Source organism: Rossellomorea sp. LJF3 (assembly GCF_037046045.1).
Classification (GTDB): Bacteria; Bacillota; Bacilli; order Bacillales; family Bacillaceae_B; genus Rossellomorea.
The window spans coordinates 114600-162495 of record NZ_JBANLY010000008.1 but is presented as its reverse complement, the minus strand read 5'-3'; the positions used below and the strand labels follow the sequence as shown (position 1 = coordinate 162495).

46 protein-coding genes, 1 tRNA gene and 2 riboswitches (1 of these 49 running past the window's edge) are annotated in these 47896 nt (G+C 42.7%); of the genes, 30 read left to right on the top strand and 17 right to left on the bottom strand.

Features of this window, described 5'->3' with window-relative positions; all coding sequences use genetic code 11:
• Window positions 1–659 precede the first annotated feature (659 nt).
• The 3 genes from V8G47_RS10390 to V8G47_RS10380 all read left to right on the top strand — a co-directional run bounded on the left by V8G47_RS10390 (window position 660) and on the right by V8G47_RS10380 (window position 2283).
• Window positions 660–920 (top strand): stage VI sporulation protein F, encoded by a 261-nt coding sequence (locus tag V8G47_RS10390; protein WP_034763965.1) that lies wholly within the window; start codon window positions 660–662, stop codon window positions 918–920.
• Window positions 921–1087: 167 nt separating this feature from the next.
• Window positions 1088–1360 (top strand): hypothetical protein, encoded by a 273-nt coding sequence (locus tag V8G47_RS10385; RefSeq protein WP_336200051.1) that lies wholly within the window; start codon window positions 1088–1090, stop codon window positions 1358–1360.
• A 26-nt stretch (window positions 1361–1386) separates the two neighbouring features.
• Entirely contained in the window at window positions 1387–2283 is an 897-nt protein-coding gene (locus tag V8G47_RS10380; protein WP_336200050.1) for an MBL fold metallo-hydrolase, read from the top strand.
• Here the strand turns inward: V8G47_RS10380 and V8G47_RS10375 are convergent.
• From V8G47_RS10375 to V8G47_RS10360, 4 genes are all read right to left on the bottom strand, one after another.
• Complete coding sequence (locus V8G47_RS10375; protein WP_336200049.1) at window positions 2280–2954, bottom strand: DUF421 domain-containing protein; 675 nt, start codon at window positions 2952–2954, stop codon at window positions 2280–2282. The two genes, V8G47_RS10380 and V8G47_RS10375, sit on opposite strands and share 4 nt — an antisense overlap.
• Before the next feature lie 110 nt (window positions 2955–3064).
• Window positions 3065–3487: a GNAT family N-acetyltransferase gene (locus V8G47_RS10370; protein ID WP_336200048.1), complete on the bottom strand. Its 423-nt coding sequence runs from the start codon at window positions 3485–3487 to the stop codon at window positions 3065–3067.
• A gap of 3 nt (window positions 3488–3490) precedes the next feature.
• The gene (locus tag V8G47_RS10365) at window positions 3491–4009 is read right to left on the bottom strand and encodes a YjcG family protein (RefSeq protein ID WP_034763515.1); all 519 of its coding nucleotides are present in this window, start codon (window positions 4007–4009) and stop codon (window positions 3491–3493) included.
• Window positions 4010–4170: 161 nt separating this feature from the next.
• Window positions 4171–4893 (bottom strand): alpha/beta hydrolase, encoded by a 723-nt coding sequence (locus V8G47_RS10360; protein ID WP_336200047.1) that lies wholly within the window; start codon window positions 4891–4893, stop codon window positions 4171–4173.
• A 150-nt stretch (window positions 4894–5043) separates the two neighbouring features.
• On the opposite strand from V8G47_RS10360, the gene V8G47_RS10355 reads away from it, so the two are divergent.
• The 4 genes from V8G47_RS10355 to V8G47_RS10340 all read left to right on the top strand — a co-directional run bounded on the left by V8G47_RS10355 (window position 5044) and on the right by V8G47_RS10340 (window position 9506).
• The gene (locus V8G47_RS10355; RefSeq protein WP_336200046.1) at window positions 5044–5598 is read left to right on the top strand and encodes a phosphatidylglycerophosphatase A family protein; all 555 of its coding nucleotides are present in this window, start codon (window positions 5044–5046) and stop codon (window positions 5596–5598) included.
• A gap of 295 nt (window positions 5599–5893) precedes the next feature.
• Entirely contained in the window at window positions 5894–6889 is a 996-nt protein-coding gene (locus V8G47_RS10350; RefSeq protein WP_336200045.1) for a TAXI family TRAP transporter solute-binding subunit, read from the top strand.
• A gap of 123 nt (window positions 6890–7012) precedes the next feature.
• Entirely contained in the window at window positions 7013–7534 is a 522-nt protein-coding gene (locus V8G47_RS10345; RefSeq protein WP_336200044.1) for a DUF1850 domain-containing protein, read from the top strand.
• Window positions 7521–9506, top strand: a complete 1986-nt coding sequence (locus tag V8G47_RS10340) for a TRAP transporter permease (protein WP_336200043.1) — start codon at window positions 7521–7523, stop codon at window positions 9504–9506. The genes V8G47_RS10345 and V8G47_RS10340 overlap by 14 nt, the downstream gene beginning before the upstream one ends.
• A gap of 55 nt (window positions 9507–9561) precedes the next feature.
• Here the strand turns inward: V8G47_RS10340 and V8G47_RS20830 are convergent, their stop codons facing one another.
• The gene (locus V8G47_RS20830) at window positions 9562–9789 is read right to left on the bottom strand and encodes a WYL domain-containing protein (RefSeq protein WP_442970822.1); all 228 of its coding nucleotides are present in this window, start codon (window positions 9787–9789) and stop codon (window positions 9562–9564) included.
• Window positions 9790–9939: 150 nt separating this feature from the next.
• On the opposite strand from V8G47_RS20830, the gene V8G47_RS10335 reads away from it, so the two are divergent.
• Window positions 9940–10011: transfer RNA gene (locus tag V8G47_RS10335), tRNA-Val, on the top strand.
• Between the two features lie 130 nt (window positions 10012–10141).
• Here V8G47_RS10335 and V8G47_RS10330 read toward each other — a convergent pair.
• Complete coding sequence (locus V8G47_RS10330) at window positions 10142–10315, bottom strand: hypothetical protein (RefSeq protein WP_167562135.1); 174 nt, start codon at window positions 10313–10315, stop codon at window positions 10142–10144.
• A gap of 373 nt (window positions 10316–10688) precedes the next feature.
• On the opposite strand from V8G47_RS10330, the gene V8G47_RS10325 reads away from it, so the two are divergent.
• From V8G47_RS10325 to V8G47_RS10310, 4 genes are all read left to right on the top strand, one after another.
• The gene (locus V8G47_RS10325) at window positions 10689–10889 is read left to right on the top strand and encodes a cold-shock protein (RefSeq protein ID WP_034763533.1); all 201 of its coding nucleotides are present in this window, start codon (window positions 10689–10691) and stop codon (window positions 10887–10889) included.
• 182 nt (window positions 10890–11071) lie between these two features.
• Window positions 11072–11839, top strand: coding sequence for a 3-hydroxyacyl-CoA dehydrogenase (locus V8G47_RS10320; protein WP_336200042.1), 768 nt, complete (start codon window positions 11072–11074; stop codon window positions 11837–11839).
• Between the two features lie 93 nt (window positions 11840–11932).
• Window positions 11933–13078 (top strand): acyl-CoA dehydrogenase family protein, encoded by a 1146-nt coding sequence (locus V8G47_RS10315; protein WP_336200041.1) that lies wholly within the window; start codon window positions 11933–11935, stop codon window positions 13076–13078.
• A gap of 14 nt (window positions 13079–13092) precedes the next feature.
• Complete coding sequence (locus V8G47_RS10310; RefSeq protein ID WP_336200040.1) at window positions 13093–14247, top strand: thiolase family protein; 1155 nt, start codon at window positions 13093–13095, stop codon at window positions 14245–14247.
• A gap of 42 nt (window positions 14248–14289) precedes the next feature.
• Here V8G47_RS10310 and V8G47_RS10305 read toward each other — a convergent pair whose 3' ends face one another.
• A complete protein-coding gene (locus tag V8G47_RS10305; protein ID WP_336200039.1) occupies window positions 14290–15144 on the bottom strand; it encodes a MurR/RpiR family transcriptional regulator in 855 nt (284 codons plus the stop codon).
• A gap of 163 nt (window positions 15145–15307) precedes the next feature.
• Here V8G47_RS10305 and gndA point away from each other — a divergent pair, with 163 nt between their 5' ends.
• Entirely contained in the window at window positions 15308–16720 is a 1413-nt protein-coding gene (gndA, locus tag V8G47_RS10300) for an NADP-dependent phosphogluconate dehydrogenase (RefSeq protein ID WP_336200038.1), read from the top strand.
• 45 nt (window positions 16721–16765) lie between these two features.
• Here the strand turns inward: gndA and V8G47_RS10295 are convergent, their stop codons facing one another.
• Window positions 16766–16927, bottom strand: a complete 162-nt coding sequence (locus tag V8G47_RS10295) for a hypothetical protein (RefSeq protein ID WP_336200037.1) — start codon at window positions 16925–16927, stop codon at window positions 16766–16768.
• Between the two features lie 121 nt (window positions 16928–17048).
• Window positions 17049–17819: a SurA N-terminal domain-containing protein gene (locus V8G47_RS10290; RefSeq protein WP_336200036.1), complete on the bottom strand. Its 771-nt coding sequence runs from the start codon at window positions 17817–17819 to the stop codon at window positions 17049–17051.
• Between the two features lie 1078 nt (window positions 17820–18897).
• Window positions 18898–19077: riboswitch (cobalamin riboswitch) on the top strand.
• 137 nt (window positions 19078–19214) lie between these two features.
• Here V8G47_RS10290 and V8G47_RS10285 point away from each other — a divergent pair.
• Both V8G47_RS10285 and V8G47_RS10280 read left to right on the top strand, forming a co-directional pair.
• Window positions 19215–21458, top strand: coding sequence for a ribonucleoside-diphosphate reductase subunit alpha (locus V8G47_RS10285; RefSeq protein ID WP_442970821.1), 2244 nt, complete (start codon window positions 19215–19217; stop codon window positions 21456–21458).
• A gap of 16 nt (window positions 21459–21474) precedes the next feature.
• Entirely contained in the window at window positions 21475–22512 is a 1038-nt protein-coding gene (locus tag V8G47_RS10280) for a ribonucleotide-diphosphate reductase subunit beta (protein ID WP_336200034.1), read from the top strand.
• A gap of 42 nt (window positions 22513–22554) precedes the next feature.
• Here the strand turns inward: V8G47_RS10280 and V8G47_RS10275 are convergent, their stop codons facing one another.
• Complete coding sequence (locus tag V8G47_RS10275) at window positions 22555–24021, bottom strand: aldehyde dehydrogenase family protein (protein WP_336200033.1); 1467 nt, start codon at window positions 24019–24021, stop codon at window positions 22555–22557.
• A gap of 23 nt (window positions 24022–24044) precedes the next feature.
• Window positions 24045–24782, bottom strand: a complete 738-nt coding sequence (locus V8G47_RS10270; RefSeq protein WP_336200032.1) for an SDR family oxidoreductase — start codon at window positions 24780–24782, stop codon at window positions 24045–24047.
• A 204-nt stretch (window positions 24783–24986) separates the two neighbouring features.
• Between V8G47_RS10270 and V8G47_RS10265 the strand changes: the two genes are divergently transcribed.
• A complete protein-coding gene (locus tag V8G47_RS10265; protein ID WP_442970823.1) occupies window positions 24987–25289 on the top strand; it encodes a DUF3243 domain-containing protein in 303 nt (100 codons plus the stop codon).
• A gap of 40 nt (window positions 25290–25329) precedes the next feature.
• Here V8G47_RS10265 and V8G47_RS10260 read toward each other — a convergent pair whose 3' ends face one another.
• From V8G47_RS10260 to kynA, 3 genes are all read right to left on the bottom strand, one after another.
• Window positions 25330–25773: an SACOL1771 family peroxiredoxin gene (locus V8G47_RS10260; protein ID WP_336200030.1), complete on the bottom strand. Its 444-nt coding sequence runs from the start codon at window positions 25771–25773 to the stop codon at window positions 25330–25332.
• A gap of 105 nt (window positions 25774–25878) precedes the next feature.
• A complete protein-coding gene (locus tag V8G47_RS10255; RefSeq protein ID WP_034763568.1) occupies window positions 25879–26079 on the bottom strand; it encodes a cold-shock protein in 201 nt (66 codons plus the stop codon).
• A gap of 245 nt (window positions 26080–26324) precedes the next feature.
• Window positions 26325–27164, bottom strand: a complete 840-nt coding sequence (gene kynA / locus V8G47_RS10250) for a tryptophan 2,3-dioxygenase (RefSeq protein ID WP_336200029.1) — start codon at window positions 27162–27164, stop codon at window positions 26325–26327.
• A gap of 230 nt (window positions 27165–27394) precedes the next feature.
• On the opposite strand from kynA, the gene V8G47_RS10245 reads away from it, so the two are divergent.
• Both V8G47_RS10245 and V8G47_RS10240 read left to right on the top strand, forming a co-directional pair.
• Window positions 27395–27940: a GNAT family N-acetyltransferase gene (locus V8G47_RS10245; RefSeq protein ID WP_336200028.1), complete on the top strand. Its 546-nt coding sequence runs from the start codon at window positions 27395–27397 to the stop codon at window positions 27938–27940.
• 114 nt (window positions 27941–28054) lie between these two features.
• Window positions 28055–28867, top strand: a complete 813-nt coding sequence (locus V8G47_RS10240) for a YihY/virulence factor BrkB family protein (RefSeq protein ID WP_261751344.1) — start codon at window positions 28055–28057, stop codon at window positions 28865–28867.
• 34 nt (window positions 28868–28901) lie between these two features.
• Here V8G47_RS10240 and V8G47_RS10235 read toward each other — a convergent pair whose 3' ends face one another.
• Window positions 28902–30293 carry a peptide MFS transporter gene (locus V8G47_RS10235; RefSeq protein WP_336200027.1) on the bottom strand — a complete coding sequence of 464 codons (1392 nt, stop codon included), beginning with the start codon at window positions 30291–30293 and terminating at the stop codon, window positions 28902–28904.
• Between the two features lie 167 nt (window positions 30294–30460).
• On the opposite strand from V8G47_RS10235, the gene V8G47_RS10230 reads away from it, so the two are divergent.
• The 4 genes from V8G47_RS10230 to V8G47_RS10215 all read left to right on the top strand — a co-directional run bounded on the left by V8G47_RS10230 (window position 30461) and on the right by V8G47_RS10215 (window position 34640).
• Window positions 30461–30661, top strand: a complete 201-nt coding sequence (locus V8G47_RS10230) for a hypothetical protein (protein ID WP_336200026.1) — start codon at window positions 30461–30463, stop codon at window positions 30659–30661.
• A 57-nt stretch (window positions 30662–30718) separates the two neighbouring features.
• On the top strand, window positions 30719–31774 hold the full coding sequence (locus V8G47_RS10225) for a M42 family metallopeptidase (RefSeq protein WP_336200025.1): 1056 nt from the start codon (window positions 30719–30721) through the stop codon (window positions 31772–31774).
• Between the two features lie 185 nt (window positions 31775–31959).
• Complete coding sequence (locus V8G47_RS10220) at window positions 31960–33435, top strand: UDP-N-acetylmuramoyl-L-alanyl-D-glutamate--2,6-diaminopimelate ligase (protein WP_336200023.1); 1476 nt, start codon at window positions 31960–31962, stop codon at window positions 33433–33435.
• Between the two features lie 122 nt (window positions 33436–33557).
• Entirely contained in the window at window positions 33558–34640 is a 1083-nt protein-coding gene (locus V8G47_RS10215; RefSeq protein ID WP_336200022.1) for a GGDEF domain-containing protein, read from the top strand.
• A 28-nt stretch (window positions 34641–34668) separates the two neighbouring features.
• On the opposite strand, the gene V8G47_RS10210 is transcribed toward V8G47_RS10215, so the two are convergent.
• Window positions 34669–35886 carry a NupC/NupG family nucleoside CNT transporter gene (locus tag V8G47_RS10210; RefSeq protein ID WP_336200021.1) on the bottom strand — a complete coding sequence of 406 codons (1218 nt, stop codon included), beginning with the start codon at window positions 35884–35886 and terminating at the stop codon, window positions 34669–34671.
• A gap of 171 nt (window positions 35887–36057) precedes the next feature.
• Here V8G47_RS10210 and V8G47_RS10205 point away from each other — a divergent pair, with 171 nt between their 5' ends.
• From V8G47_RS10205 to nhaC, 4 genes are all read left to right on the top strand, one after another.
• A complete protein-coding gene (locus tag V8G47_RS10205) occupies window positions 36058–36291 on the top strand; it encodes a YueH family protein (RefSeq protein WP_336200020.1) in 234 nt (77 codons plus the stop codon).
• Between the two features lie 129 nt (window positions 36292–36420).
• The gene (locus V8G47_RS10200) at window positions 36421–37989 is read left to right on the top strand and encodes a peptide chain release factor 3 (RefSeq protein ID WP_336200019.1); all 1569 of its coding nucleotides are present in this window, start codon (window positions 36421–36423) and stop codon (window positions 37987–37989) included.
• A gap of 240 nt (window positions 37990–38229) precedes the next feature.
• Entirely contained in the window at window positions 38230–39258 is a 1029-nt protein-coding gene (locus tag V8G47_RS10195; RefSeq protein ID WP_336200018.1) for an EAL domain-containing protein, read from the top strand.
• Between the two features lie 516 nt (window positions 39259–39774).
• Complete coding sequence (nhaC, locus tag V8G47_RS10190; protein ID WP_336200017.1) at window positions 39775–41184, top strand: Na+/H+ antiporter NhaC; 1410 nt, start codon at window positions 39775–39777, stop codon at window positions 41182–41184.
• A gap of 62 nt (window positions 41185–41246) precedes the next feature.
• On the opposite strand, the gene V8G47_RS10185 is transcribed toward nhaC, so the two are convergent.
• Complete coding sequence (locus tag V8G47_RS10185) at window positions 41247–42119, bottom strand: hypothetical protein (protein ID WP_336200016.1); 873 nt, start codon at window positions 42117–42119, stop codon at window positions 41247–41249.
• A gap of 199 nt (window positions 42120–42318) precedes the next feature.
• On the opposite strand from V8G47_RS10185, the gene V8G47_RS10180 reads away from it, so the two are divergent.
• The 4 genes from V8G47_RS10180 to V8G47_RS10165 all read left to right on the top strand — a co-directional run.
• Window positions 42319–45408 (top strand): efflux RND transporter permease subunit, encoded by a 3090-nt coding sequence (locus tag V8G47_RS10180; RefSeq protein WP_336200015.1) that lies wholly within the window; start codon window positions 42319–42321, stop codon window positions 45406–45408.
• A gap of 123 nt (window positions 45409–45531) precedes the next feature.
• On the top strand, window positions 45532–46620 hold the full coding sequence (locus tag V8G47_RS10175) for an SDR family oxidoreductase (RefSeq protein ID WP_336200014.1): 1089 nt from the start codon (window positions 45532–45534) through the stop codon (window positions 46618–46620).
• 203 nt (window positions 46621–46823) lie between these two features.
• Entirely contained in the window at window positions 46824–47285 is a 462-nt protein-coding gene (locus tag V8G47_RS10170) for a hypothetical protein (protein ID WP_336200013.1), read from the top strand.
• A gap of 60 nt (window positions 47286–47345) precedes the next feature.
• A riboswitch (yybP-ykoY riboswitch) is annotated at window positions 47346–47441 on the top strand.
• A gap of 100 nt (window positions 47442–47541) precedes the next feature.
• Window positions 47542–47896 carry the beginning of a TerC family protein gene (locus V8G47_RS10165; protein WP_098440967.1) on the top strand. Its footprint extends 431 nt past the window's final position, so the window shows 355 of its 786 coding nt (coding positions 1–355); the start codon lies at window positions 47542–47544; its stop codon lies off the right edge, out of view.

Genomic DNA, 47896 nt, shown 5'->3' with positions numbered 1-47896 from the left:
AGGGAGACCCTTCCAGTCTCTTAACGCAACGCGTAAGCATGAATTCCTTTATTTTGAACAAATAAGAAAAAAAGGGAATGCATTTGGCTAATATGATACTTAAAAAATTTTTAAAAGAGAATAAACCGGTTGTAAGCCCTGATATAATAACCTTTCCCGAGGGAGTCGAGCACCTTCCGCTCCAATCAACTTAAAGCATAATGTTTAAAACATGATTAATATAAACACCTTTTCTTGAAGAATTAGGAGCTGCCTATCTTATACAGAAGTAGATGGGTAGAGCTTCAATTCTGTAGTAGCAGTCATGTTTATAAAATTGGTTTTGTTCCTCCATCCTGGGCTCTGTCACTCTAATCCTATTTGATGGCGAGGGGAACCGCGGAGACTCCTGCGGAAAACGGGCGTGCCGAGACCCCGGAAGCGAGAGCTGAGGAGGCTCGGCCGTACGTCCGCGGAAAGCGTAGCGGTTTCCCTTGCCATCCAAACGTACACTCATAGACAGAGCCTGAGCAGACGATATGTATGAGAAACAGTAACCCTTGCTTAAAGGGATTTTGTTTTAAGAATGCTACATCCAATTTTTAATTATTTTGGTATTCAATTCACGCTCCTGGGTTTTTTACATATGATGCTTATAGTTAAAAGGAGGCGTGATGGAAATGAATAATAACTTTTTTAAGAATTTAGAGAAGAAGACAGGCGTTAACATGAACGAAGTGTTAGAGCTTGCGAACTCTTTACAAAATGCAAACTTCAAAGATGAAGCAACGGTCAGAAGCGTCATCAAACGTGTATCTAAAATCGCCAATAAACCTGTAAATAAGGAAATGGAAGATAAGATTGTCCAATCGATCGTGAACGATGGGAAGCAATTGGACTTCGGAACAATCTCCAACATGTTAAACAAGGGAAAAAAATAAAAGAAGAATCAAAATCAAGGAGAATGGACATAAAAAAACGTGAAGCCACGTATTTTATGTTAATTCTTCTTTCTTTTTTATAAGAATTTTTCAGAGACAGGAAAGTAAGCGTGAGTACGTTTTTAACAATCTGAAATTGGGTAATTAAAACCAAGGAGGTCATAAAAATGGGATATATTGCGCCGATTCCTCACTATCAATACAAACAATATCAGGAAAGAGAAATCAAGGTTGATAAACACCACTTCAGCTTTTTCCCCATACAACCGATTAAACCACTGAAAAATAAATCACAAGCCCACCCAGAAGGAGCAGACGAACATGTTCCGCATTCCATTCAAGGAAAGGCTCCATACGAGAAACTTAGGAAATCATCCATTCCCTCCACTTTATTGGCACAGCTCACAGGAAAAGGAAAACACTTTAACGAATATGTGTAGTGAACCGATTCTATGGAGGTATTGACTTGAAACTACAGAAATTCACAGAACGTTGCTTTGCATTTACGGGTGCGGTTACGATTGGTTATTGTGTAAAAGATGGAAAGGGGCTTTTGATCGATAGCGGATTGGATGATTCGGCAGTGAAGAAGGTGAAGAGGATATTGGACGGAGAGGGACTCCCCCTCGATTATTGCGTGATCACCCATGCCCACGCCGATCATTTTGGCGGTGCCTACCACCTTAAGAGTAAGTATGATATTCCATTGTTTGCCCTGAAATTTGAAAAAGCCATCATTGAGAATTCCATTTTAGAACCCATCTATTTGTTCAATGGGGCTGTTCCTATAAATGACTTAAGGAATAAATTTCTTGAGGGACAGGCAGTCGAGGTGGATGGAGAACTATTTGAAGGAGAAAACATCATTGGTCCGTTCACCTTCGACGTCATTGATTTACCAGGGCATTCGCATAGTCAGGCAGGTCTCCTGATTGATGATATCTTATATGCAGCAGACAGCTATTTTGGAAGTGATACGTTAAAGAAGCATGTGATCCCCTTTATTGTGGATGCAGACCTTACACTGGAATCGTTAGAAAAACTCCTTCACATATCCTGTAAAGGAGCGATCCCGGGTCATGGCCGATTCGAAGAAGACATCACTCAAACAGTAAAGGAAAATATCGAACTCCATGAAGATAGAATGAACTCCCTTTTAGCTGTGGTAAATACAAGTCCTAACGGAAAGACAATCGATCACATCATGAGGGAATACTTGGAACTACATACGATCACCGTCTCGAATGTGGGGCAGTGGCTGCTACTCCGAACATCGGTCACCGCATACCTCACTAGTCTTGAACGGAAGAAGCTCCTGTCCTTTTTGATTCAAAATAATGAACTGATCATTAAACCCCGTTAATATCCTTGTACCAACAAGGTTTTTCCCTCTTCCCATTCAGCGTAAAGCACGTCTTTGGAGGAGCGGAAGCCTTGTTTTTTTATTTCACTCATTAACCAGCTATCTTCTTGTCCGGCAAGGGTTAAGTTATCATGGACAATTTCACCATCTACTATAAAGGCAAGAGGGAGGGTGGCTGCCTTGATGGGGAGTTGAAGATCCTGTCGTTGAACCATATCATATAGCGGCTTTCGGATGACGCTCAACGTTCCGTCTGATTCAAGAAGAGCATATTCACATTCTCTAACAGAAAATACATCCTTTGCCCGAAGTAAATGCTGAAGCTGATTCAAATCCAGATGATTCTTTTTGAGTTCTTCAAAATTGATATGTCCTTTATTGATGATTAACGAAGGGGTCCCCTCAAGCATATGGCGGAACCGCCTTGACTTTTGAGTGAAGAATTCAGTAATGAAGATCAGGCTTCCCCAAATGGAAATGGCGGCGAGAATTTGGTAGACGGTTGTTTTCCCGTCATAAAGGGAGTTTCCCACGAGCTCACCAAGAATTAAAGCGGAAATGAAATCAAAGGCAGATATTTGAGTGATTTGTGTTTTTCCGAGGATTTTAGTCAGAATGAGCAGTGCAAAATATCCGACGATCAATTCGATGGCAATGGACTTGATTTCCATGATATTCCCCCTTTCCATACCTTTCACCATTATCGCCGGGTTGGGTGGTGAATATACGAAGGGATAAACAAAAAAGAACAGAGAATCCAGGACTGGACTCTCTGTTCTATTCAGATGGTTTTTTTCATTGTTTTATGAGGGATGCCGGCATCCAGGAACTCATCAGAAGTAACCTGATAGCCTAATCCTTCGTAAAAAGGGATGGCATATGTTTGGGCATTTAATTTCAACTGTGATAATGGCTGCCGCTTCGCATACTCTTCAATGGCGAGCATCAATTTACGCCCTGCACCTTTCCCCCTGATGGATTTAAGGACGCAGATCCTTTCTACTTTCCCAACTCCAACGAGAATGCGGAACCGTCCGGCCCCGACCGCCTTGTTATCCTCATAAAGAACGAAATGAGTGGAGTCGTTTTCATACTCATCGATTTCTTCTTCAAGGGGAACCTGCTGTTCCTCTACAAAGACCGTCTTTCGTATATGGAATACCTCTTGGATTTGATCCTCTGTCTTGGCAACTTCGACGTTCACCGTTTACTGTTCCTTCCCTAATCGGAAAGTTTCGTACACGGTCCATGAGCCATTCTCTAACTGATAAAGTAAGTGGAAGCGGTCGATTATTTCTTCATGGTCGATACCCAGCATGCTCAATGATCCAAAAATATCCGAATGTTCATCATTCGAAAGCTTTTGGGCAATCGTGATGTGAGGAACGAAAGCGAATTCCGGTTCGTCACCCATGAAGTTTTGATTATGCATGTCATCGTGCAACCCTTGAAGTTCAGGTTTTGACTCGACCTTGAAATAAATCACATTGTTTACAGGTTGAAAGGAACTTACTTTGTACACCTTTAAATTAAATGGATCGTATTTCTTTGAAATCACGGAAAGCTTTCCTGCGATATCTTTAATTTGATCGTCGTCTGCACTAAAGACATTTTTCAATGTCAAATGTGGCGGAACCAATGCATAATGAGGATCATAGCGTTTCCTGTAAGAGTTCGCGATATCTTGTAGCTTTTTCGATGGGAAAATGACTATACCATAATTCATTTTCTTCAATCCTCCTCTATTTAACTATCATTGTCATATGTATAGTATAGCAAATTTTTCAAAAATTTAATATAGGGCGAACGAAAGAGCAATGGGATGATTACTGGAGCTTACGGCTGATCTAAAGAGACAAGGGAAGCACCCCTTGCCTTTTAGGTCAGCTAAAACATCAATTTTAATGCACGTTTTAAATCAGGCTGCCAATGCTTCCATGTGTGGTCCCCGTCAAATTCATCGTAAAAGGAACTGAATCCTTTATGATCGAATGTTTCATGAAGCTGTCGGTTTGGTTTCAAGAAGTCCTTTACTTTTCCATCTGTCGTTTTCACTTCGGTTTCCTGCTTACCTATTATATGGTAAATGCTAAGCAGATGAGGCTGTGTGAAGTCTTCCACGGCATCAAGGACTTTTTCGTTGACGAATGGCGATTGAAGGAGAACCTTACCGAATGTGTTCGGATATTTCAATGCAGTCATCAAAGACACGGTTGCACCCAATGAATCTCCGATAAGGGCGCGTCCCATCCCCATATGATACGTCGGATAATGCTCATCTAAATAGGGGGCCAGTTCATGGGCCAGAAAGCGGATATACGCATCGTTTTCCTCACCATGGGGATGATATTTCCGTCTGCGATCCTCTACGTCTTTGTATGGCACCCCCACTATGATCATATTTTCGATTTCCTTCTTTGAAAGCAGTTCATCCGCGAGTCGTGGGATCCTTCCCAGCTGGAAGTAATCTTTGCCATCCTGGGCAATGAGCAGGGTGTATTTATAAAGGGGAGAGTAGGTTGCAGGTAAATAAACCAGCATCTTCATCTCTTCGTTTAATTCTTTGCTAAAGAGGTTTAATTCGGTTACAGTTCCTCTTGCAGTTGTCATGACGATAGCCTCCTATGATCAGTGTTAACGTTTACAGAAAGATTGTACCATAATCTCTTTCATAATTCCCAAGAGCGGATTGCAATACGAAAATTCTAAAGAGTGTTATAATTTTTATACAATCAGAACTGTTTCGAAAGGGGAATGACGATGAATAAACCTGTTCATTCAAGAGATGTTACCAAAGCTGCACTCCAAAGATTGAAAGATCGAGGAGTGACCATAGAAGATATTGCTGAAATCGTCTTTGAAATGCAGTATCCATATAATCATGGGCTTACTATGGAAGATTGCATTGATAGCGTGAAGAGAGTCTTATTAAAGAGGGAGATTCAGCATGCCATCCTTGTCGGGGTGGAATTGGATCAGCTTGCTGAAGAGAAGAAGCTTTCTGAACCACTTCAATCGATCGTGGAAACGGATGAGGGCTTGTTTGGAGTCGATGAGACCATCGCACTGGGGGCCGCCCTTGGATATGGAAGCATAGCCGTGACCACTTTTGGTCACCTTGACAAAAATAAGATAGGCATCATCCGTGAGTTGGATACGAAAAATGGAAAGGGTGTCCATACCTTTTTAGATGATATAGTAGCAAGCATCGCTGCAAATGCATCTTCAAGGATTGCCCATAGCGTGAGGGACCGTGAAGAGAATATTTCCGAAGAAGATAAGTTGAAGTTCGAGGACGAGGAATTAATCGGCTAAAAGACAACCTGATATATAACAGCGAGGGGCTGAAGGAAGAGATTCATCTTCAGTCCTTTTTGTGTGGACAAATATACGCGGGGGGTGAAATGGACGGTGATTCCTGTAACCGCTTTATACATTTCCTATACATTTTAGAGGTTGAGGATAAGGGGAACTGTATGACACGGGATTTGCATTAAGGGGTTTTTTATGAAGAATGTTAAAAGTTTATGTATTTGATTTGACAAGATTGTTACAGATTATGTTACAATTATTTCGTTAACGTATAAAATTTAATAGGGGGAATTAGAATATGAAAAAACGCAGTTTATTCCTAAGCACTGCACTACTTCTAGTTCTATCTGTCGTTCTTGCTGCATGTGGCGGCGGATCAGGTGGAGGTTCATCATCTGATGGTGAAGGTAACAAAGAGGTTGACTTCATTGGAATTGCTACAGGTGGAACAGGGGGTACATATTACCCGTTGGGCGGAACATTCGCTAAGATTATCGAGGATGAAACCGGAATCAAGTCTTCAGCATCCACTTCAGGTGCATCTGCTGAGAATATGGCCGCTGTGAAAGACGGCAAAACTGAAATCGCTTTTACGCAAACGGATATTGCATCTTACGCGTCTGAGGGTACAGAAATGTTCAAGGACAACAAGGTAGAGAACGCAAGAGGTATTGCGACACTTTATCCAGAAACAATCCAGATCGTTACAACGAAGGATTCAGGTATCAAATCAGTGGAAGATCTTAAAGGGAAAGTCGTTTCTGTAGGTGAAGCTGGTTCTGGTACATTACTGAATGCCACTCAAATCCTTGAGGTTCATGGTATCAAGCTGGAAGATTTAGAAGCTCGTAATCTATCATTTGATGATTCAACGACAGGGATCCAGGACGGTACCATCGATGCTGCATTCATCACGTCTGGTACTCCGACTGGAGCGGTTGAAGGTTTGGCAGCAACGGAAGACATTTCGATCGTTCCTGTTGAATCAGGAAAAGTGAGCGAGCTGATCGAGAAGTATCCTTACTACTCAGAAGATGAAATCCCGGCCGGAACATACAGTAAAGTGGATGATGCAGTGACTACGGTTGCCGTTCGTGCCATGCTTGTGACGAACGCTGACATTTCTGAAGATGTCATCTACGATGTTACAAAGGCCATTTTTGAAAACACGGATAAAATCACCCACGCCAAAGGTAAGCTGATCAAAGCTGAAGATGGACTTAAAGGTATGGGAATCGAATTACATCCTGGTGCAAAGAAATACTTTGATGAAAAAGGAATTTCAATGGAATAGTTTCACACCAGAAGATGGACGAAGGGATAGGCCGCTTAATACGGTCTATTCTTTTGTTTTGGTTCGAGCTAATTCCAAGCCTTCACCAATACGGACAAAAAATGGAATGGTGGGGAATTGTTGATGAAGAAATTTTCATTCATGGGTGCGATTCTCCTTATTCTTTGTGTCGGAATCATCCTTTTTATACCCTTACAAACGTTTTTAGTGATCGAGCCGAGAAGTACAACGGGGGACCCGGTCCTTTTCAGTCTTCCCGATGATCATTCATTTTCGGTTCGCTATACACACTCTATTCATCTATCAGAAGTAGAGGAATTTTACCATCAAACATCTTCAAATCAAATTCAACAAACCCAATTACTCTATGAAGATACTGCCATTGGGATGCCGGCCAATGCAGAGGGAAATGAAACCTTTGAAGTGACGAAGGAAGGCAAATATTTAATTTCTAATATGGACAAAGTGTTCCCATTCATTGATATCCGGATCGGACAGGTCGTCGCCAATCACCGCCTTGTGATGGACGGAAAGGAATATCCTTTAGCCGACTATTTTGATAAAGGCTCCGTCGTACGGGTTCAATTAAGGAAACAATCACTTTATGATCAGTGGAAAGGAGTGACTGTAGTTGGAAAAAGATAAAGAATTTGAATCATTGACTGCAGAACAACAACAAGAGTTACTTGAGAAATATGATCCCGAATCATCTACAAGGAAATTTCATCATGGGATATTCAAATGGATCATATTCTTCGGATTATTGGCATTTTCATTATTTCAATTAGTAGCATCCATCTTTCAATTCATCCCTAGGCAGTTATTGTTATCCGTTCACTTAGGGTTCGCTCTTTCTTTAGTGTTTCTCTTATTCCCAGCCCGGAAGAAGAATCTGAAGAAGGATAAGATCGCCTGGTATGACGTTGTTCTCTCAGTCATCTCGATTGGGATCGGTGCTTATTGGCCGATCATGCAGGATGATATCGTCAGCCGGGTGGGATTAATGACCTCCCTTGATTTCTATGTCGGTTTCGCTGCTATGATCCTAGTACTTGAAGCAACCCGTCGTGCAGTAGGGTTGCCGATTACAATCATTGCTTCTGCCTTCATCCTGTATATGTATTATGGCAGATTGATGCCTGGATTCCTCGCCCACAGAGGATATGACTGGGACGATATCGTTAAAACGATGTTCTTTACAAGTGAAGGGATCCTTGGTACGCCCCTATATGTATCAGCCACCTTCATCTTCCTGTTCCTGTTGTTCGGGGCGTTCCTGGTGAAAACCGGCGTCGGACAATATTTTAATGATTTGGCAGTATCCATTGCCGGGAAACGTGTCGGAGGTCCCGCAAAGGTTGCGATCTTCTCCAGTGCCCTTCAAGGGACGATCAGTGGAAGCTCCGTAGCAAACGTCGTGACTTCGGGTTCCTTCACGATCCCTATGATGAAGAAGCTTGGGTACCGCAAAGAGTTTGCCGGTGGGGTAGAGGCTGCTGCGTCGACAGGTGGTCAGCTGATGCCTCCAATCATGGGAGCTGCCGCTTTCCTGATGGTCGAGTTTATCGGAGGGATTTCGTACTGGGATATTGCGAAAGCTGCCTCGATTCCTGCCGTCCTTTATTTTACCGGGATTTGGATCATGACGCACTTTGAAGCGAAGCGTATCGGTCTTCGTGGATTATCAGATGAAGAAATGCCCAACCGTAAAGAAGTATTCAAGAAGATTTATCTGCTGCTTCCGATACTGGCAGTCATCATTCTGTTGGTAAGCGGGATGAGTGTCATGCGTGCTGCACTGTGGTCGATTGTTGCCACTGTCGTCATCAGTGCCATACGAAAAGATACAAGGATCGGTTTCAAGGATGCTGTGGATGCCCTTGTTGACGGTGCCAGAACTGCCTTGTCTGTAGCCGTGGCGACAGCTGCCGCCGGTATGATCGTCGGTGTTGTAACGAAGACGGGGTTAGGATTGACCCTTGCAAATGGATTGGTGGACCTGGCTGCAGATCTGACCAATACAACAGAAGGCAAGCTGATCCTTACATTGATATTTACAATGATCGCTTCGATCGTTCTCGGCATGGGTTCTCCGACAACGGCGAACTATGTCATTACATCCACCATCGCTGCTCCTGCGATTATTCTATTAGGGGCACCTGAGCTGGCGGCTCATTTATTCGTGTTTTATTTCGGGATCATTGCCGATATCACGCCTCCTGTGGCGCTGGCTGCATTCGCCGCGGCCGGGGTATCGGGAGGGGAACCGATTAGGACGGGGGTCAATTCCGCTAAATTGGCCATCGCCGCCTTTATCATCCCTTATATGTTCGTCCTGTCGCCTGAATTGTTAATGATCGATACGACCATTCCTAGATTACTTTGGGTCGTCTTCACGGCCGTAACGGGAATGATGGCGATCGGGGCAGGTATGATCGGGTATTGGTACCGACGAGTATTCGTCATAGAACGTCTCCTTTGCGTAGCAGCCGGATTGTTACTGATTTATCCTGAGGGAATGTCGGATATTATTGGTCTAGTTTTATTCGGTATCATGCTTGCATTGCAATTCTTTATTAAGAGAGAAGATAAAACACCAACAAGAGCAACGGCATAACACAATAAGAGGCTGTTACCCCATTCTTGGGCTAACAGCCTCTTATTTGTTGTAATCAAAGTCTTGATATTGTCCGGCCAGCATGAAAAAGGATAGGAGATGCAGCTAAGATGTCATGAATCCTGAAGTTGCGAATATCTCTCCTGAAATAGCAATAGGCAGTAATATAATCCTTTTCAACTTTTTTCACCAGTATTCTCCTTTTCGAACATTTCAGCTCCGAAGTCATGTATATGATTTCAATGGGACATCGATCCATTAACGACCGCTCTAATATCCTCATGATAGGAAGCCCCTCTCAGTTGAATGTATTGACATTATATGCGAACAAATGTTCTTTTATACATGAAGTCTAGAATAGGGGCATTTTATGAGAAAAATCCATTGACATTTTTCTCGAATTTATTATAATAGAATATGTACCTTACATCGCGACTTGTTAGCTCAGTGGGAGAGCACTTCCTTGACAGGGAAGGGGTCGTGGGTTCGAATCCCTCACAGGTCATACATAGAAAAAAGGGTGCATCGTATAAGATGCACCCTTTTTTTGACGTTAAAAGATTGAATTGAAAAAGGACTCTGCTGAATTCGGGTAAGAGTCCTTGTCAAAATCATATTAATAATGATGATAGTATTTAGTTCACTTCTAATTCTTCTTCAAAATAAAATGTGCCTGGATGTTCCTTTACGATATAAGAATATCGCTTCATGTTTTTAACGTATTGCCATTTTAATATCGTCACTGTTTCTCCTGTTTCCTTGATCGTAACCATAGAACCATTACTGAACCGATTTTTTGTGGATTTCATTGGGCACTCCCTTTCATATTTAATCATTATACCACAGTTTACCCTCCGTTTTAGAGTCCCATGAGTGATAAACTTGATAAAACGATCACGTTCCACCAAAAGGACCAGAAGGAAGAAGAAAGGAAACGCATTCATGTTAAAAAGTGGAATTCACTTTCTGCCGAAGCGGTTATAAGATGCCGAAGTCAAATTATGTCAGAGGTCTGACTTTAAAAACTTCCGCCACAGGAACTTGCTTATTTGTTTCATTACTGTTATTCTATAGAAGAATTATTTTTGTCCGGTATACATGGGAAGAACAAGATTTGGTTTTCACCTGATATCGCAAGAATAGTAATATATTGTGTGTAACGCACTTTAGGAGGCAACAAACATGGAAAATGGTAAAGTAAAATGGTTTAACGCAGAAAAAGGTTTCGGATTCATCGAAGTAGAAGGTGGAGACGACGTATTCGTACACTTCTCAGCGATTCAAGGTGAAGGTTTCAAATCTCTTGACGAAGGTCAAGAAGTATCTTTCGACGTTGAACAAGGTGCTCGTGGACCACAAGCAGCTAACGTACGTAAAGCATAATCTAACTTTACACATCCAAAAACAGACTCATTCGTGAGTCTGTTTTTTTTATGGATTCATGCTTGCATGTAATGTATGGCCTGCTTTTCTTGTAAATAGACGGAATTTTTAAAACTTTATATCTTTTTCCTGCTTCCAACGCTAAAATAAAACTATAAGCATGCAGATTGGAGGGAATATAAGTGGAGATAAAAGATTCTGTTGCCATCATCACGGGGGGAGCATCCGGGCTGGGAGAAGCCACGGCAAGAAAAATCATGGAAGAAGGGGGAAAGGTTTATATCCTTGACCTCAATGGGGAGAGAAGCTCAATATTAAAAAAAGAGTATGGGGATTCCATGCGTTATTATAAAACAGATGTAACGAATGAAGAAAGTGTAAAAGAGGCCCTTGAGAGAGCCATGGAAGATTTCGGGGGATACAATACAGTTGTGAATTGTGCAGGCATTGCACCGCCTGGAAAAGTGGTGGGGAGAAAAGGAGTCCATTCCCTTGAGCAATTTTCCAAAGTAATTGAAGTGAATTTGATCGGTACGTTCAATGTCATTCGGCTCACTGCAGAAAAGATGATGCAAAATTTACCGAATGAGCATGGAGAAAAAGGTGTGATCGTGAATACTGCGTCTGTTGCCGCATTTGACGGCCAAGTCGGTCAGGCTGCATATAGTGCATCAAAAGGAGGAGTTGTAGGAATGACTCTGCCGATTGCCAGGGAACTTGCAAGGGACGGCATCAGGGTCATGACGATTGCACCAGGATTATTTCATACACCTATGTTTGACACTCTTCCAGAAGAGGCAAGACAATCCCTTGGAAGCACGGTTCCTTTCCCTAAAAGACTTGGTTATCCATCTGAATATGCTCAGTTGGTGAAAAGCATACTTGAAAACCCGATGTTGAATGGAGAGACGATACGGCTGGACGGAGCCATCAGGATGCAGCCTAAATAACCAGGGAAGGCAGTGGAGTGAGTGCAGATTCATTCATTTTTCAAATGAAAGCGCTATCCCAATATACACCAACACGAAATGAGGGAGAGACGTATGAAACATCCTTATTTAACCGAAGAACACAGTATATTTCGTCTGGCTCTGAGGAAATTTCTACAAAAGGAAGCTTATCCTTATTATGAGGAGTGGGAGAATAACCGGATGGTTCCCAGATCATTTTGGGAGAAGATGGGGGAACAAGGGTTTCTTTGCCCTGACATTGAAGAGGAATATGGGGGAAGCGGGGTCGATTGGGGCTTTTCGGTCATCATTAATGAAGAATTGGAAAGAGTGGGTTCAGGTTTGATTGGAATAGGGCTTCATAATGATATCGTAGTCCCCTATATATCAGAATACGGGACAACACAACAGAAAAAGAAGTGGCTTCCTTTATGTGCGAGCGGAAAGATGATCACAGCCATTGCGATGACAGAGCCTGGCACGGGTTCTGATTTAGCGGCCATCAAAACGACAGCTCTTTCAGATGGAGATCATTATATTGTAAATGGACAAAAGACTTTTATTACAAATGGTATTCATGGTGATTTAGTGATTGTCGCTGTTAAAACGGATCCCCACAGTAAACCGCCTCATAAAGGTGTCAGCCTGTTGGCGGTTGAAAGGGATACTCCGGGGTTTTCCAGGGGGAGGAAGCTGGATAAAATTGGATTGCACTGTCAAGATACAGCCGAACTCATTTTTGAAGATTGTAAGGTACCGAAAGAAAATCTGATCGGAGAGGAAGGCAGTGGCTTTCACTATTTGATGAATAAGCTGCAGCAGGAACGTCTTATCGTGGCGATTGCAGCCCAAACGGCTTCAGAAGAAATGTTTTCCCTTACGATGGAATACGTGAAGAGCCGTCAGGCCTTTGGGAGACCAGTCAGTCAATTTCAGAATACCCAATTCAAAATGGCAGAAATGGCCACTGATATAGAAATGGGCAGAGCTTTTTTGGATGGATTGATAGCCGAGCATATGCATGGGTTGGACGTCGTGACAAAGGTATCCATGGCCAAATATAAGCTGACAGAAATGGCTCGTCACATTGCCACAGAATGCATGCAGCTTCACGGTGGATATGGCTATATGGAAGAATATCCGATCGCCAGGCGATATCGGGATATACCGGTTGCAAGCATTTATGCTGGAACAAATGAAATCATGAAAGTGATCATTGCAAAGAATCTGGGGTTATAGAAAGGGAGAGTGGGATGAGAGAAGTTGTCATTGTTGAAGGGATCCGTTCTGCGGTTGGAAGGAGAAAAGGATCGTTAATGGGGATGAGACCTGACGATTTGGCAGGTGAGATACTTAAAGGATTGGTAGAAAAGTCGGGGATTGATCCGGATTGTATTGAGGATGTCATCCTTGGGTGTGTCACTCAGTCTGGAGAACAGGCAGGGGATATTGCCAGGGTGGCTGCGCTAATAGCGGGTTTTCCGATTGAAGTGCCCGGCACCACCATTGACCGTCAGTGCGGATCGAGTCAGCAGGCCGTGCATTTTGCTTCACAAGCCATCCTTTCCGGGGATATGGATGTCGTCATTGCAGGTGGGGTAGAGAACATGACAAGAACGCCGATCGGATCAAATTATCAAGGAGCAGGTTTTAGTGAAAAGTTAAGGGAAAAACATGAAATCATTCATCAGGGGTTATCAGCCGAGCGAATTGCTGAAAAATATAGTTTTACCCGTGAAGAATTAGACCGGTTCTCCTATAATAGTCATCAAAAAGCTTTAAAGGCCCAGGAAGAAGGACGCTTCGAACGTGAGATTTATGGTGTGAAAGTACAAGGTGAAGACGGAAATCCGTTTTTCTTCACGAAAGATGAAGGACCAAGAAAAGAAACGTCACTCGAAATACTGGGGAAATTAAAACCTGCATTCAAAGAAGGTGGCGTCATTCATGCGGGGAATGCCAGTCAAATCAGTGATGGTGCAGCTGCCCTGCTTATTATGTCGAGAGAAAAAGCAGACGAATTGGGTTTGAAAGCTCGTTTTAAGATTCATACCCGTGTGGTGGTGGGATCTGATCCGACCCTGATGTTAACGGGACCCATCCCTGCAACCAGGAAAGCCCTGCAAAAAGCGCGCCTGTCTGTCGCAGATATTGACATATTTGAAGTGAATGAAGCGTTTGCCCCCGTGGCACTTGCATGGTTGAAGGAGATCGATGCGGATCCTTCCAAGTTAAATCCGAATGGAGGGGCAATCGCCCTCGGTCATCCATTAGGGGCCAGTGGAGCAAGAATCATGGTGAGCATGATGCATGAGCTTGAGCGCACGGGAGGAAGATACGGTCTGCAAACCATGTGTGAAGGACACGGCATGGCCAATGCCACAATCATTGAAAGACTGGATGCATAATAATGAGAGGGACGGACCTTTAAAGGTCCGTCCCTCTCATTATTATACTTTTTTAATGGAAATGGCATCACGTATTTTTTGCAGGGATGTTTTGGATAGGTCTTTCCGTTTTTTCATGATGTTCACATAGAGGGCATCCACAATGCTCAGCTGACTGATTCTTGACGCCAGGGCTTCCCCGCGGTACTCAGTTTCCTGTGAAACGGTGAATAGCGGAATATCGATCCTGCTGCTCAAGGGAGATTTAGCGAAATGAGTGATGCCGATCGTGGTGACATGATTTTTCTTCGCAACCTCCAGTACTTCCAATAGATCTTTATTTGCCCCTGAGTGGGAAATAAACACAATCACATCTTCTTCCGTCAGTTGAGAAGCGGATATCAGCTGCATGTGGGAGTCATTATAAGCATTAATGGTCATCCCCGTTCTGAGAAACTTATGATGGGCATCCATGGCAATGAATCCTGAACCGCCGGTACCATAAAATTCGATCCTCCTCGCACAGAGCATCGCTTGCACGGCTTGCCGGAATGTGTCTTCTTTCATGATGCCCAATGAGTCTTCAAGGCTTCTCATATTGGACCGGAACACCTTTTGGGCGATGACCCCTTCAGAATCCTCTTCCTGGATGGTTTCATGGATATCCTTGATCGGTGCCACAAGATCAGAAGCCAGTGAAATCTTCATCGCCTGGTAGCCTTTGAAGCCTAATCGCTTGCAGAAGCGGAAGACGGTGGCATCTGCAATTCCGAGATCTTCTGCCACGCCACTGATGGTTGAATGGATAATTTTTTCAGGATTAGCAATAATAAAATCAGCAATCATCTTTTCTTTTTCACTGAATTGTGAGTAATGGGACCGGATTCGTGGAAAACAATGTTGAGCCTGTTCATCCATGATGGTAGAATACCTCCTGTAAGACTTCTGTGAAAATAATTTTAACCTATTTTACGAAATAAAAAAATATTATTTCATAAAAATCCACCACGGAAATTTATTTCGTATTATAATAATAACGGTGAAGTCATCTATTTACTCGTACTTGAAAGGAATGATCATAATGACAAAACAACAAATAGGAGTCGTCGGCGTCGGAGTGATGGGAAAGAGCCTCGCCTTAAACTTTGAAAGCAGGGGCTATTCAGTTTCTATATATGATGTTTCGGATGAAAAAGTAAAAGAAGTATTGGACGAGCATCAAGGAAAGAATTTGGTTGGAACACATGATGTAAGTGAATTTATTCAATCGTTGGAAGTACCGCGTAAAATTCTCATCATGGTACCTGCCGGGAATATTACGGATAAAGCGATTGATTCATTGCTTCCTCATCTGGATAAAGGTGATATCCTCATTGACGGTGGAAACACCTACTTTGAAGATACCATCCGCCGCAATAAGGCACTGGATGAGAAGGGAATCAACTTCATCGGTGCAGGAGTTTCCGGTGGAGAAGAAGGTGCGTTATACGGACCTGCGATTATGCCAAGCGGCCAGAAAGAAGCGTACGATCTAGTAGAACCTTTCCTCACAGCCATCGCTGCCAAGGTGAATGGGGATGCATGCAGTACATATATCGGCCCGGACGGATCCGGCCATTACGTGAAAATGGTTCATAACGGAATAGAATACAGTGATATGCAACTTATTTGTGAAGCGTATTATCTAATGAAGAATGTGCTGGGGTTAAGTGCAACGGAACTTCATGAAATATTCAAAGAATGGAACGCCGGGGAGCTTGACAGTTATCTGATTGAAATTACTGCCGATATCTTCACGAAGATGGATGAAGATACAGGCAAGCCCCTTGTGGATGTTATTTTGGATACTGCCGGTCAAAAAGGGACAGGAAAATGGACGAGCATCAGTTCCCTTGAATTAGGAGTGCCATTATCCATCATCACTGAATCTGTTTTTGCCCGTTTCATTTCAGCCATGAAGGAAGAACGGGTGAAGGCGAGCAAGATCCTGAGAGGACCAAAAATTAAAGAGTTTACAGGTAATAAACAGGAGTTCATCGAAATGATCCGCAAGGCGTTGTACTTGAGCAAGATTTGTTCTTATGCACAAGGGTTCGCACAGCTTCAATCGGCGTCGGATGAGTACGGTTGGGATCTTAAACCTGGTGAAATTTCCATGATCTTCAGAGGAGGCTGCATCATTCGTGCCGGCTTCCTTGGAGAAATCAAGAATGCATATGATCGCGATCCCGGCTTAACGAATCTGCTCCTTGATCCGTATTTTAAAGAGATTGTTGAAAATTATCAGGATGAAGCAAGGGAAGTTGTGGCAACAGCCATCAAGCTTGGCGTTCCTGTACCGGGTCTCGCCAGTGCGTTAGCTTATTATGACAGCTATCGTTCCGAATCACTGCCTGCGAATCTGCTGCAAGCACAAAGGGACTATTTCGGAGCCCATACGTATCAGCGTATAGACAAAGAAGGCACTTTCCATACAGATTGGTTAGCTAAATAATATAGAACCGCCCTGTGGATCATCCACAGGGCGGTTTATTTATGTTTATTCGTCTTTGGTATCGTGCTTTTTCTTTTCGTCACGCTGGTCTTTTTTTAGTTCGTCTATAGGGATGGGATCGACATTTTGTTCACTTTCATGCTGATCAAGGATACTTTCCTGGTCCTGCTCTGCATTTTCCGGATTTTGATTTATTCTTTTGGTCATGATGTACATCCTCCTTTAATTGATCGGTTCCTATACCATACCCCCGGGACAGGGAGAAAAACCTCTTATGGAAGATAGAAAAAAAGAAAGCCGCCATACGAAGGCGGCTTTCTGACTTGTGTTAGATTTTCACGTCAATTTTAGCATTTTTCTTTAAATCTTCAACATGTTGAACAAGCTTTTCTTGCTTCTTCTGTTGTTCCAGCTGAGTCTTGATCTGTGGTTTTACATCTTCAAACTTGGGTGCATCCTTTGCTTGATCCTGCCCTTGTTGACTTGCATATTGATCATAAAACTTCTTCATTTCATCTTCTGTCACTTCGTCGACTTTGATTTCTTTTTCAACGTAGTTGGTGTACTTAATATTTTCAGCAATCTGAGTTTTCAACTCATCCATGGTAAATCCGGCTTTCTTCATGGCATCTTCAAATTGCTTGTCGTCTTTGTATTGCTTTTTCACTTCGTCGAGCTGCTTATTGATTTCATCATCCGTCGCTTTATAGCCTTTTTCCTCGGCCTGTTGCATAAGAAGTGTTTGACCGACTATGCTATCAATGGTTTGATCTTTGATTTTTTTGGCAGCATCTTTACTTGTCGGGTCCTGTCCCATTTGTTGATACTGCATCTGTGATTGAGTCAACACATTGTTGAAATCTTCACCTTTGATTTTTTCGTCGTTTACGATAGCGACGATCTTATCTTTTTCTACCTTTTGCTCATCCATTTTCTTTTGCATTTCTTCCATCTTTTTCGCTTGCTCTTCTTGAGCCTTTTTGTCAGAAGCCTCTGTTTTTGGTTTATCGTCAGCTTTTTGGCTCTCCTCATTCGAACCGCAAGCAGCTAGTCCAATTGTTAATAATCCTACTAGTAAAGTCGTTAATAGTTTCTTCATAATAGACTCCTTTCAGAACTAAGGTGTGATTTCAAAAAAAAATCACTTAATGGGCATTGTAAATGAAAAACCTGCAAAAAGAAAGTATTTAGGTCAAAAAGTATTGATTGTAATCTGGATGAAACACATGTGAGAGGCTGTTTCTCTTTCAATATACTGAAATATAAAGGGAGTATAATTTCTATTTAGATGATAAAGCAGGAGGAATATTACATACATACTTTCAAAAAAAAGAGGTTGTTTAAATCGAGTCTTTCTCCATTTAAACAACCTATCAAAAATATTGGGGACCAAAGAATACTGTCAAACAACCTTCTATTTGGATTATAGAGATGGAATCCATTTACCTCAACCCACATAAATGTAAATGTAGACGGACCACTGTCCGTTTGGAGGCACTATTCCATCATCTTCTTTCCTTTTCAGGGAAAATAATAATTATAAGCATATTTCAGACTAATTTTAGATAAGTTTTCGAAATTTGTAATAGCGAGTACTGGTTGATTTCCGCTGCAGGTGCTCGCTTTCCGCGGGGCGTGAGTTGAGCCTCCTCGGGCATTGCCCTGCGGGGTCTCAACTTTCCCGCTATTCCCGTCGGAGTCGAGCACCTTCCGCTCCAATCAACTACATTAAGATGATCTTTTAACCTATTGTAATAATTGTATACCACTTCAAATCCATTCAAATGCGGAAACCATCGAATAAAAAGAGAAAAATATGCTATTTATTCTACGTAGGGTTTCGAAAATCTTTGAGCTCTGTCTCCAATAGCTTAAATAGAGGGTGAGGGGAACAGCGTAGACTCCTACGGAAAAACGGGCGTGTCGAGACCCCGGAAGCGAACTGTGCTGAGGAGGCTCGACCGAACGTCCGTGGAAAGCGAAGCAGTTCCCCTCACCCTAAAGCTCATCCTCGTTGACAGAGCTACAGAACTTAGTAATTGAATAATATACACCAATCTCTGCGGAGAGAGCAAAAATAAAAATGAATAGATTACTTGTAAATCTATTTTGAATCATATATGATAGTTAAGGACACAACATTTGGTGTCTGTTTTTATTTTAATAACTATATATTGATTATAACCTGTAAATAAGGTGTCTGATGAGACTTAAAAGGGAATCCGGTGAGAATCCGGAGCTGTCCCCGCAACTGTATGTGCTGACGAAATAAGGAACTGCCACTGTCGTATCGATGGGAAGGCCTTAGAGTAGAGTGAAGCGCGAGTCAGGAGACCTGCCTTATTTAACACGTGTTATCTTCTTCGGGAATTGGGAGGATAAAGCGAGGATTACAATAGGCGTTAGGTCTGTTTATATCTCCGTATTTTTAAAGCCCGTCCTTCTTGAAGGATGGGCTTTTTTTGACTCCTTCCCACTTTAAGAAACGGGAGGAATGAACATGACGTTCACAATGGAAAAGCAAAATGAAGTGGAAGGGATTCTCCACAGCCTTAGCAGACAGTATTCCAACCTGGATTTCACAGAATTCGATAAGAAAATCACCATGTATGCAAATCAGCAGGAAGAATGGACCAAAGAACAGCTTCATCATTTCATGATCCTGACAGCGATCGAACGTATCACCGCACTCGAACCGGATTGGACCTATGTGGCAGCATCCTTGTACATCAAGGATTTATATGAGGGTATTTCCTTTTCGAGGGGGAAATCAAAAGATAATCTATCCGGCTCATTTTATCAAATGGTCAAAGACTTAACTGAAGCCCAACTTTATTCCCCGGCACTACTGGATTCATATAGCAAGGAAGAAGTGGATTACTTAGGTTCCATTCTTGATTTCAATAGGGATCAACTCTTTACTTACATAGGGATCGTTACGCTGGCCGAGAGGTATTTGACAAAGTCCCATAATGGAAAAGTGCTGGAGCTTCCTCAGGAGCGATTTATGGTCATCAGTATGACGTTATGCATGAATGAGGAAAAGGAAAAAAGAATGTCATTGATCGAAGAAGCATATTGGGCCCTGTCCAATCTGTATATGACCGTGGCAACCCCTACTTTTGCAAATGCAGGAAAAAGCCATGGCCAGCTATCCAGCTGTTTCATTGATACTGTGGAAGATGACTTAAGAAGTATTTATGACAGTAATACGGACGTTTCCACTCTTAGCAAGAACGGAGGGGGCCTTGGAATTTATTTAGGGAAGGTCCGCAGCAGGGGGAGTGATATAAAGGGCTTTAAGGGAGTGAGCTCCGGGGTCATACCGTGGATGAAACAACTAAATAATACGGCGGTTTCCGTCGATCAACTGGGGCAGCGTCAAGGTGCGATCGCCGTATATTTGGATGTATGGCATAAAGATATCTTCCCATTTCTGGATACCCGGTTGAACAATGGGGACGAAAGGCAGAGGACCCATGATCTTTTCACGGGAGTCTCCTTACCGGATCTGTTTATGGAACAGGTGGAAAAGAGGGAAGACTGGTATTTATTCGACCCTCATGAAGTGAAAGGAGTCATGGGCTACTCCCTCGAAGACTTCTATGACGAAACATACGGTGCTGGTAGTTTTCGTGAGAAGTATTGGGAATGTGTCGCTCACCCCACCCTTTCACGGGAAGTGGTCCCTGCCATTGAAATCTTTAAGCGCATCATGATATCTCAGCTCGAAACGGGGACTCCGTATATGTTTTACCGGGATACTGTTAACCGTATGAATGCCAATCCCCATAAAGGGATGATCTATTGCAGTAACCTATGTACCGAAATCGCTCAGAACATGAGTGCGACTGTGATGGAAGAAGAGGTGATCCAAGATGGGATGATCGTCACATATAAGTCACCGGGAGATTATGTCGTATGCAATCTTGCGTCCATTTCTTTAGCCAAGACCATCCTGGATGATGAGCTTGAGAGAGTGGTGAAGATAGGCGTAAGACTGCTGGATAATGTGATTGACTTAAACGACCTTCCCGTCCTGCAGGCCCAGATTACCAATCAGCGATACAGGGGGATCGGATTAGGGACATTCGGATGGCATCATCTCCTTGCCTTGAAGGGATTGAAGTGGGAAAGCAGTCAGGCGGTCGACTATTGTGATTCCCTTTATGAAGAGATTGCTTATTATACGATAAAAGCAAGCCATGAACTGGCAAAGGAAAAAGGAAGCTATCCTTATTTCGACGACTCGGACTGGTCGACGGGAGATTATTTTCTGAAACGGGACTATTCAAGTGAAAGATGGATGGAATTGAAGGATGGGATTAAAGACAAAGGGATCCGTAATGGATATTTAATGGCGGTAGCCCCCAATTCCTCAACCTCGATCATTGCGGGGTCCTCTGCGAGCATCGATCCGATATTCAGGCTCCAGTATTCAGAAGAAAAGAAAGATTACAAGATTCCAGTGACCGCTCCCGATCTGTCTCCGGAAACAACCTGGTATTACAAGACCGCTTATCAAGTGGATCAACATTGGAGTGTGGAACAGAACGTAAAGAGGCAGAGGCATATCGATCAGGGGATTTCATTTAATCTGTATGTGCGTAATGACATCAAGGCTAAAGATTTACTGGATCTTCACCTGGACGCATGGAAGTCCGGATTGAAAACCACTTATTATGTAAGGTCTACGTCCGTATCCAATTTTGAAGAATGTGAAAGCTGTCACAGCTAGGGGAGGAAGAAGGAAAATGGAAGAATTGAAACAGAGGGTCCTGATTGATTCACTGGCCCCAAATAAATCAACGGGTATCGTAAACGGGAAAAGTTCCAATATATTAAACTGGGATGACGTGCGGTTTTCCTGGGCTTACCCAAAATATAAAAGAATGCTGGGGAATTTCTGGACTCCATTTGAAATCAATATGGCTAAAGATATCAAGCAGTTCCCTACTTTGCCGAAGAACGAGCAGGAATCCTTTTTGAAAATCATAGGTCTCCTGGCGCTGCTTGACAGCGTTCAAACCGACTATGCGGGAAAAGTGGCAGATTATCTGACGGATTCGAGCCTAAACGCCCTGATGATCATCCTGGCACAGCAAGAAGTCGTGCATAACCATTCCTACAGCTATGTGTTATCCAGCATCGTGTCGAAAAGAGAGCAAAATGAAGTGTTTGACTTTTGGAAGAACGATCCCATTCTATTAAAAAGGAATGAATTTATCACAAATGGCTATAAAGGATTTGTGGAATCACCGACTGTCCAGAATCTATTAAAGTCAATCATTTATGATGTCATCCTGGAAGGATTGTTCTTCTATTCAGGTTTTGCTTTTTTCTATCATTTAGCAAGAAACCAAAAGATGGTTGCAACGAGCACGATGATTAATTATATCAATCGTGACGAACAGCTCCATGTCGGATTGTTTGAAAAGATATTTAAAGAAGTTTTGAATGAAAATCCCTCTTATGAGACGGAAGAGCTGCGTACGTTCGGGGTGGAAACATTTAAACAAGCAGCGCTCCTCGAAATGGAATGGGGGAGGGAAATCATTGGATCCCATGTGGAAGGGCTTCTGATTAGTGATGTGGAGGATTATATTAAATTCATGGCCAATAAAAGAGCGAAGCAATTAGGTTTCGACGAACCATTCGAGGGATACAGGACAAATCCACTTAAATGGATCATAGCGTATCAGGAAGTCGACAGGGGGAAGACCGATTTCTTTGAACAAAAATCAAGACAATACACGAAAACATCGGATGCAAATGGATTTGATGAGCTGTAAAGAGACCATAATAAAAAGCGAGTCGGCATGACTCGCTTTTTGTTATCTCTTTTCAATAAAAGGACCATAATCCCTTCTTTTATGTTGAACGGCCACCCATTTCACCGTCGTGAATTCTTCGAGTGCCCATTCCCCGTTGAAGCGTCCGAGTCCTGAATCTTTTTCGCCGCCGAATGGCATATGAGGCTCGTCATTCACAGGTTCGTCATTGATATGAATCATTCCGGTTTCCACTTGATGAGCCACATTCGTCGCTCTCTCAATGGATGAAGAATGGACTGCTCCGCTTAAGCCATAAGGGTGTTCATTAGCTAGCCCAACAACTTCTTCTTCGGAATCGAATGGTATGATGGCTGCCACTGGTCCGAAAATTTCATTTTTTGCAATCGGCATTGAATTTGACACATGGGTCAGAACGGTCGGATATAATAAGTTCTTTTCTGCATTTCCTCCAAGGACCACTTCAGCCCCCATTTCCTTGCTGCTTTCAATATCTTCCAATATCCGGTCTGCTTGATTTTGATCGATCAATGGACCAATTTGTGTCTTTTTGTCCGAGGGATCTCCAACGTGTAATTCTTTTACCCTGGAAACGAAAGCATCCACAAATTTTTCATACATCCCTTTTTGAACCATGATCCGGTTGATGCTCATGCAAATTTGACCCTGGTGATAGAATTTACCGAAAAGGGCTGATTCAACAGCCTGATCGAGGTCCGCATCATCAAGTACGATAAAGACATTATTGCCACCGAGCTCCAAGGCCGTTTTCTTAAGATTTTTCCCTGCAAGTTCCCCGATGCGGCGTCCCACTTCCGTAGATCCTGTAAAGGAAATCAAGCGGGGGATGGGGTGGGTCACGATATCATCCCCGATTTCCGATCCTTTTCCTACTACAACATTAAGAAGTCCTTTGGGAAGTCCGGCTTCTTCAAATATACTTGCAAATAATAACCCGCCAGTCACAGGGGTATGTGTAGCTGGCTTAACCACAACCCCGTTTCCGGTAGCCAAAGCAGTCGCAATGGATCGGACAGCCAGATGGAAGGGGAAATTCCATGGGCTGATGATGCCGACAACTCCAAGTGGTGCCCTGTATACCCTGTTTTCCTTGCCGGGAACTTGGGAAGGCAGGATTTTCCCTTCCATCCTATACGGATACGTTGCAGCTTCCTTCATGCTGTTAATGGAGACGGTCACTTCCCCTGCAGCTTTCATATACGTACTTCCGGACTCCTTGATGAGCCATTCAATGATTAAATCCTTATTTTCTTCAACAACAGAGACCGCCTTTTCCATAATGGCTCTCTTTGTTTGAGGAAGCTCATTTGCCCAGGATTTTTGGGCTTCCTGTGCTGATTGATACGCTTTATCGAGATCTTCTTTACTGGCAGCTTTAATGGAGCCGATTTCAGAATGATCAAAAGGATTCTGATTCGGTATTGTCTTTTCACTGCTTCCATCAAGCCATTCACCATTGATGAAAAGTTTATCAAATTGTGTATTCATAAAATCCATTTCCTCCTTGTTGTTTACATATCCTGCATGGTAGGGCGTACAATGATTTCATTGACATCTACATGATCAGGCTGTTCCACGGCATAAGAAATCGCTTTGGCGATATTTTCACTGTCCAGGGGCTTCATATCCCGATCCTTGAACGCGGCTAAGATATCTTCGTCCGTAATGGTCTCAGTCAGTTCTGTAGCCACTGCACCAGGACAGATGATGGTTGTACGAATGTTATGCGATGCATTCATTTCCTGTCTCAAGCCTTCTGTAATCGCCCTGACGGCATATTTAGTCCCACTGTAGACTGAACTGCCCGGCATCACTTTATGTCCAGCTACGGATGAAATGTTAATGATATGTCCTGTCTTCTGATCTTCCATATAAGGAAGAACTGCGGATATCCCATAGAGCACCCCTTTAATATTGACGTCAACCATCTGATCCCATTCTTTGATTTTTCGTTTATTTATGAGTGAAAGGGGCATGAGACCAGCATTATTGATCAATACATCAATCCGGCCGGCTTCTTCTACCGTTTTCTTCGCAAGTTGTTCCATTTCTTCGACGTTCGTCACGTCTGTGACATGATAATATGCCGTTCCGCCCATTTGCTCTATTTCATCTTTCAATTCCTTTAAACGTTCTTCCCGTCTCGCTGCAAGCATGACTGTAATATTCTTTGACGCCAATTCCTTTGCCGTTGCCTGACCGATCCCACTGCTCGCTCCCGTAATGATCGCTACCTTCTTTGAACTCATACTCCTTCGTCCTCCTTAAAAGTCGTTTATTACCTCCTTATTGTTTACACATCAGGTGCAGGAAATAAACAAAATAGAGAGAGTTGAGTGTGTTTTCCAAATAAAAGAAAATAAAGGTTTAGCAATTCCTTTGCTGGGAATATACATAGTAGATTAGTGAGAGGAGAGGTTGGCTGCATGGCAAATCATTCTACAGAAGAAAAGATGGAGTCGAAGGTAAGCAGTACGATGGATCGTATGTCTCAGGACAAAAAAGAGGACATTCTTTCAAACTTTGATCATTTCAAAGAATACTTAGGTAACAAGGTTTCCTTAGCAGATAAGCTGGGGATGAATGAAGAGCAGCAGGCAAAGGCAGCACAGAAGGTAGGGGACTATCTTGCAGCTCATGAAGAACCGAAAAACAGGGAAGAGAAGCTGTTATATGAATTATGGAAAGCGGGAAATAAAGAAGAACAGCATATGCTTTCTCACATGCTCGTGAAGCTTGTTCACGCAGAATCGTGAGCAAACAATGAAGGGCATCCGATTGGAAGCCCTTTTTTTGCTACATATGTATTTCTGGATCTACCTTCACCGATACATTCCCCTTGAGGGCACGGGTGATCATGCATGACTGTTCAGCTTTCAGCATTAATTTCTTTGAAAGTGCGATGTCTTTATCACTGGAAGCAGAACTCAGTGACAGGATTGGCCGATGAATGATTTCTTTATACGTGATGACCCCTCTATCTACTTCTACAATTCCTTCAGAAGTCATCGTTAAGTCTTTTTTCTCTATATGGCTTCTTTCCAGCATAGCAGCAAGCGTGATGATATAGCATGTAGCTGCAGCTCCAAGGAGCATTTCATCAGGGTTTGTCCCGATCCCGGGACCGTCCATTTCAGGTGGGATCGAAATTTTTGTATGAAAATGTTCCGAGCTCAAGGTGCCTGTATCATTCCTGAGACCCGGCCATTCAGTAGAGATATGAAACGAGTGTTTTGCCATACATAGAATCCTCCCAGAAAACATGTTAAGAATATTGTATACACTTTGTGAATGGATGGCAAAGAAAAAAGACTCTACAGAGTAGAGTCTTTCAGTAAGCATAAATTATGCTTTAGTAACGTTAGCTGCTTGGTCGCCACGGTTTCCTTGAACGATTTCAAAAGAAACTTTTTGACCTTCTTCTAAAGTTTTGAATCCTTCGCCTTGAATAGCTGAGAAGTGTACGAACACGTCGTCTCCACCTTCGCGCTCGATGAATCCGAAACCTTTTTCTGCGTTAAACCATTTAACTGTACCTTCTAACATAATGTTACCTCCTCGTGTGTTCTCCACACAATGTATTACTATTCTTGCTCATGTAACTTCAAGGCGAAAAGCTTTAAAAACTTTGTCCATCCTTCCATTCCGAACAAAAATAATTCTATTACATATTATCAGGTAATGTTATTTATGGCAACCCTGATAATTACCATAAATAAAAATAGGCTAAAAGAATGTGAATAGTACATTTATTCAAAAAATGGTTTAATAGCGTATGTGTAAAAGCTGAATCAAAGGGTCGTGCGCACGTTCCAGAGCTCAGGGAAAAAGTGGTGGTCAAGCACTTTTTTTAAATACCCGACACCGCTGGAGCCACCGGTACCCATTTTTTGACCGATGATTCTTTCGACTGTTTTCATATGGCGGAACCGCCATTGCTGGAGCCAATCCTCAATGTCGATTAATTTTTCAGCCAGTTCATAAAGGTCCCAATATTGATCAGGGTTTTTATATACGGTTGTCCAGGCTTTGAGTACCGACTGGTCTTCACTGTAGGGCTTTGTATAATCACGATTCTTTACATCTTCATGAATAGGCAATCCAGCACCCGCCAGAGCAAGGATAGATACATCGTAAAGGGAAGGGGCTTCATAGGCTTCTGTAAGCTGGGATAATAATTCAGGATCTTTTTTGTAAATTTCAAGAACATGCCTGGTTTTGTACCCCAGGGAGAATTCAATCATCCTGTATTGATACGATTGAAATCCGGAGGCTTGACCAAGGCTGTCCCTGAATTGGACATACTCTGATGGAGTGAGGGTCGATAACACGTCCCATGCATGGATGATCTGGGATTGTATTTTTGAAACCCTGGCAAGCATTTTAAATGCAGGGGACAGTTCGCCTTTTTGAATGGAGGCAATGCTTGCCCTGGTTTCATGCAGGATCAATTTCATCCAAAGTTCACTGACTTGATGGATGATGATGAACAGCATTTCATCGTGGTGACCGGATAAACGCTTTTGACTATCCAACAATGTATCCAGTCCCAAATATTCACCATAAGTCATTCTATTGATAAAATCCGTATATACTTTTTCATTCCCCATGGAATCGTTCTTGTTAACCATAATGATTCTCCCTTTCTTCTGTGTGGATTCAGAGATGCAACCAATTCATTCTCCTTGATATATATTTCTGGAGAGAAACGGGGAATTCCTTCCTTCATTTTTCCGAAGAGTTAATAACATAGTACCAAAGTTGAAAAAGGATTCTGTATCCCGTGAATTATGGTAATATTAAAACACTTTAGAACAGAGTTGAGGTGAAGAATGTGGAGAGGATTTATCTGTCTTCCCATTTGTATTGTAGAAGTTTAAAGATAGAAGACTGGAAAGATGTTCATGAGTATGCATCTTTAGCAGTTGTTTCAAGGTTTCAGAGTTGGGGACCAAATAAAGAACATGACTCAATAGCCTATGTAGAAGACGCTCTGCAGGCAGCAAAAATTATTCCCCAAACCAGGTATGTGCATGCCCTGGTCGATGAAAGAGTTGATAAAGTGATCGGTGCTGGTGAAATCATTATCAAAAGCTTTGCTCATCGTACGGGGGAGATCGGTTATATACTGCATCCGGACTATTGGGGGGAAGGAATAGGGACGCTTGTAGGGCGCACGCTGGTCGGTATAGGGTTCGGTAATTTAAAACTACACAGGATTTCAGCAACCTGTGATCCCCGAAACGTTTCTTCCCAACGAGTGTTAGTCAAGATCGGGATGACGCTTGAGGGCAGAATCCGACATCATATGAAGCTGAAAGATGGCTGGAGAGATTCACTTCTTTACGGAGTGTTAGAAGATGAGTGGCAGACAGAGGCAGGAGGAGGTATTCAGCCATTAACTTGAAAAAGCGTTTGTCCTTTGAAACATTCTTGAAGTAAGATAAGCGGTTCATATAGGATTGAATTGAATCTTAAAGGGGAAAATAATAGTATCTTTTCCTGCTTAGGAGTTAAAACCATGATTATCATACATCATTTTAAGACGGTGACTGTTCGATTTTTTAAGGAACGCTTCTTTGATCATTCAGCTCAGTTGGCCTATTACTTATTGTTATCCATTTTCCCATTTTTGATTTTCGTATTTTCATTAATCAGTTATCTGCCCATCTCTGAGACCAATGTGCTGCTGTTGATCAAACCTTTTGCCCCTGATAAATCATACGCCATCATACAGGATAATATCGAACGCATTCTGTATGACCAGAGAGGGGACGTTTTGTCGGTTTCCATTTTCTTCACCTTCTGGCTTTCTTCAATGGCGGTCCAATCGATGGTACGTTCGTTGAATCAGGCATATAGGATTGAAAGGAAGAAACCCTTTTTAATCGCATTGTTGTATGATCTCTTATTGACGGTCGGCTTCATGGTCCTCATTTCATTTTCCCTCATTGTACCGGTTGTCGAGGAGTATGTCCGTCATGCACGATTTACAGAAGGAAAAATTAACGGCGATTGGAGTCAGGCCTGGGTGATCGGCAAATGGGGATTGAGCTCTGTCTTTATGTTCATCCTCTTTGTCTTTCTGTATATGGTCGTTCCAAGTAAAAGAATATCGCTTCTCCATGTCATCCCTGGCGCACTGGTTGCGACATTCGGATGGCAGGGAGTGTCATGGCTTTATGGAACTTACGTGAAGTTGAATGATTACTCCCAATTTTACGGTCAGCTGGGGAGCGTCATTACGCTGGTGGTCTGGTTTTATATTTCCTCAACAATCCTTTTGATCGGGGGCTTGTTGAACGGAAGTGTAGCGGAGAAAACATTGAAATAGAAATCGCTCGGCATTAGTGCCGAGCGATTTCTTGTTATATATGATTTTCTTCCCTCATCATGATTACGAGCTTCTTGGATATGGTCAGCAATACAAATCCCAATATGATGGCGGCAGCGCCAATGACGGCGAATATTTCTAAATACCCGAGGGTCGCAGTAAGGGAAGCAAGTTGACCTGCAAGTAAGCTTGCCACCCCTATGGCAGCCATCCAAACCCCCATCAAGAGGGAGGCGATCTTCACGGGGGCAACTTTACTGACGAGAGACAAACCGACAGGAGACAGGAATAATTCCCCTAGTGTATGAAGCAAATACGTAAAGACGATGAACAGGAGATTGGCTTTTACTGTGATGTTTTGTTCATCAGACCCGGTTTGCATGACTGCAGGTATGAGGATCATGAATCCCAGGCCGAGCAGGATCATTCCGATTCCCATCTTGGTAGTCATATTTAAATCTCCCCTTTTCGATCGGGAAAGTCGTAACCAGACACTTGAAAGGATCGGTGCAAGGATGACGATGAATAATGGGTTGACGGATTGGAACCAAGCAACGGGAATGGTATAACCAAACACGTCACGATCGATGAAATTTTTCGTGTAGAGAGTGAATGAGCTCCCGGCTTGTTCAAATCCCGCCCAGAAAAATACGACAAAGCATGCAAGGATGAGAATGGCAGTGGTACGCTGCTTTTCCTTCTTAGTCAAAGGTATATCCCTGTCTTCATTGGCTTCTTCTGCTAATAGTTTATTTGGTTTCAATCCTACTTCCCCTAGATATTTATTGTTTAACGTACTAAAGATGATCTGCCCGGTGATCATTCCAATGGAGGAGGCAAGGAATGCCCATTTGAATCCATAATGCATCGTTCCGTCCGCCATGGTGGTGAGAAATAAGTCCTCTGCAAGAAAACCTGCAATGAGAGGAGCGAATAATGCTCCAAGGTTGATTCCCATATAGAATATGGTAAAGGCGGCATCTTTACGTTTATCGTTCCGTGGGTACAGCTCCCCTACGAGTGTGGAAATATTCGGTTTGAAAAAACCGTTACCAAGAACGAGCAGGGCAAGTCCTGCATATAAGCCGATTTGGGAGTGGGTCAGGAAAATGGTGAAATCTCCACATGCCATGGTGATTCCTCCAATGGTGATCGCCTTTCTCAGCCCGATATATCGATCCGTCAGCCATCCTCCTAATATGGGGGTAAAGTAGACACTTCCGGTATAAATACCATAAATGGACAACGCTTTTGCCGGATCGACTCCCAAGCCTCCGCTTACAAAGGCTGTCGTTAAGTACAGAACGAGAAGGGCCCTCATTCCATAGTAACTATACCGTTCCCATAGTTCTGTAAAGAATAACAGGTAAAGACCTTTGGGATGTTTTTTACCTTGAGGTAAACGATTTAATGTTGATGAGTCCACGTTATCACTCCTGTATTTTTAACATGTGAGTAGGGCAGGCAGAAAAGGGAGATGAGTAAACTTTTTTCCAAATCCTTTCATAGTATTCCCGTTCCGTTCATAGGCATGTACAAAAAGGGGCGGTGGGAAAATTGTTCACTGGGTGTTTGTATTGCGGTCATTTTAGCTTGACGGAAAACGAATTATTCATGAAAGAAGAGTATGGAGCAGCAAAATGGGACGTCACTGGACAGAGAGTGGAAGGGGATATGGTCATGTACAGCTGTGATCAATGTGGATTCCTTCACCCATTCATTAAGAAGAAACGAAAGAAGTTTGAAAGAGAAGGCATGAAGAAATCCAGGGGCATTCGATGGAATATTCGGTAAACAGCATTTGTAGTCGTGTTGGAGTTGACGGTATAATATGGGAAGGGAGGGAGACAAATGAATACATATCCAGATACGAAGAATACCATTCAATTAATTAAGGAACTTGTGGAAATCCCAAGTCCTTCAGGAAACACGGATACGATCATGAATTTTGTGGAGGAATATTTCACGGATTTACAAGTGGAAATGAAAAGGAATCGAAAGGGTGCCCTCATCATTACCCTGCCAGGTGAAGATACATTGAGGCATCGCATGCTGACGGCACATGTCGATGCATTAGGCGCCATGGTCAAGGAAATCAAAAGTGATGGACGTCTACGGTTATCCATGATTGGTGGATTCAGATGGAATGCGGTGGAAGGGGAGTACTGCAGGATTGAAACATCTACAGGCAAATCCTACAGTGGAACGATCCTCATGCATCAAACCTCTGTCCATGTCTACAAAAATGCAGGCGAAGCAAAACGGGACGAAACGAATATAGAAGTTCGGATCGACGAAAAAGTACGGAATGCTAAAGATGTAAGAGAGTTGGGAATAGAGGTGGGGGATTTCGTTTCATTTGATCCCCGTGCTGAAATCACGGAAAGCGGGTTCATAAAATCCCGTCATCTGGATGATAAAGCAAGTGTAGGGATGCTTATGCAGTTAATACGCCACATTCAATCCGAAGGAATCACGCTTCCTTATACGACCCATTTTCTGATTTCAAATAATGAAGAAATCGGTTATGGCGGAAATTCGAATATTCCTGACGAAACGATTGAATATCTGGCAGTCGATATGGGTGCGATCGGTGACGGTCAATCCACGGATGAGTTTACCGTATCGATCTGTGCGAAGGATTCAAGCGGACCTTATCACTATGGACTGCGCAAGCATTTAGTCTCATTGGCTGAAGAGAATGGGATTGAATATAAAGTGGATATTTATCCCTACTATGGATCGGATGCCTCCGCTGCCATACGGGCAGGGTTTGATATTGTCCATGGATTGATAGGGGCAGGGATCGATGCGTCTCATGCATACGAACGCACACATGAATCCTCCATCCTACACACGGAAAATTTGCTTTGGCATTATGTTCGATCCAAGATGGTCATTGAATGAAAAAGCAGTCTTCCATCATCTTCTTATAGGTGATGGAGGACTTTTTTGTTTGGGGTAAATGTAAACCGGGTATGGTGACATTTGTGTGATAAAAATTTGTTTTGATTTTAGGAGGTATTTCTCTTATCAAAGCTAAGATGATAAGATAAAATATAATCACAATTAACTTAAAACGAGGTAAAAGAATGATTACATATAATCTGTTAGAGAGCATTAAATTAAAAACGGTATACGGTGAACTTCCTTCTGAGATAACGGACATTCACGTCGATTCCAGGAAAGTGACAGAAGGCACCATGTTTGTATGTACGAGAGGTTACACAGTGGATGGGCATGATTTCGCTGCAATGGCCGTTGAAAAAGGTGCGACCTTAATCGTTGCTGAAAAGCAGTTAGATATTGATTTAAGTAAGGCGGCATTAGTCGTAGTAAAAGATACTTTCAAAGCCCTGGCTCAATTATCGAATAAATACTATGACTATCCTTCTCAGAAACTTACCGTTTTCGGTGTGACGGGTACAAATGGAAAGACCACGGTCAGTAATCTGATCCATTCCATCCTGAAACGAGCTGGTCAGAGTTCTGCATTATCCGGAACGATCGGGTTTAATCTGAATGGTGAATTGCTTCCCAGTGAAAATACGACATGCGATAATTTAACGAATCAGCAGATGATGCAAAGTGCACTGGACCGGAAGATTGAAAACTTCACCCTGGAAGTATCCTCCCATGGACTGGCACTCGGTAGATTATGGGGAATCGACTTTGATGTTGTTGCATTTACAAACTTAAGTCATGATCACTTGGATTATCATGGGACGATGGAGCATTACGGATATGCAAAAGGTCTCCTATTTTCCCAGTTGGGGCAGGACCTTCAAGATCCAAAGTATGTCATCCTGAATGCTGATGATGAATGGTATCACCGTTACAGCTACATGACTCCACATGAAGTCATCAGTTACGGGCTTGACGCTCATGCAGACTTCAAGGCGGTGGATATTGAATATTTCAATGATATGACGAGGTTCACGTTGAATTCACCGGAAGGAAGCTTTGAGGTCGAAATGAAGCTCTTAGGGAAATTCAATGTCTATAATGTACTGACTGCCATGGCATGTCTGTATGCAAGGGGGATGGAAATCACAACACTCGTGGAAATCATCCGTGACCTGCCTCCGGTGAATGGGCGAATGGAGAAGGTGGACATGAAGGCACCGCTTTCCGTGTACATCGATTACGCCCATACACCTGATGCCATTGAAAATGCCATTCAGTCCGTCCTTCCGTTCAAGGAGAATAAAATCATCTTCCTGGTCGGTACAGGTGGAAACCGTGATAAGACAAAACGTCCGACGATGGCAGAAAAAGCATCACTCGCAGACTACGTCATCCTGACCACGGATGACCCAAGGTATGAAGAATACGATAGCATCTTGAACGACCTGGAAAAAGGTATGCAGCATGAACAATATGCCCTCATAGGGGATCGTGCTGAAGCCGTTAAACATGCCATCGAGGTAAGTGAACCGGGAGATATCATCATCTTCGCAGGAAAAGGGCATGAGGACTATCAAATCATCGAGAATACTAAATATCCCCACAGTGATAAAGAGATTGCTGCGGAAGAAAGCAATCTCAAGTACGGGACATCTGAATAATCTTGATTGTGGAACAGACCAATACGACAAATGTTGGTCTGTTTTTTTTGGATGAGGATAGACGGAATTCACAATCTTTGGTAAATTTATAATACACATTAAAAGATGAGAGAATGAAGCGTATGAAGTTTTCGTTATATTTAAATGACTATGAAACAGAAAAATTGTTTTCCACATTGAGATGGCTGTTTGTCCTGATTGCCACGCTCATCTTTTACATACCTCCATTTACAGAAAATATTACAACGAACAAGACGGTCTTTCCTTATTTATTGGTATCAGGGGTCATTTATATGCTGGTGACTCAAATTGCATTGATACGGGCGAGGGAGGACAAGCGCAGTCTTCAAATTATACTTAAGGCGGGGATCGTATTTGATTTTCTGGCACTGATATGGCTGATGGTCTTATCACAGGGAATACACAGTCCCCTTTATCCGATATCCATCTTATTCGTGATGCACGCGACGATTTATTGGAGGACGAAGGGTGCACTCGTCTCCCTGTCTGTCTTCAGTGTAACCTATGCTGTGATGGGCTTTATGACAGTGGACATCCTTCAATTCCAACATTATTTCACTTTGACGTCCAACTTGTTCTTTCTCTGGATCATCGGACTATTTGGAGCTTTAATCATGTTGAGAGAGCGTGCTCACTATGTCCAAAAAGAAGCCTACCATCACCTTGCCCATAAGGACTATTTATCAGGTTTGTTTAATCATCGTTCGTTTCAGGAAAGATTCAGAAGCAAATTGGAAGAGAAGGAATCCTTTATCCTGTTCCTCGGAGATATAGATGATTTCAAAAAGGTGAATGATGAGTACGGTCATTTGACAGGGGATGATGTCATACGGAAGACAGGAGAAGTCTTTCGTATTCATGCAGAAGCATACAATGGGCAGGCCTTCAGGTATGGTGGAGAGGAGTTTGTCTTTATCTTACCTCATATGGAGGAGCATAACATCCAACGGTTTCTTCAGGCATTATACAGACAGTTGAAAGATTTGGAGCCAATACCCATTTCCATGAGCTTCGGTCAGTCTCAATCAACCGAAACCCTGGAACCTGAAAGACTGATCGCACTTGCCGACGAACGATTGTATCAGGCCAAGAAAGCGGGCAAAAAAAGAACCTGCCTGGCAAATGGTGCACTGTTCATGCCCGGTCACCCTACATCCTATAAAGAAAAAGAAGCCATCCGCTAGTGGGTGGCTTCTTTGATGGAACGATGAATTAAATGAACATCCCGGCAATGGCAGCACTTAATAATGAAGCAAGTGCACCTGCAATGACCGCTCTGATCCCTAAACGGGCGATATCACTTCTGCGATTTGGTGCGAGGTTCCCAAGTCCGCCGAGTAAAATCCCCAGGGAGGAAAGGTTCGCAAATCCACATAGTGCGAATGAAATGATCGCTACTGTTTTATCGGATAGGTTTCCGATTTCCGGAGCGAAAGCTGAATACGCAACAAATTCATTAATGACAAGTTTCTGCCCAATGAAGTTTCCTGCTGTAACCGCTTCATGCCATGGTACTCCGATTGCAAAGGCAAGAGGAGCAAATACATAACCAAGAATAAGCTGAAGTGAAAGGCTGTCAAATCCAAACCATCCACCTACTAATCCAAGTAAGCCATTGATCATGGCGACAAGAGCGATGAATGCAAGTAGCATAGCTCCAATGTTCAAAGCCAGTTGCAGACCTACGCTTGCACCGTTGGCAGCAGCATCGATCACATTGGCCGATTCCGAATCCGCTTCCATTTCAAACACTTCAGGTTCAGGAGATTCGTCTGTTTCAGGTACAAATAATTTGGCCATGACAAGTCCTGCAGGTGCAGCCATGAAGCTTGCAGCAAGTAAGTATTCAAGTGGAACTCCCAGAAGAGAATAACCAACAAGGACAGAACCGGCTACTGATGCCAATCCTCCTGTCATGACGGCGAAAAGTTCCGATTCAGTCATTTTCGCTAAGAAAGGTCTTACGACTAAAGGTGCTTCTGTTTGGCCGACAAAAATATTCGCTGCGGCAGACAATGATTCCGCTTTCCTTGTTCCCAACAGTTTAGACAAACCGCCGCCTAAAATCTTGATGAAAAATTGCATGATTTTAAGATAATAAAGAACCGAAATTAAAGCTGAGAAGAAAATAACGACAGGAAGTACATTGAATGCAAAAATGAACGCTATGTTGGATTCCTCAGTGTAAAGTCCTCCAAATAGGAACGTGATCCCCTCGTTGGAATAATTAATGATGGCATTCACCACTTCGGTCAATCCTTTAAGGGCGCCCTGTCCCCAAGACGTCTTTAACACGATAAAAGCGAAAAATAACTGTATGGCAAGTCCTCCAAGGACTGTTCTGACATTAACCCGCTTTTTGTTCTTAGAAAATGCAAAAGCAATTCCCATAACGACAATGATACCCATGATACCCCATAAATATTGCACTTCTTTCACCTCTTCGATAAGTATGATTGGAACTTGATGCTTTCGGATTTTTATTTTACAATTCTTTCAGACGTCTGACAACCTACAATTGCAAGATTTGTCGAAAGTTGTACGGACAACATCGTCAATAGTATGCGCAAATACAGCGTTTTCATGAAAGGGGATACAATAATGAAGATCAGAAAAAATTTTTTGGAAGGCTTGGAACAAAAAGTATATATATATGAAAACAAGAAGGAAGAGTTCTTTCTGATTGCTATACCAGCGATCGAATGGTCGTATTCTTTCTTTTATCAAAATGAAGAAATCCAATCCAAATTACTCCATTCATTAAAGGAAAGGCTCCCGCAGGAAACAGCTGAGGCGTTAAGTTCACGAATTGTCCAATGGACCACTGAGATGTAACAAACGTTCCATATGCATTTATTATTCTTGAAAGCGGTAAACGGTGGCTTCTTGCTCCATTCTTTGTTGCATTGTTACTTTAGAACGAATATGATGAGAAAGTGAGAATGACGAGAAAGGATTTTATGAATGAAAATAGACTTTATACAGGAAGTTCAGTCAAGACGGACTTTCGCCATCATTTCCCACCCGGATGCTGGGAAAACAACCTTAACAGAACAGCTACTATTATTCGGAGGTGCAATTCGCGCCGCTGGAACAGTTAAAGGAAAGAAATCAGGTAAGTTTGCAACATCTGACTGGATGGAAATCGAGAAGCAGAGAGGAATTTCTGTCACTTCTTCTGTCATGGCCTTTGATTATGATGATTATCGGGTGAATATCCTGGATACACCAGGTCACCAGGACTTTTCTGAAGATACCTATAGAACATTGATGGCTGTTGATAGTGCTGTGATGATCATCGATTCAGCGAAAGGGATAGAAGCACAAACCTTGAAACTATTCAAAGTTTGTCGAATGAGAGGCATTCCAATCTTCACCTTCATCAATAAGCTTGATCGCCAGGGGCGTGAACCACTTGAGTTATTGGAAGAGCTTGAAGAAGTATTGGGAATTCAATCTTATCCAATGAACTGGCCGATAGGAATGGGGAAAGAATTCTTAGGAATCTATGATCGCTTCCATAATCGCATCGAGCAATTTCGAGTAGAAGAAAATGATCGCTTTATTCCCTTAAATGATGAAGGTGAAATTGAGGGGGAACACCCTCTTAAAGAAAGCAATCTATATAATCAAACTCTTGAAGATGTTTTGTTGCTGAATGAAGCTGGAAACCAGTTTTCCCGTGAACGCATTGCGAATGGTGAATTATCTCCAGTCTTTTTCGGAAGTGCATTAACGAATTTCGGTGTTCAAACATTTCTGGAAACATACTTACAGTTTGCCCCATCTCCGCAGCCAAGGAATTCCGATGCTGGAGAAATTGAGCCGACAGCAGAGGATTTCTCCGGGTTTGTCTTTAAGATTCAAGCCAATATGAACCCTGCTCACCGGGACCGGATTGCATTTGTCCGCATTTGCTCAGGTCAATTCGAGAGGGGAATGACGGTCAATCTTTCCCGTACAGGAAAGTCGATTAAATTGGCGCAATCCACCCAATTTCTTGCAGATGACCGGAGTACGGTGAATGAAGCAGTCAGCGGGGATATCATCGGTGTTTATGACACGGGTACGTATCAAATCGGTGATACACTTGTCCAGGGAAAGCAAGGCTTTCAGTATGAAAAGCTGCCTCAATTTACGCCTGAACTTTTTGTCCGTGTCACAGCTAAAAACGTGATGAAGCAGAAGCACTTCCAAAAAGGGATCCTTCAGCTCGTTCAAGAAGGAGCCATTCAGTATTATAAAACACGCACGGAAGATATCATTCTTGGAGCGGTTGGCCAACTTCAATTTGAAGTATTTGAGCATAGAATGAAGAATGAGTACAATGTTGATGTGAAAATGGAACCGATCGGGTCTAAAATTGCCCGGTGGATTGAAAACGAAGAGGATGTCAAGGAGACCATGTCAAGCTCCAGGAGCATGCTGGTCAAGGATCGACATGATAACCTTGTCTTCCTTTTCGAGAACGATTTTGCCATGAGATGGTTCAATGATAAAAATCCTGACATCCGATTATATAGTTTAATGTAAAGACACTTTGCACTTCTCCTGAACTGGAGGAGTGCTTTTCAATTTATTCTTTTTTCTTCCCTTTTTGTGTGAAATACCTGGAATATTTGTCTCTTGAAACTGTATTTTTGAAAAAATTCACAATCATTGAGTAATTTTTCCTAAAATAAAGGGATATCACTGGTGTTAATGGGGTATTAAGTCTTAGTATATAGGTATGGGTATTTATTTAACGCCGTTATATGGAGAGGAAGAGATAGGATGCAATACGCTTGTGCGAACTGTGGAATAGAGATGGAATATCATGAAGCAGGGTTTTTATTTTTACATAACGAAAAAAGGTTGGAATCACCGCTTACAGGATCAGTTGATAGGTCAGAAGAAGGCTTGTATGTTTTACAATATGATAATCTTGATGAGGTATATGAAAAACTGTCAGAAATTGAAGCCGTATTAGTGGAAGAGGAATGGACATGCAGTTTTAATTGTTCAGAGAAGGCCGGTCCCTTCCGTCCTGCTGAAGAATTCCTGGATTTGATTAAATATAGAGAAATGGTAAAGCTTATTCAAGGGGGGCAATTTACGAGTCACCTCCAGCCTATCATCGATCTTAGCGATTTCAGTCTTTTTGGCTATGAATCGCTCTTACGCTCAAATAGTGGCAATAAGCGTATCAATCCCGGGGAGTTGTTCGAAGCCGCTTCGCGAACCGGATTTCACTCCATGCTGGATCAGAAGGCGAGGAAATCAGCAATCGAGTCCAGGCGGGGCCAAGTGGAACCCGGTACGAAGAGTTTTATCAATTTTCTTCCTTCCACGATTTATAATCCTGAATTTTGTTTGCGCCACACTTTCAAGATTGTGAATGAATGCAAAGTGGATCCAAAAGACCTTGTATTCGAAGTGGTAGAAACCGAGAAGATTGAAGATGTGGACCATTTAAGATCGGTACTTGACGTATATAAGAGAGAAGGGATGAAAGTCGCCCTTGATGACGTAGGCTCAGGTTTTGCCACGGTTGAAATGTTAAGCCTGCTGCAGCCGGACTATGTAAAGATCGATCGCTCCTTCATCAAACACTGTGATCGTGATGAGGATAATCAGGCATTTTTACGTGAAGTGATAAAGATTGCCGGAGAATTGGACATTTTGGTCCTGGCAGAAGGGATTGAGAGAAAAGAAGAATTACTCTTCTGTAAAGAAATTGGAATCCACTATGCGCAAGGCTATTTCATAGGAAAACCACAAGAAGAAGCGATAGAACCATTTGAAGAAACTCAATTCGTTTAATTGTCAAGCCCCTTCCCTGCATATTAACGGGAGGGGTTCTTTTTGTAAGGGGGAATCCTTCAGGGGCATAAGGAGAATAAAATCGTTCCTTGACAATTTGAAAGAACATGATATTATATTACTATAAAATACTTTAGTGCATAAAAGCTTAAAAGCGTTTAAGGGTAAAAGAACGATGGGAGCCTAAACCAAATCAATCACATATCATTGTCTTGAACAACGCAGTAGGAAATAGTGCGACAGCAAACAGAGACTGGACGTCAGCTGGAAGTCCAGGTCCGCTTCTTTCCGAATTACATTGTTTATAAATTCTCTAAGTGATTTAGGGGGTTTATCAAAAGACAACCTTTATGAAGTGGAAATAAATCATGCCATGGATCAGTCGATTCTATGCATGTCATGAGTTATTTCAATTAGGGTGGTAACGCGGAGAACTCTTCGTCCCTATCAGGGATGGAGGGTTCTTTTTGTCATACAATCCCATTGCGGTCACATATTACAGAAGGAAGTGTTAACATGTTAAACATTCAGAGCGTTCATAAACCGTCCGTTCCAGAAGCGTCCGCAGTATTACTCGCAGTTCTGGGAATCATCAGTGTCAGCATTATCGGAGTGGGAGCGGTCCCTCATATTCCGATCATTCTTTCCCTATTCTTTTTGATGGTCTATGGACTGATACGCAATGTGAAGTTCAGAGAAATTGAAAAAGGGATGATTGCCGGTGCCCAGGGTGGATTAGGTGCCATTCTATTATTTTTCTTTATTGGACTGCTTGTAAGCAGCTGGTTGATCAGTGGGACCATTCCCACGTTGATGTTTTACGGGTTTGAATTTGTCACTCCACATTATTTTTATGCGATTGCCTTTTTGCTTACATCCTTAAGTGGAGTAGCAATCGGAAGCTCACTGACAACGGCAGCAACCATCGGTGTCGCATTAATCGGAATCGGTGAGGCTATGGGGTTATCCATGGCAATCACGGCTGGTGCCATCGTTTCAGGTGCCTTTTTTGGAGATAAGATGTCTCCTTTATCGGATACAACCAATCTTGCTTCATCCATCGTCAAAGTGGATCTGTTTACCCATATTCGAAATATGGCCTGGACGACCGTACCCGCCTTTATCATTACATTGATTGTATTTGGTGTCCTTTCGCCAGGGACCAGTAAGGTCGATTTGGCCCAGCTTGATGCGTTACAGGAAGGTTTAATGCAGACCGGCCTTATCCACTGGTACAGTTTGGTTCCTTTAGTGCTTCTGGTAGTGCTGGTTGTATATAAGACACCCGCATTATTCACACTGGCCATCACGATAGCCGTCTCTGTGTTACTATCTTTCTTTCACGGGACGTTGAAGGTAAATGAATTATTCCAGGTGCTGTTTGAAGGGTTTACATCGAAGACAGGGGTGGAATCCGTTGATTCACTTTTGACAAGAGGGGGAGTGAACAGCATGATGTTTACTATTTCTCTTGTCATTCTTTCACTGAGTCTCGGTGGATTACTATTTAAACTGGGAATCATCCCGGCGTTGCTCCAAAAGGTGTCTGCTGTCATTCAATCTGAAAGGAGAACGATTCTTTCCACTGCATTATCAGCGATTGGTATCAATCTTGTAGTAGGGGAGCAGTACTTATCCATTCTATTGACTGGTGAAGCATTTCAATCTCAATATAAGAAATTGGGTCTTCACCCTAAAACCTTATCCCGGACATTGGAAGATGCAGGAACAGTGGTGAATCCTCTTGTTCCATGGAGTGTGTGCGGAATCTTCCTCACAGATGTACTAGGTGTTTCAACCATGGAATATCTGCCATTTGCGGTCTTCTGCCTGATCTCTCCGGTCATCACCATCTTGTATGGTTTCACTGGATGGACCATCGAGAAAGAGCAAACGGAGAACAACCCTGCTATATCGAATTCATAACAATCAGCCAATGAAAAAGGACTGTCCGCCTGAATGATTCACTCTCTTAATGTGAGGATGATTCATTTAGAGGACAGTCCTTTTTGTTGCATTTCTATATATGTGTCAAAATAACGCTGGTAGTAATGCCTTCCTGCTAATATCATGAATAAATGAAATAGGGGAAGTACCCCGATCATCAAAGGATTCTTGAGCAATAATACACCTTCCTGTACCATAAATACCTCAACGGTCAAGAGAAAAAGAATGCTCCATAATGGATATTTCCAATCCCCGTTCCTAAAAAAAATAACTAAGCTATAAAAGTAGGTCGTGAACCAAATGTACATGGCATTCCCTGCGATCAAATCCCTGACAGGATTCGAAAAGTGATTCAGGGGGAGGATATATAGCTTAAGAAGGGAAGACAGAATCCAGGCAAAAGAAAGAGAGATGGTGGAGAGTGCAAAGAACAAAGTGATGAACTGAACATAATGATTGTCAGATTCCTCCAGAAACCTCCACCACGTCTTGGCCAGTATAACGGAAATGATAAGGAAAAAGGTTGTATAATACGATTCCCACCAATGATGTTCGTATAAATTCGTGTGTATGAACCACGTTTCGATAAGGAAGAAGAGACCGATGATGACCGCAATCCTCCATGCCGGCAAACGGTACAATACAATGTACGTTATGGCAACCGGAACCGAAAAAGCCTGTGAACTGATCGATCCCAGGACGCTGTCATTGTAATTATTCGATAAAATATGGGGATGATACGTATAGCTGTTAAATAATACAAATATGACATATTCAAATACATAGGCCAACCCGCAAATGAAAAGCCAAAATAGGATGATCCTGCCAGAAATGTGGCGATTCTTCATTACGATCAAAGATAATGCGAAAATGCTGAAAAGACTAAGGAATACAAAGGGAACCCAGTTCGCCATTCTAATGCTCCTTACATTACAGTATAAAAATAGTGTATACCGATAAGGTGGAATTATTTATTTTATAGAAAATAATCGATATTTATCATTCACAGACGCTTTAATATTGAAGGATCTTCCTGAAGAGACTATAGTTAACAGTAACTCCTTCCCAACCGTAATGAACGCTATACATAGATAAAGAAAGGGGAACACTTCATTGAAAATTAGTGATTTTTCCATACGACGACCGGTGTTCACCATTGTCACCATGCTGCTTATCCTTATACTGGGAGGGGTCTCGCTCCTCAGGATCCCGTTGAAACTCATCCCGGACCTCAATCCACCTGTAGGGGTCGTGGTGACCAATTACCCTGGAGCGGGCCCTCAGGAGGTGGTGGAGAAGGTAACAAAACCACTAGAAGAAAGCCTATCCACATTGCCGGGAATGAAGAACCTTCAATCGACTTCCAGGGAAGGATCGAACTTTATTCTCCTTGAATTTTCATGGTCGACCTCCATCGATGAGATTGAAAACGATGTCCTGCAACGCCTCGACCAAACTCCACTTCCCGATGGAGCGGAGAATCCAAGATTTCTCAAATTTGACCCAGCCCAGTTCCCGATCATTCAATTTTCATTGCGGGAAGAAGGGGGCGAGTCCCACTTAAAGACACTATCCGAGAATTTGAAACAGGAACTGACAAGAGTGGAAGGGGTCGCAAATGTAAATGTTTCAGGTTCATTAATGGATGAAGTGGTCATTGAATTGAACCAGCAAGCGTTGAAAGATAATCGTCTAAGTCAAGGCGATGTGGTCAATACAATCCGCGCCAACAACGTGACAGCTCCCGGAGATACAATCGAGACAGATGGACAAACATTGACCACTAGAGTAGTAAGCAAGCTCCAGTCCGTGGATGAATTAAAGGGATTGGTCCTTCAAGTGAATTCTCAAACCGGAAAGAAACTTAAGCTTTCTGATGTAGCAAACGTTGAACAGAGAAAACAGGATACAAACACAATCACACGGGCAAACGAAGAATCTGCCATCCTGTTCAGTGTGCTGCAGCAATCAGATGCTAACACTGCCTCCGTATCAAAAGCGTTTCAAAAGGAGCTGGACCGCCTCCTTAAGCAGGATCAATATAAATCAATCAAAGCTGATATCCTGTTCGATCAGGGGGATTACATCGCAGAAGCCATCGGAAATATCGCCAATTCCCTCCTCATAGGTGGAGCGTTTGCCATGCTCGTGCTCTTCTTATTTTTGAAAAATGTAAAAAGTCCCCTTATCATCGGGGTGGCCATCCCTTATTCAGTCATTGTTACATTTGTTCTTATGTTTTTTGCCGATTTCGCATTGAATATCATGACATTGGGAGCCCTGGCTCTTGGAATTGGGATGCTGGTGGATAATGCGATAGTAGTCATCGAGAATATTTATCGCCATTTATCCCTGGGGAAAAACCCGAGGGAAGCTGCAAGTATCGGGGCAAAAGAAGTGGGGGGAGCCATCACCGCTTCCACCTTGACCACTGTAGCGGTATTCCTGCCGGTTGTCTTTATATCCGGTTTACTGGGAGAATTGTTTACCGAATTTGCCTTGACGATTTCTTTTAGTTTATTGGCCTCCCTTGTCGTGGCATTGACGGTCATCCCGATGCTCGCAAGCAGACTCTTGAAGAAACCAAAAGGGAACATCGAAGCAAAGCGTAGACGTTCTAAGAGCAGAAAGACATTCGCCCGGTCGGTTAAATGGGCGCTTCGTCACCGTTTCATCGTATTATTCATCACTCTCATTACATTAGTGGGTGGCGGGCTTGGACTTACAACGGTAGGGACGCAGTTTTTACCACCGACTGATGAAGGGTTTTTCAACATGAGGGTCGAATTGGATAATGGAGCTTCCGTCGATGAGACCAATAAAGTCGTCAAAGCGATTGAAGGCAGGTTGAAAAAAGAAAAAGATGTCGATGTCTTCGTAAGCCTTGTGGGTACAACCCAGGAAGAATCCTTTAGAGGAAGCGGGAAAGGGAATATTGCAGAAGTTTATGTGAAAATGGTGCCTCTCGATGAGCGGGAGAGATCGATTTTCAGCTTTGCGGATGAAGTAAAGCCTGAAGTGGAAAAAGCGGCACAAAAGGTAAATAAATCTGCTGAAGTTTCTTTTAACCTACAGTCAACATCCGGCTCCAGTCCTCAAACCTTGACGTTTAACTTGCGGGATACGGATCAGAATCGTCTGAAGGAGTCCGTCGATACGTTATTTGCTTCGTTGAAAGGAATGAAGGATGTCACAGAAGTTTCCACAGATCAGATGGAGACTGTGAAAGAAGTCCAAATGAAGGTAAACCGGGAGAAGGCTCTTCAACAAGGACTAGCACCTGCTCAAATCGGGACGCTCGTTCAGGATGTAACCCGGGGGGTCTTGACCACCCAAATGGTCACAGGTTCTTCTGACGTCATAAATGTTCTTGTTCAATATGACAGGAACATCACAGAAAATCTGGATTCTTTAAAGAAACTCCTCATTCCGAATGGACAGGGGAAATACATTCAGTTAAACTCCGTCGTAGACTTTTCCATTGAAGATGGTCCTGTCAGCATTCAGAGGATTGACCAGCAGCACGCCGTTCAATTCACTTTGAAATATACATCATCAACCAACCTTGGAGCCATTTCGAAGGCGGTGGATGAGAAGATCGAATCACTGGATCTTCCAAACGAGACATTGGTGTCATTCAGTGGGGACAGAGAACTCCTTGAAGATTCCATTGACGATATGGCCCTGGCACTTGGGCTTGCCATCGTGCTTGTCTATATGGTCATGGCTGCGCAATTCGAGTCATTTAAATACCCATTCGTCATCATGTTTACCGTTCCGCTCATGGTAATAGGTGTAGCCATCGCCCTGGCCATTACACAGACACCTATCAGCATATCGGCGATCATCGGAGTGATTGTACTGGCTGGTATCGTCGTCAACAATGCGATCGTCATCGTAGATTACATCAATCAGCGTAAAGAGGCCGGAACGAGCAGCTTTAACAGTATCGTTGAAGCGGTTCAGGACCGGGCGAGACCGATCTTCATGACGGCACTGACGACGATCCTCGGCTTATTGCCCCTGGCCCTCGGTTTGGGAGAAGGGACCGAAATCAATCAGCCTATGGGCATTGCCGTCATTGGCGGGCTGATCAGCTCGACTTTATTGACCATTTATGTCATTCCGATTGTGTACAGTTTCTTTGATAAAGAGACGAGAAGAATGAAGAAACGAAGAGAAACATACGAATATAAAGAATAGAACACACAACGAGAGTTAACCCGCATGCTAAGCATTCACCTCCTAAAATGGTGAGGTACCTTAGTCGAAAGGTTGGCTCTTTTTTTATCAAAATAATGGTGACGAGCGGGGGAGAAGATCGAAATGGAAAAAGGTATCTATTTGATCACGGGGTTTCCGGGCTTTCTAAGTCATAATATTGTGGAAGAGTTACTCAAACAGGACAAAGCATCGAAGGTATACTTACTTCACCTTCATTCAATGGAGAAGCAGGCGGAAGATGGGATACGGAAACTGAGATTCTTGTCAGAGGCTGAGATCATCCTGGTGGAAGGGGACATTACCCGAAAGAATCTCCATATGGCAGAAGAGAAAATCCTCGAGATTAGGAAGGAAGTGGAATATGTTTGGCACTTAGCAGCCATCTATGACCTTGCAGTCCCTCAAGATCTTGCACAGAAAATAAATGTAGAAGGCACACGTCAGGTCAATGATTTCTGCCAAACCCTCCGTCAATTAAAAAGATACGTGTATTTTTCCACTGCTTTTATAGCGGGATCACGTGAAGGTGAGCTAATGGAGAATGAATTGATCCTCCCTGATCGTTTTCATAACTTCTATGAAAGGACTAAATATGAAGCAGAGGTCCTGGTGGATGAATTGAAGGACAAACTGCCGATCACGATCATCCGTCCAGGTATCGTGAAGGGAAACTCAGAAACCGGAGAGACCGTGAAGTTCGATGGACCATACTTTATTATGAATATGTTTAACCGTTTATCTTTCCTGCCGTGGATTCCATTTCTCGGTGAGGGTACCTCTTATATAAATATCGTACCCGTCGAATATGTCGTAAAAGCATCGATTTATCTGGGGCATGAGGAGGTTGGGAATGGAAAGACGTATCATCTGACCGATCCAGAACCACTGATGGTAAGGGAAGTGTATGAACAGATTTTATGGCATATGTTAAAAAAGAAACCAAAGGGAAGTATTCCATTAGCCCTTTCTAATTGGGCACTAGGCTTCCGTTTTATACGACGCTATTTAAAAGTCGAACGGGAAGCATTGGACTATTTTACACTCCAAAGTAAATTCAATTGTCAAAATGCCCGAAACGACCTGGAAGGGACTTCGATTATATGCCCTTCCCTTTCCAGCCAGATTGAAAAAATGGTTGAGTTTTATCTTGAACACGCCTCTAATGAGCGACTGCACATAAAGATCGATTAAAAGAGGAATGGAAACATTCTAACAAGCAATCATCGTAATAATTGGGAGGGATATGGTAAAAATAAAGGAAGAAGCATCAATAGGAGGAATCTCAAGATGTCATTTTCCCTTACGCTATACCCTGACCGTCACAAACGCAGTCCTTCCCATAAGCCTATTATAAACATCCAATTTTACCACTCCTCCTGCTTTACGGGGGGCATATGAAGTCATCCATTACAAAATTAGAAGGCATCCTGTGGAGTATTGCGCTGCCGGGTTTTCCTCAATTGCTAGTCGGTTTATGGTTTAAGGGAACGTTGTTTGTGCTTCTTGAGATCATTATCAATATTCAAAGTAACTTCAATCTGGGGATCATGTACAGTTTTTTAGGGGAAACCCATAAAGCAGCAGAGATACTTGATTATCAGTGGCTCATGTTTTATCCGTGTTTATATATGTTTGCCATGTGGGATGCGTATAAAATTGCCGATGGCCAAAAGGAGAAGTACAGCTTTTTACCCTTTGTTATGTCTGCCTATATGGTAACCGTTGGTTTGATGTATTCCCCAAAGGTATATCTATTTGGGAAATTCATCGGGCCCATTTTTCTACCGATTTTGTTTGTGATTCCGGGAGTGTTGCTGGGACTATTGATACGAGCCATCCTGATACGGGTTCAATAAATTTTCTCTTTACGAATAGGTTTCTTTGAGTTAAAATACATCTATACAAATGAACGTTTTCTACCTGTCAAAGGGGAGTAGCTATAGGTTTCATACCTAAACAAAGTCGTCAATTCATGGTGTATGCCATCGGCTTTGTTGGCATATCCGTATGCTAAGCAAGACCTTTGCCTTATTTAGGCAAGGGTCTTTTTATTTTTATAAAATTCCTTGCCTATTGGAAAACTAACTATGTAAATAGGGAGGGACTAGAGGTATGGATGCTTCGATGTTATTGGAATATGGATGGGTCCTGCTGATATTGGTAGGTCTTGAAGGGATTTTAGCTGCTGATAATGCGGTGGTAATGGCTGTAATGGTCAAACATTTACCTGTGGAACAAAGGAAGAAAGCACTTTTTTACGGTCTATTAGGAGCCTTTGTCTTTAGGTTCGCTGCATTATTTCTCATTTCATTCTTAGTCAATGTGTGGCAGGTTCAGGCGATTGGGGCGATTTATTTATTCTACGTGGCCATTCACCATTTTGTGAAGAAAAGGAAAGACACCGGGGCAGTAGAAGAGAAACCCGCGAAAGGCTCGGGGTTCTGGACTACGGTACTCAAGGTGGAAC

Coding starts and splice junctions, on each gene's coding strand:
- V8G47_RS10390 (WP_034763965.1), top strand. CDS start 660: ATGAATAATAACTTTTTTAAGAATTTAGAGAAGAAGACAGGCGTTAAC.
- V8G47_RS10385 (WP_336200051.1), top strand. CDS start 1,088: ATGGGATATATTGCGCCGATTCCTCACTATCAATACAAACAATATCAG.
- V8G47_RS10375 (WP_336200049.1), bottom strand. CDS start 2,954: ATGGAAATCAAGTCCATTGCCATCGAATTGATCGTCGGATATTTTGCA.
- V8G47_RS10365 (WP_034763515.1), bottom strand. CDS start 4,009: ATGAATTATGGTATAGTCATTTTCCCATCGAAAAAGCTACAAGATATC.
- V8G47_RS10360 (WP_336200047.1), bottom strand. CDS start 4,893: ATGACAACTGCAAGAGGAACTGTAACCGAATTAAACCTCTTTAGCAAA.
- V8G47_RS10355 (WP_336200046.1), top strand. CDS start 5,044: ATGAATAAACCTGTTCATTCAAGAGATGTTACCAAAGCTGCACTCCAA.
- V8G47_RS10350 (WP_336200045.1), top strand. CDS start 5,894: ATGAAAAAACGCAGTTTATTCCTAAGCACTGCACTACTTCTAGTTCTA.
- V8G47_RS10345 (WP_336200044.1), top strand. CDS start 7,013: ATGAAGAAATTTTCATTCATGGGTGCGATTCTCCTTATTCTTTGTGTC.
- V8G47_RS20830 (WP_442970822.1), bottom strand. CDS start 9,789: ATGAGGATATTAGAGCGGTCGTTAATGGATCGATGTCCCATTGAAATC.
- V8G47_RS10330 (WP_167562135.1), bottom strand. CDS start 10,315: ATGAAATCCACAAAAAATCGGTTCAGTAATGGTTCTATGGTTACGATC.
- V8G47_RS10325 (WP_034763533.1), top strand. CDS start 10,689: ATGGAAAATGGTAAAGTAAAATGGTTTAACGCAGAAAAAGGTTTCGGA.
- V8G47_RS10315 (WP_336200041.1), top strand. CDS start 11,933: ATGAAACATCCTTATTTAACCGAAGAACACAGTATATTTCGTCTGGCT.
- V8G47_RS10310 (WP_336200040.1), top strand. CDS start 13,093: ATGAGAGAAGTTGTCATTGTTGAAGGGATCCGTTCTGCGGTTGGAAGG.
- V8G47_RS10305 (WP_336200039.1), bottom strand. CDS start 15,144: ATGGATGAACAGGCTCAACATTGTTTTCCACGAATCCGGTCCCATTAC.
- gndA (WP_336200038.1), top strand. CDS start 15,308: ATGACAAAACAACAAATAGGAGTCGTCGGCGTCGGAGTGATGGGAAAG.
- V8G47_RS10295 (WP_336200037.1), bottom strand. CDS start 16,927: ATGACCAAAAGAATAAATCAAAATCCGGAAAATGCAGAGCAGGACCAG.
- V8G47_RS10290 (WP_336200036.1), bottom strand. CDS start 17,819: ATGAAGAAACTATTAACGACTTTACTAGTAGGATTATTAACAATTGGA.
- V8G47_RS10285 (WP_442970821.1), top strand. CDS start 19,215: ATGAACATGACGTTCACAATGGAAAAGCAAAATGAAGTGGAAGGGATT.
- V8G47_RS10280 (WP_336200034.1), top strand. CDS start 21,475: ATGGAAGAATTGAAACAGAGGGTCCTGATTGATTCACTGGCCCCAAAT.
- V8G47_RS10275 (WP_336200033.1), bottom strand. CDS start 24,021: ATGAATACACAATTTGATAAACTTTTCATCAATGGTGAATGGCTTGAT.
- V8G47_RS10270 (WP_336200032.1), bottom strand. CDS start 24,782: ATGAGTTCAAAGAAGGTAGCGATCATTACGGGAGCGAGCAGTGGGATC.
- V8G47_RS10265 (WP_442970823.1), top strand. CDS start 24,987: ATGGAGTCGAAGGTAAGCAGTACGATGGATCGTATGTCTCAGGACAAA.
- V8G47_RS10260 (WP_336200030.1), bottom strand. CDS start 25,773: ATGGCAAAACACTCGTTTCATATCTCTACTGAATGGCCGGGTCTCAGG.
- V8G47_RS10255 (WP_034763568.1), bottom strand. CDS start 26,079: ATGTTAGAAGGTACAGTTAAATGGTTTAACGCAGAAAAAGGTTTCGGA.
- kynA (WP_336200029.1), bottom strand. CDS start 27,164: ATGGTTAACAAGAACGATTCCATGGGGAATGAAAAAGTATATACGGAT.
- V8G47_RS10240 (WP_261751344.1), top strand. CDS start 28,055: ATGATTATCATACATCATTTTAAGACGGTGACTGTTCGATTTTTTAAG.
- V8G47_RS10225 (WP_336200025.1), top strand. CDS start 30,719: ATGAATACATATCCAGATACGAAGAATACCATTCAATTAATTAAGGAA.
- V8G47_RS10220 (WP_336200023.1), top strand. CDS start 31,960: ATGATTACATATAATCTGTTAGAGAGCATTAAATTAAAAACGGTATAC.
- V8G47_RS10215 (WP_336200022.1), top strand. CDS start 33,558: ATGAAGTTTTCGTTATATTTAAATGACTATGAAACAGAAAAATTGTTT.
- V8G47_RS10205 (WP_336200020.1), top strand. CDS start 36,058: ATGAAGATCAGAAAAAATTTTTTGGAAGGCTTGGAACAAAAAGTATAT.
- V8G47_RS10200 (WP_336200019.1), top strand. CDS start 36,421: ATGAAAATAGACTTTATACAGGAAGTTCAGTCAAGACGGACTTTCGCC.
- V8G47_RS10195 (WP_336200018.1), top strand. CDS start 38,230: ATGCAATACGCTTGTGCGAACTGTGGAATAGAGATGGAATATCATGAA.
- nhaC (WP_336200017.1), top strand. CDS start 39,775: ATGTTAAACATTCAGAGCGTTCATAAACCGTCCGTTCCAGAAGCGTCC.
- V8G47_RS10185 (WP_336200016.1), bottom strand. CDS start 42,119: ATGGCGAACTGGGTTCCCTTTGTATTCCTTAGTCTTTTCAGCATTTTC.
- V8G47_RS10175 (WP_336200014.1), top strand. CDS start 45,532: ATGGAAAAAGGTATCTATTTGATCACGGGGTTTCCGGGCTTTCTAAGT.
- V8G47_RS10170 (WP_336200013.1), top strand. CDS start 46,824: ATGAAGTCATCCATTACAAAATTAGAAGGCATCCTGTGGAGTATTGCG.